The 54,243-nt window shown below is 65.3% G+C and carries 62 protein-coding genes (1 of these 62 only partly in view); 19 read left to right on the top strand and 43 right to left on the bottom strand.

Features of this window, described 5'->3' with window-relative positions; translation table 11 throughout:
- The 4 genes from NF616_RS07000 to NF616_RS06985 all read left to right on the top strand — a co-directional run.
- Positions 1 to 223 carry the 3' end of an ABC transporter ATP-binding protein gene (locus tag NF616_RS07000; RefSeq protein WP_252272529.1) on the top strand. The gene continues 485 nt to the left of window position 1, outside the view, so the window shows 223 of its 708 coding nt (coding positions 486-708); its start codon lies beyond the left edge, outside the window; it ends in the stop codon at positions 221 to 223.
- A 1-nt stretch (position 224) separates the two neighbouring features.
- A complete protein-coding gene (locus tag NF616_RS06995; protein WP_252272528.1) occupies positions 225 to 1,487 on the top strand; it encodes an ABC transporter permease in 1,263 nt (420 codons plus the stop codon).
- Positions 1,488 to 1,495: 8 nt separating this feature from the next.
- Positions 1,496 to 2,020 carry a DUF3299 domain-containing protein gene (locus NF616_RS06990; protein ID WP_252272527.1) on the top strand — a complete coding sequence of 175 codons (525 nt, stop codon included), beginning with the start codon at positions 1,496 to 1,498 and terminating at the stop codon, positions 2,018 to 2,020.
- 121 nt (positions 2,021 to 2,141) lie between these two features.
- Positions 2,142 to 2,828: an OmpW/AlkL family protein gene (locus NF616_RS06985; RefSeq protein WP_252272526.1), complete on the top strand. Its 687-nt coding sequence runs from the start codon at positions 2,142 to 2,144 to the stop codon at positions 2,826 to 2,828.
- A gap of 286 nt (positions 2,829 to 3,114) precedes the next feature.
- Here NF616_RS06985 and NF616_RS06980 read toward each other — a convergent pair whose 3' ends face one another.
- From NF616_RS06980 to NF616_RS06960, 5 genes are all read right to left on the bottom strand, one after another.
- Positions 3,115 to 4,044: an SDR family NAD(P)-dependent oxidoreductase gene (locus NF616_RS06980; RefSeq protein WP_252272525.1), complete on the bottom strand. Its 930-nt coding sequence runs from the start codon at positions 4,042 to 4,044 to the stop codon at positions 3,115 to 3,117.
- Between the two features lie 17 nt (positions 4,045 to 4,061).
- Positions 4,062 to 4,946: a sugar nucleotide-binding protein gene (locus NF616_RS06975; protein ID WP_252272524.1), complete on the bottom strand. Its 885-nt coding sequence runs from the start codon at positions 4,944 to 4,946 to the stop codon at positions 4,062 to 4,064.
- A gap of 831 nt (positions 4,947 to 5,777) precedes the next feature.
- A complete protein-coding gene (locus tag NF616_RS06970; RefSeq protein WP_252272523.1) occupies positions 5,778 to 7,130 on the bottom strand; it encodes a DUF1329 domain-containing protein in 1,353 nt (450 codons plus the stop codon).
- A 14-nt stretch (positions 7,131 to 7,144) separates the two neighbouring features.
- Positions 7,145 to 8,932 carry a DUF1302 domain-containing protein gene (locus NF616_RS06965; RefSeq protein ID WP_252272522.1) on the bottom strand — a complete coding sequence of 596 codons (1,788 nt, stop codon included), beginning with the start codon at positions 8,930 to 8,932 and terminating at the stop codon, positions 7,145 to 7,147.
- A 142-nt stretch (positions 8,933 to 9,074) separates the two neighbouring features.
- On the bottom strand, positions 9,075 to 9,746 hold the full coding sequence (locus NF616_RS06960; RefSeq protein WP_252272521.1) for a TetR/AcrR family transcriptional regulator: 672 nt from the start codon (positions 9,744 to 9,746) through the stop codon (positions 9,075 to 9,077).
- A gap of 174 nt (positions 9,747 to 9,920) precedes the next feature.
- Here NF616_RS06960 and NF616_RS06955 point away from each other — a divergent pair, with 174 nt between their 5' ends.
- From NF616_RS06955 to NF616_RS06935, 5 genes are all read left to right on the top strand, one after another.
- On the top strand, positions 9,921 to 11,510 hold the full coding sequence (locus NF616_RS06955; RefSeq protein WP_252272520.1) for a xylulokinase: 1,590 nt from the start codon (positions 9,921 to 9,923) through the stop codon (positions 11,508 to 11,510).
- Positions 11,507 to 12,142, top strand: a complete 636-nt coding sequence (locus tag NF616_RS06950; protein ID WP_252272519.1) for a class II aldolase/adducin family protein — start codon at positions 11,507 to 11,509, stop codon at positions 12,140 to 12,142. The genes NF616_RS06955 and NF616_RS06950 overlap by 4 nt, the downstream gene beginning before the upstream one ends.
- Complete coding sequence (locus tag NF616_RS06945; RefSeq protein WP_252272518.1) at positions 12,139 to 13,599, top strand: aspartate aminotransferase family protein; 1,461 nt, start codon at positions 12,139 to 12,141, stop codon at positions 13,597 to 13,599. The genes NF616_RS06950 and NF616_RS06945 overlap by 4 nt, the downstream gene beginning before the upstream one ends.
- Positions 13,596 to 14,213 carry a hypothetical protein gene (locus NF616_RS06940; RefSeq protein WP_252272517.1) on the top strand — a complete coding sequence of 206 codons (618 nt, stop codon included), beginning with the start codon at positions 13,596 to 13,598 and terminating at the stop codon, positions 14,211 to 14,213. The genes NF616_RS06945 and NF616_RS06940 overlap by 4 nt, the downstream gene beginning before the upstream one ends.
- Positions 14,214 to 14,558: 345 nt before the next feature.
- A complete protein-coding gene (locus NF616_RS06935; RefSeq protein ID WP_252272516.1) occupies positions 14,559 to 15,593 on the top strand; it encodes an AraC family transcriptional regulator in 1,035 nt (344 codons plus the stop codon).
- A gap of 673 nt (positions 15,594 to 16,266) precedes the next feature.
- Here NF616_RS06935 and NF616_RS06930 read toward each other — a convergent pair.
- The 3 genes from NF616_RS06930 to NF616_RS06920 form a co-directional block, all read right to left on the bottom strand.
- On the bottom strand, positions 16,267 to 17,481 hold the full coding sequence (locus NF616_RS06930; protein ID WP_252272910.1) for a DSD1 family PLP-dependent enzyme: 1,215 nt from the start codon (positions 17,479 to 17,481) through the stop codon (positions 16,267 to 16,269).
- Positions 17,482 to 17,695: 214 nt separating this feature from the next.
- Positions 17,696 to 19,081 carry a D-arabinono-1,4-lactone oxidase gene (locus NF616_RS06925; RefSeq protein WP_252272515.1) on the bottom strand — a complete coding sequence of 462 codons (1,386 nt, stop codon included), beginning with the start codon at positions 19,079 to 19,081 and terminating at the stop codon, positions 17,696 to 17,698.
- Between the two features lies 1 nt (position 19,082).
- Positions 19,083 to 19,412, bottom strand: a complete 330-nt coding sequence (locus tag NF616_RS06920) for a c-type cytochrome (protein ID WP_434091875.1) — start codon at positions 19,410 to 19,412, stop codon at positions 19,083 to 19,085.
- Positions 19,413 to 19,673: 261 nt separating this feature from the next.
- On the opposite strand from NF616_RS06920, the gene NF616_RS06915 reads away from it, so the two are divergent.
- Both NF616_RS06915 and NF616_RS06910 read left to right on the top strand, forming a co-directional pair.
- Positions 19,674 to 19,832 (top strand): hypothetical protein, encoded by a 159-nt coding sequence (locus NF616_RS06915; RefSeq protein ID WP_252272513.1) that lies wholly within the window; start codon positions 19,674 to 19,676, stop codon positions 19,830 to 19,832.
- Positions 19,833 to 19,844: 12 nt separating this feature from the next.
- Positions 19,845 to 20,021 (top strand): general stress protein, encoded by a 177-nt coding sequence (locus tag NF616_RS06910; RefSeq protein WP_252272512.1) that lies wholly within the window; start codon positions 19,845 to 19,847, stop codon positions 20,019 to 20,021.
- Between the two features lie 79 nt (positions 20,022 to 20,100).
- On the opposite strand, the gene NF616_RS06905 is transcribed toward NF616_RS06910, so the two are convergent.
- The 3 genes from NF616_RS06905 to NF616_RS06895 form a co-directional block, all read right to left on the bottom strand.
- Complete coding sequence (locus NF616_RS06905) at positions 20,101 to 20,478, bottom strand: DUF3509 domain-containing protein (protein ID WP_252272511.1); 378 nt, start codon at positions 20,476 to 20,478, stop codon at positions 20,101 to 20,103.
- A gap of 218 nt (positions 20,479 to 20,696) precedes the next feature.
- Positions 20,697 to 22,775, bottom strand: a complete 2,079-nt coding sequence (locus NF616_RS06900) for a TonB-dependent copper receptor (protein WP_350493481.1) — start codon at positions 22,773 to 22,775, stop codon at positions 20,697 to 20,699.
- A 59-nt stretch (positions 22,776 to 22,834) separates the two neighbouring features.
- Positions 22,835 to 23,224: a hypothetical protein gene (locus tag NF616_RS06895; protein ID WP_252272510.1), complete on the bottom strand. Its 390-nt coding sequence runs from the start codon at positions 23,222 to 23,224 to the stop codon at positions 22,835 to 22,837.
- 134 nt (positions 23,225 to 23,358) lie between these two features.
- On the opposite strand from NF616_RS06895, the gene NF616_RS06890 reads away from it, so the two are divergent.
- The 3 genes from NF616_RS06890 (at position 23,359) to NF616_RS06880 (ending at position 26,390) form a co-directional block, all read left to right on the top strand.
- Positions 23,359 to 24,489: a two-component system sensor histidine kinase NtrB gene (locus NF616_RS06890; protein ID WP_252272509.1), complete on the top strand. Its 1,131-nt coding sequence runs from the start codon at positions 23,359 to 23,361 to the stop codon at positions 24,487 to 24,489.
- 82 nt (positions 24,490 to 24,571) lie between these two features.
- The gene (locus NF616_RS06885; RefSeq protein ID WP_252272908.1) at positions 24,572 to 26,017 is read left to right on the top strand and encodes an ATPase domain-containing protein; all 1,446 of its coding nucleotides are present in this window, start codon (positions 24,572 to 24,574) and stop codon (positions 26,015 to 26,017) included.
- 7 nt (positions 26,018 to 26,024) lie between these two features.
- Positions 26,025 to 26,390 (top strand): response regulator, encoded by a 366-nt coding sequence (locus tag NF616_RS06880; protein WP_252272508.1) that lies wholly within the window; start codon positions 26,025 to 26,027, stop codon positions 26,388 to 26,390.
- A 69-nt stretch (positions 26,391 to 26,459) separates the two neighbouring features.
- On the opposite strand, the gene NF616_RS06875 is transcribed toward NF616_RS06880, so the two are convergent.
- Entirely contained in the window at positions 26,460 to 26,618 is a 159-nt protein-coding gene (locus tag NF616_RS06875; RefSeq protein ID WP_252272507.1) for a DUF3309 family protein, read from the bottom strand.
- 512 nt (positions 26,619 to 27,130) lie between these two features.
- On the opposite strand from NF616_RS06875, the gene NF616_RS06870 reads away from it, so the two are divergent.
- Genes NF616_RS06870 through NF616_RS06855 form a run of 4 tightly spaced genes read left to right on the top strand, consistent with a single transcriptional unit; the run spans position 27,131 to position 32,857 of the window.
- Positions 27,131 to 29,401 (top strand): ATP-binding protein, encoded by a 2,271-nt coding sequence (locus NF616_RS06870; protein WP_252272506.1) that lies wholly within the window; start codon positions 27,131 to 27,133, stop codon positions 29,399 to 29,401.
- The gene (locus tag NF616_RS06865; RefSeq protein ID WP_252272505.1) at positions 29,402 to 29,878 is read left to right on the top strand and encodes a response regulator; all 477 of its coding nucleotides are present in this window, start codon (positions 29,402 to 29,404) and stop codon (positions 29,876 to 29,878) included. It abuts the gene before it with no gap.
- Positions 29,879 to 29,907: 29 nt separating this feature from the next.
- Positions 29,908 to 32,307 (top strand): response regulator, encoded by a 2,400-nt coding sequence (locus tag NF616_RS06860; RefSeq protein WP_252272504.1) that lies wholly within the window; start codon positions 29,908 to 29,910, stop codon positions 32,305 to 32,307.
- Entirely contained in the window at positions 32,300 to 32,857 is a 558-nt protein-coding gene (locus NF616_RS06855) for a biliverdin-producing heme oxygenase (protein ID WP_252272503.1), read from the top strand. The genes NF616_RS06860 and NF616_RS06855 overlap by 8 nt, the downstream gene beginning before the upstream one ends.
- A gap of 72 nt (positions 32,858 to 32,929) precedes the next feature.
- Here NF616_RS06855 and NF616_RS06850 read toward each other — a convergent pair whose 3' ends face one another.
- Together NF616_RS06850 and NF616_RS06845 are read right to left on the bottom strand one after the other, a co-directional pair.
- Entirely contained in the window at positions 32,930 to 33,424 is a 495-nt protein-coding gene (locus NF616_RS06850) for a single-stranded DNA-binding protein (RefSeq protein WP_252272502.1), read from the bottom strand.
- 9 nt (positions 33,425 to 33,433) lie between these two features.
- Entirely contained in the window at positions 33,434 to 34,828 is a 1,395-nt protein-coding gene (locus tag NF616_RS06845; protein ID WP_252272501.1) for an MFS transporter, read from the bottom strand.
- 191 nt (positions 34,829 to 35,019) lie between these two features.
- On the opposite strand from NF616_RS06845, the gene uvrA reads away from it, so the two are divergent.
- Complete coding sequence (gene uvrA / locus NF616_RS06840) at positions 35,020 to 37,854, top strand: excinuclease ABC subunit UvrA (RefSeq protein WP_252272500.1); 2,835 nt, start codon at positions 35,020 to 35,022, stop codon at positions 37,852 to 37,854.
- Between the two features lie 46 nt (positions 37,855 to 37,900).
- On the opposite strand, the gene katG is transcribed toward uvrA, so the two are convergent.
- The 29 genes from katG to rpsJ all read right to left on the bottom strand — a co-directional run bounded on the left by katG (position 37,901) and on the right by rpsJ (position 54,048).
- Positions 37,901 to 40,174: a catalase/peroxidase HPI gene (katG, locus tag NF616_RS06835; protein ID WP_252272499.1), complete on the bottom strand. Its 2,274-nt coding sequence runs from the start codon at positions 40,172 to 40,174 to the stop codon at positions 37,901 to 37,903.
- A 173-nt stretch (positions 40,175 to 40,347) separates the two neighbouring features.
- Positions 40,348 to 40,734: a 50S ribosomal protein L17 gene (rplQ, locus tag NF616_RS06830; protein ID WP_252272498.1), complete on the bottom strand. Its 387-nt coding sequence runs from the start codon at positions 40,732 to 40,734 to the stop codon at positions 40,348 to 40,350.
- Between the two features lie 45 nt (positions 40,735 to 40,779).
- On the bottom strand, positions 40,780 to 41,781 hold the full coding sequence (locus NF616_RS06825; RefSeq protein WP_252272497.1) for a DNA-directed RNA polymerase subunit alpha: 1,002 nt from the start codon (positions 41,779 to 41,781) through the stop codon (positions 40,780 to 40,782).
- Between the two features lie 22 nt (positions 41,782 to 41,803).
- A complete protein-coding gene (rpsD, locus tag NF616_RS06820; protein ID WP_252272496.1) occupies positions 41,804 to 42,424 on the bottom strand; it encodes a 30S ribosomal protein S4 in 621 nt (206 codons plus the stop codon).
- Between the two features lie 16 nt (positions 42,425 to 42,440).
- Entirely contained in the window at positions 42,441 to 42,830 is a 390-nt protein-coding gene (rpsK, locus tag NF616_RS06815; protein WP_021702690.1) for a 30S ribosomal protein S11, read from the bottom strand.
- A gap of 30 nt (positions 42,831 to 42,860) precedes the next feature.
- A complete protein-coding gene (gene rpsM, locus NF616_RS06810) occupies positions 42,861 to 43,217 on the bottom strand; it encodes a 30S ribosomal protein S13 (protein ID WP_252272495.1) in 357 nt (118 codons plus the stop codon).
- Between the two features lie 133 nt (positions 43,218 to 43,350).
- A complete protein-coding gene (gene rpmJ / locus NF616_RS06805) occupies positions 43,351 to 43,467 on the bottom strand; it encodes a 50S ribosomal protein L36 (protein ID WP_043217073.1) in 117 nt (38 codons plus the stop codon).
- A gap of 31 nt (positions 43,468 to 43,498) precedes the next feature.
- Complete coding sequence (secY, locus tag NF616_RS06800; protein ID WP_252272494.1) at positions 43,499 to 44,827, bottom strand: preprotein translocase subunit SecY; 1,329 nt, start codon at positions 44,825 to 44,827, stop codon at positions 43,499 to 43,501.
- On the bottom strand, positions 44,828 to 45,262 hold the full coding sequence (gene rplO / locus NF616_RS06795; RefSeq protein ID WP_252272493.1) for a 50S ribosomal protein L15: 435 nt from the start codon (positions 45,260 to 45,262) through the stop codon (positions 44,828 to 44,830).
- 2 nt (positions 45,263 to 45,264) lie between these two features.
- Positions 45,265 to 45,441, bottom strand: coding sequence for a 50S ribosomal protein L30 (rpmD, locus tag NF616_RS06790; RefSeq protein ID WP_110683346.1), 177 nt, complete (start codon positions 45,439 to 45,441; stop codon positions 45,265 to 45,267).
- A 2-nt stretch (positions 45,442 to 45,443) separates the two neighbouring features.
- Entirely contained in the window at positions 45,444 to 45,971 is a 528-nt protein-coding gene (rpsE, locus tag NF616_RS06785) for a 30S ribosomal protein S5 (RefSeq protein ID WP_052081091.1), read from the bottom strand.
- 3 nt (positions 45,972 to 45,974) lie between these two features.
- Positions 45,975 to 46,325, bottom strand: a complete 351-nt coding sequence (rplR, locus tag NF616_RS06780) for a 50S ribosomal protein L18 (protein ID WP_043310316.1) — start codon at positions 46,323 to 46,325, stop codon at positions 45,975 to 45,977.
- A gap of 10 nt (positions 46,326 to 46,335) precedes the next feature.
- A complete protein-coding gene (gene rplF, locus NF616_RS06775; protein ID WP_021702697.1) occupies positions 46,336 to 46,869 on the bottom strand; it encodes a 50S ribosomal protein L6 in 534 nt (177 codons plus the stop codon).
- A 12-nt stretch (positions 46,870 to 46,881) separates the two neighbouring features.
- The gene (rpsH, locus tag NF616_RS06770; protein ID WP_220811372.1) at positions 46,882 to 47,274 is read right to left on the bottom strand and encodes a 30S ribosomal protein S8; all 393 of its coding nucleotides are present in this window, start codon (positions 47,272 to 47,274) and stop codon (positions 46,882 to 46,884) included.
- Between the two features lie 175 nt (positions 47,275 to 47,449).
- Complete coding sequence (gene rpsN / locus NF616_RS06765; protein WP_252272492.1) at positions 47,450 to 47,755, bottom strand: 30S ribosomal protein S14; 306 nt, start codon at positions 47,753 to 47,755, stop codon at positions 47,450 to 47,452.
- 12 nt (positions 47,756 to 47,767) lie between these two features.
- Complete coding sequence (gene rplE, locus NF616_RS06760; protein ID WP_252272491.1) at positions 47,768 to 48,307, bottom strand: 50S ribosomal protein L5; 540 nt, start codon at positions 48,305 to 48,307, stop codon at positions 47,768 to 47,770.
- A 19-nt stretch (positions 48,308 to 48,326) separates the two neighbouring features.
- On the bottom strand, positions 48,327 to 48,641 hold the full coding sequence (rplX, locus tag NF616_RS06755) for a 50S ribosomal protein L24 (protein ID WP_252272490.1): 315 nt from the start codon (positions 48,639 to 48,641) through the stop codon (positions 48,327 to 48,329).
- A gap of 12 nt (positions 48,642 to 48,653) precedes the next feature.
- Positions 48,654 to 49,022, bottom strand: coding sequence for a 50S ribosomal protein L14 (gene rplN / locus NF616_RS06750; RefSeq protein ID WP_225788815.1), 369 nt, complete (start codon positions 49,020 to 49,022; stop codon positions 48,654 to 48,656).
- Positions 49,023 to 49,044: 22 nt separating this feature from the next.
- Positions 49,045 to 49,311, bottom strand: a complete 267-nt coding sequence (gene rpsQ, locus NF616_RS06745; protein ID WP_252272489.1) for a 30S ribosomal protein S17 — start codon at positions 49,309 to 49,311, stop codon at positions 49,045 to 49,047.
- 2 nt (positions 49,312 to 49,313) lie between these two features.
- A complete protein-coding gene (gene rpmC / locus NF616_RS06740; protein ID WP_021702703.1) occupies positions 49,314 to 49,505 on the bottom strand; it encodes a 50S ribosomal protein L29 in 192 nt (63 codons plus the stop codon).
- Positions 49,505 to 49,918, bottom strand: a complete 414-nt coding sequence (gene rplP / locus NF616_RS06735) for a 50S ribosomal protein L16 (protein WP_110683337.1) — start codon at positions 49,916 to 49,918, stop codon at positions 49,505 to 49,507. Before rplP ends, rpmC begins: the two co-directional genes overlap by 1 nt.
- Positions 49,919 to 49,930: 12 nt before the next feature.
- The gene (gene rpsC, locus NF616_RS06730; protein ID WP_252272488.1) at positions 49,931 to 50,617 is read right to left on the bottom strand and encodes a 30S ribosomal protein S3; all 687 of its coding nucleotides are present in this window, start codon (positions 50,615 to 50,617) and stop codon (positions 49,931 to 49,933) included.
- A 13-nt stretch (positions 50,618 to 50,630) separates the two neighbouring features.
- A complete protein-coding gene (gene rplV, locus NF616_RS06725) occupies positions 50,631 to 50,963 on the bottom strand; it encodes a 50S ribosomal protein L22 (RefSeq protein ID WP_014854224.1) in 333 nt (110 codons plus the stop codon).
- Between the two features lie 13 nt (positions 50,964 to 50,976).
- Positions 50,977 to 51,252, bottom strand: a complete 276-nt coding sequence (rpsS, locus tag NF616_RS06720) for a 30S ribosomal protein S19 (RefSeq protein WP_043310308.1) — start codon at positions 51,250 to 51,252, stop codon at positions 50,977 to 50,979.
- Positions 51,253 to 51,268: 16 nt separating this feature from the next.
- Positions 51,269 to 52,090 (bottom strand): 50S ribosomal protein L2, encoded by an 822-nt coding sequence (gene rplB / locus NF616_RS06715; RefSeq protein ID WP_252272487.1) that lies wholly within the window; start codon positions 52,088 to 52,090, stop codon positions 51,269 to 51,271.
- A gap of 14 nt (positions 52,091 to 52,104) precedes the next feature.
- Entirely contained in the window at positions 52,105 to 52,404 is a 300-nt protein-coding gene (rplW, locus tag NF616_RS06710; RefSeq protein WP_252272486.1) for a 50S ribosomal protein L23, read from the bottom strand.
- Complete coding sequence (gene rplD / locus NF616_RS06705) at positions 52,401 to 53,003, bottom strand: 50S ribosomal protein L4 (RefSeq protein ID WP_252272485.1); 603 nt, start codon at positions 53,001 to 53,003, stop codon at positions 52,401 to 52,403. The genes rplW and rplD overlap by 4 nt, the downstream gene beginning before the upstream one ends.
- Before the next feature lie 14 nt (positions 53,004 to 53,017).
- Positions 53,018 to 53,653 carry a 50S ribosomal protein L3 gene (rplC, locus tag NF616_RS06700; RefSeq protein WP_252272484.1) on the bottom strand — a complete coding sequence of 212 codons (636 nt, stop codon included), beginning with the start codon at positions 53,651 to 53,653 and terminating at the stop codon, positions 53,018 to 53,020.
- An 83-nt stretch (positions 53,654 to 53,736) separates the two neighbouring features.
- Positions 53,737 to 54,048 (bottom strand): 30S ribosomal protein S10, encoded by a 312-nt coding sequence (gene rpsJ / locus NF616_RS06695; protein ID WP_003243886.1) that lies wholly within the window; start codon positions 54,046 to 54,048, stop codon positions 53,737 to 53,739.
- Positions 54,049 to 54,243 lie beyond the last annotated feature (195 nt).

Raw genomic sequence — 54,243 nt, 5'->3', positions numbered from 1 at the left:
TCGCGCACTGATCGGCCAGCCGGAACTGGTGATCGCCGACGAGCCGACCTCGGCGCTGGACCATGACGCCCGCGAGGCCTTCCTGCAGTTGCTGTTCGCCGAATGCCGCGCCGCCGGCGCCAGCTTGCTGTTCGTCAGCCACGACCAGAGCCTGTCGCCGCTGTTCGACCGCAGCGTCTCGCTGGCCGAGCTCAACCGCGCCGCCAAGCCGGTGGAGGTCTGACATGCACCTGATCCGCATCGCCTTGGCCAGCCTGGCCAACCGCCGCTTCACCGCGCTGCTCACGGTGTTCGCCATCGCCCTCTCGGTGTGCCTGCTGCTGGCCGTCGAGCGGGTGCGCACCGAGGCGCGCGCCAGTTTCGCCAGCACCATCAGCGGCACCGACCTGATCGTCGGCGCCCGCTCGGGCAGCGTGAACCTGCTGCTGTACTCGGTATTCCGTATCGGCAACGCCACCAACAACATCCGCTGGGACAGTTTCGAGACCCTGGCCAGACACCCGCAGGTGAAGTGGGCGATTCCGCTGTCGCTGGGCGACTCGCACCGCGGCTACCGGGTGCTGGGCACCGACACCGGCTACTTCGAACACTACCGCTATGGCCGTGATCAGGCGCTGCAGCTGGCCCAGGGCAAGCCCTTCGCCGACCTGTTCGACGTGGTGCTCGGCGCCGAGGTGGCCGAGGCGCTGAAGTACAAGCTCGGCGACCGGATCGTGCTGGCCCACGGCGTGGCCACCGTCAGCCTGACCCAGCATGACGACAAGCCCTTCACCGTGGTCGGCGTGCTGGCCCGTACCGGCACGCCGGTGGACCGCACCCTGCACATCTCGCTGGAAGGTATGGAGGCGCTGCACGTCGACTGGCAGAACGGCATGCCGGCGCGCGGCAACGCCAAGGTCTCCGCCGACCAGGCGCGCGCGCTGGACCTGCAGCCCAAGGCCATCACCGCCGCGCTGCTGGGCCTGAAGAGCAAGATCGCCACCTTCGCCATCCAGCGCCAGGTCAACGAGTACCGCGGCGAGCCGCTGCTGGCGATCCTTCCCGGCGTGGCGCTGCAGGAGCTGTGGAGCCTGATGGGCACGGCGGAGAAGGCGCTGTTCGTGGTCTCGCTGTTCGTCGTGCTGACCGGCCTGATCGGCATGCTCACCGCCATCCTCACCAGCCTCAACGAGCGCCGCCGCGAGATGGCCATCCTGCGCTCGGTGGGCGCACGACCCTGGCATATCGCCGGGCTGCTGGTGCTGGAAGCGCTGGTGCTGGCCATGGCCGGCGCGGCGCTGGGCCTGGGACTGCTGTACGGCGGCATCGCCGCCAGCCAGGGCTGGGTACAGGCGCAGTACGGCCTGTACCTGCCGCTGGCGCTGCCCAGCGCCTATGAGTGGAGCCTGCTCGGCGGTATTCTGAGCGCCGCCCTGCTGATGGGCGCCGTGCCGGCCTGGCGCGCCTATCGGCAGTCGCTGGCCGACGGCCTGTCCATTCGTCTGTGAGGTTGCTTATGCGTCATCTGCTGTCCGCCCTGTTGCTCGCCATCGCTCCGCTATGGGCCGCACCGCTCTGGGCCGACGAGGTACGCGAGCTGACCTGGAGCGAGCTGATCCCGCCGGACGCCCCGCCGCTGCAGGCGCAGCAGATGCCTATGCACGACTTGTCGCAGCTGGCCGACGCCCTGGCCGCCGAGAGCGGCCCGGCGGCCCAGCAGCAGTCGCCGGACGCGCCGGTGATCGAGGCGCTGGACGGCGAGCAGGTCAAGCTGCCCGGCTACATCGTGCCGCTGGGCGTGACCGAGGAGGGCCGGGTGACCGAGTTCCTCTTCGTGCCTTACTTCGGCGCCTGCATCCATGTACCGCCGCCGCCTTCCAATCAGATCGTCCATGTCACCGCGGAGCTGGGCGTGCTGATGGACGCGCTGTACCAGCCGTTCTGGATCGAGGGCCCGCTCAAGGTCGAGGCGCGCAGCAGCGAGATGGGCAACGCCGGCTACCAGATGGCCGCGGAGAAGATCTACCCCTACGAAATGTAGGGTGTGCCGGTTTGCCGCACCCCGGCCACCCCGGCCATTGAGCTGGATCAACAAGCACGGGACGGGGCTCCCCAAGAATCGCTGTCAGCCAATACAACTGCCGATTCACCGGAGTCCCAAGATGAAGAAGACACTGCTCGCCACTTCCCTGATCGCCCTCGCCCTGGCCGCACCACTGGCCCAGGCCCACCAGGCCGGCGACATCATCGTCCGTGCCGGCGCCATCACCGTCGATCCGCACGAAGACAGCAGCGACATCTGGGTCGGCGCCCTCGGCACCGACGTGGCCGGCACCAAGGCCACCCTCGACAGCGACACCCAGCTGGGCCTGAACTTCGCCTACATGGTGACCGACCACGTCGGCGTCGAGCTGCTGGCCGCCACCCCGTTCAGCCACGATGTGGGCGTCAGCGGCATGCCCGGCCCGTTCGCCGGCCTCAACGGCAAGCTCGGCGAGCTCAAGCACCTGCCGCCGACCCTGAGCCTGGTGTACTACCCGATGGCCGCCACCTCCGCCTTCCAGCCCTATGTCGGCGCCGGCATCAACTACACCTGGTTCTTCGACACCGAACTGACCAGCGAAGCCGAAGACAAGGGCTTCAGCGGCCTGGACCTGGACGACTCCTGGGGCTTCGCCGCCCAGGTCGGCATGGACTACATGCTGACCGACAACGTGATGCTCAACGCCCAGGTGCGCTACATCGATATCGACACCCAGGGCAGCACCCGCTTCGGTGGCCGCGAGGTCGAGGTGGACGTGGACGTCGATCCGTTCGTCTACATGGTCGGCCTGGGCTACAAGTTCTAAGCCCGAGCGCAGCACCGGAAAGCCCCGCATCGCGGGGCTTCTTCTTGTCCGGCAAATCGAATCGGTGCGCACGGCGCACCCTACCGGTCGCCTCGCGTAGCCCGGATGCAATCCGGGAGGCGAAGCGGCCAGCCTTCTTGGATCACATCCGGGCTACCGCTCTGCGCTCACGATGAGCATGGGAGAAATCAGCGCCCTATCGACAAACGAAAAGCCCCGCGAATGCGGGGCTTTTCGTAGGCAGGTGAACTCGCGACGGGGATAGAGGCGGGCTGACCCGCCCCGCTCAGCGTCCGAGCAGCTGTGCCAGTCCGGTCTCCAGCGGGGTCGCCGGGGCCAGCTGGTAGCGCTGGCGCAGCAGGCCGTTGTCCGCCTTGGAATGGCGAATATCGCCGGCGCGGGCCTCGCCATGGCTCACCTCGGGCAGGCCGCCGAGCACTTGGCGCACCGCGTCCAGCAGCTGGTTGAGACTGACCGACTGGCTGTGGCCGACGTTCACCGCGCCGGGCTCGACCGTCGCCTGGGTCAGGGCCTGCAGCAGCAGTGGCACCAGGTCGGCGACGTAGAAGAAGTCGCGGGTCTGCTCGCCGTCGCCGAACACGGCGATCGGCCGGCCGGCCAGGGCGCGCTCGGTGAAGATGCTGATCACCCCGGAATAGGGCGACGACGGGTCCTGGCGCGGGCCGAAGATGTTGAAGAAACGGAAGATCGCCGGCTCCAGACCATGCTGGCGGCGATAGAAGTCCAGGTAGTGCTCGCTGGCCAGCTTGTCCGCGGCATAGGGAGTGAGCGGCGCCTTGGGCGTGTCCTCGCGCACCGCCACGCCCTCGCCGTTGTTGCCGTATACGGCGGCGCTGGAGGCGAACACCACGCGGCGCACGCCGGCCTCGCGCATCGCCTCGCAGACGTTGAGGGTGCCGACGAAGTTGCTCTGGTGGGTGCTCACCGGGTCGTCCACCGAGGCCTGCACCGAGGCCACCGCGGCCAGGTGCGCCACCGCGCTGCAGCCGGCCACGGCGCGGCGCACTAGCGCGGCGTCGGCCACGTCGCCCTCGATCAGTTCGATGCGCGCGTCCTGCAGCGGCAGGTTCTCGCGCTTGCCGGTGGACAGGTTGTCCAGCACGCGCACCCGGTGGCCGGCCGCCAGCAGCGCATCGCACAAGTGGGAGCCAATGAAGCCGGCGCCGCCGGTGACCAGAATCAGTGAGTCGGACATGGGAATTCTCGAAAGCGTCAGGCGCGTCGGTAGTGGCGGTCCAGCACGGCCGGCAGGCCGGCGCGCCAGGCCCGTGGCTTGATGCCAAAGGTGTGCAGGATCTTCTTGCAAGCCAGCACCGCGTGTTGCGGCTCTTCGGCGGCATCAGGCCGGGCCGCGTGGGCCTGGGGAGTGACTTCCTGCACCTTGAGCGGGTGCAGGCCGCGCATTTCGCCGATCACCGCCTGCCCCAGGGCCAGCGGCGTGGTGGCTTCGTGGCCGCCGTAGTGGTAGATGCCCCACAGCGGGCTCTGGCAGTCCAGCTGCTTGAGCACGGCGAGGATCACCCGCGCGGCGTCGTCCACCGGCGTCGGATTGCCGCGGCGGTCGTCGGCCATGAACAGCTCCTGCTCCAGCTCGGCGCGGCGCAGGAAGCGGCCGAGCAGGCCGTCCGGGCTCTCGTCCAGCAGCCAGCCGAAGCGCAGCAGCACATGGCGCGGACAGGTGGCGCGCACGCACTGTTCGATGCGCAGCAGCGCCTGGCCGCGCAGGCCCAGGGGCACCGGCTCGTCCTTCTCGCTGTAGGCGGTGGCGCGCGAGCCATCGAACACGCGATAGCTGGAGGGCTGCAGCAAGAGGATGTTGTGGTGCTGGCACAGCTCGGCCAGGCGTTCGACGGCGCGTTCCTGCAGGGCGAAGCGGCGCTCGTCGTAGTGCTCGGCCTGGAACCAGTCGTGGTAGTAGGCGAGGTTGATCAGCGCATCGGGGCGGGTTTCGTCGAGCAGCTGGGTCAGGCTGGCGCGGTCCCAGCCACCTTCCGGCGGACGCGGGGCGAGGAAGCCGATGTCTTCCTCGGCACCCTGGCGCACCAGCGCCTGACCCAGGGCATTGCCCCCACCCAGCAATAACAGCCGCATTCGCATTAAGAACAGGACCCGAAAGACTGACCAGGCCCCGACCGCCTGAGCGACGGGGCGAAAGTGGGCATTTTGCGGGTTTCACGGCGGCGCGTCACTACCGGCCCGGGTGTGGGGGCTGGCCGGTGGCCTGCGAGATTGTCGTAGGGACGACGGGCGTGGGTGTCCCCCACTTCCCTCCCCCGCTTACAGGAGAGGGTCCGCGTGGGCCAATGCTCAGTCGACCCGGCACCCTCTCCCCCGGGCCCCTCTCCCATAAATGGGAGAGGGGAGCGATCCGGCACGGAGCAAGGAAAGATCACCAGTCCCGCGGCGGCCAGACGGATCGGGGTGAAGAGTACGCAGGCGCCCCCATTTCCCTCTCCCGTTTACGGGAGAGGGTTAGGGAGAGGGCCGACGCTCGACAATCCGCACCCTCTCCCCCAGCCCCTTTCCCATCAATGGGAGAGGGGAGCGCACCGGCGTGAAGCAGGGAGAGAGAGATCACAAGTCCCGCGGCGGCCAGACGGGATGGATGACACGAACGCAGGCGTCCCACATCCCTCTCCCGCTTACGGGAGAGGGTTAGGGAGAGGGCCAACGCTCGACAATCCGCACCCTCTCCCCCAGCTCCTTTCCCATAAATGGAAGAGGGGAGCGCACCGGCGTGGAGCAGAGAGAGATCACAAGTCCCGCGGTGGCCAGACGGATCGGGGTGAAGAGTACGCAGGCGCCCCACTTCCCTCTCCCGTTTACGGGAGAGGGTCAGGGAGAGGGCCGACGCTCGACAACCGACACCCTCTTCCCCAGCCCCCACAGAGGAGAGGAGCGCTTCCGGCATTGGAATGCGGCGCGAAATCACTGCGTGCCGCGACGGCGCAGGCTGGACGGGGTGAAGTAGCTCTCCGGCGGTGGGGTGAGGAGGAACTGGCGGGGCGCCTTCTCGTTGTTGCGCAGACCGATCACCGTGTAGGTACGGGCGATCAGGTCGTGGTAGACGATGTTCACCGGGGTGATGGTCGGCACCTCGTAGGCGTTCTTGCTGAAGGCCAGGTTGACGTGCCACAGCTCGCCGCGGGCGTCGTAGTTCTCCACCATCAGGGCGTACCAGCTGTCCTCGTCCAGGTAGAAGCGGCGCTTGGCATGCACGTGGCGCTGGCCCTGGCGCAGGGTCGCCTCGACCACCCATACGCGGTGCATCTCCCAGCGGGTCAGGTCGCTGTTCAGGTGGCCGGGCTTGACCAGTTCACCCACCTCGCGCCCCGGCTTTTCCATCGCGTAGTTATGGTAGGGCACCAGCAGGCTCTGCTTGCCGATCAGCTTCCAGTCGTAGCGGTCGGTGGCGCCGTTGTACATGTCGGTGTCGTCGGCGTAGATGCCGTCGATCGGCGTGTCGTAGGCCAGGGTCGGGGCGCGGCGCACGCGGCGCTGGCCGGGGTTGTAGATCCACGCCGAACGCGGCTCGGCGACCTGGTCGATGGTCTCGTGCACCAGCAGCGCGCGGCCCACGTCGCGCGATGGCGGCAGCAGTTCGGAGGCGAAGTAGTAGAGGATGTTGTCGAGGCTGCCGGCGTCCTTCTGCGGGTTGTAGTAGTTGGAGAGCAGCTGCAGGTGCTCGCGCAGGATGGAATGGCTGCCGCTGGTGGTGACCTGGGCGGTCACCGACACCTCGTCGATGTAGCGCCCCTGCCAGCGGGCGATGTGGTTCCAGATCGCCTCGCGGCCGTCCGCCGGGATCGGGAAGGGAATGCCGGCGTAGGCGTCCTTGAGCCCGTTGCCGCCCTCGGCCAGGGTCGCCTGCTCGGCGTTGCGCCGGGTGTTGGCGGCGATCTCCTCGGGGGCGGCGAAGCTGCGGTGGCTGGGGTAGACCGGCACCTTGAAGCTCTGCGGGTAGGTCTTGAGCAGCGCCTTCACCCCGGGGCTGAGGTTGGCCTCGTCGGCCGCCATGTTCTGCGCATCGACCACCCGCAGCGGCTTTTCATCCGCGAAGGGATCGACGTGGAAACTGCCGGGGCCGCCATAACCGGCCGGCGCCTGCAGGCCGCCGGACCACTCGGCAATGCCCTTGGCCGCATCGCCCTGGCGCTCGGCACCGAAGGGCGTCAGCGCGGCGCCGAGCTGCGCCGCCTGCTCGGCGCTGACCTTGGCCTGGGCCGCCAGCGGCAGCAGGGCGAACAAGAGGGTCGCGGCACTCAAAGCTGTTCTAGTCATGGTGATCCCTGCCATCAGAAGGAGTAGGAGACGTTGAGGGCGACGTGGTCGCGGTCGATCAGCGCGTTGTCCTTGCGCGCGCCCCAGAACGAGGTGTACGCCAGCTTGCCGGCCAGCTTCTGGCCGTACTTGGCGCCGAGCTCGACGGTGGCGGACTTGCGCCCCTGGATGAAGTTCTCGTTGAGCGCCGGCGAGGTGCCGGACACGTCCTGGCGGAAGGTGATCGCCGGCATCAGGTCGAAGTTGGGCTGCACGTCCTGGATCAGGCCGGAGAGGTTCACCGTGTAGCCCCAGGCGAAGGAGTCCAGGTAGTCGTAGTTGACCGTGTCCAGCAGGCCGCCGGGGATGTAGTTGAAGGCGGCCTCGCCCAGCAGCATCAGGTCGTCCAGGCCGGCGGTGGGGCCGAAGGTGTGGATGGCGGACAGCGAGCCGGTGTAGAGCTCGTCGCGCTTGTACAGGTCGATGCTGCGACGCGGATCGTTGGCCGAGCCATCGCCGAACTCGCCGAGGTCGATGCTGCCGCCGCCGCCCAGGGCGCCTTCGGCCATCTGTTCCAGCTCGTAGGTCATCGAGGGCTCCAGCGGCGCGTTGGGCCGGTAGGTCAGCTCGCCGGCGACGCTGGTGTCGCCGATCGTGCCGGAGACGCTGAGGCCGAACAGACGGATGTCCTCGGGGTAGACGAAGTCGTAGTAGGTGCTGTCGAGCAGGGCCAGGCCGTCGACCAGCGGCACCGAGGCCGGGTCGAGCAGCTGCGCCAGGCTGCACAGGTCGCCGAAGCGGCCGCCGCTGCCGGCGCTGCAGGCGAACGACTGCCCCTTCTGCACCCGCAGGAACGGCACCTTGCTGTGGTAGTTGAGGTAGTAGAGGCTGAACTCGGTGTTGTTCCACTCCTCCATCAGGTAGCGCATGGCGACGCCGAACTGGCCGTCGTCGCGGGCGTCGTGCTCGCGGCCGTAGCGGGCGCCGGCGACGATGCCGTTCTCGCCGTTGAGCCCGGGCACCAAGTCGGCCAGCGGGCCCAGCTCGCCGCGCAGGTCGACCAGCACGCCGTTGCTGCCCTTGCCGAAGTAGTCCTGGTTGTTGAGGAAGGCGCCGGTGGGGATCAGCTCGTGGCCCTTCCACTCCAGGCCGTAGAACGCCTCCACGTCGAGCCGGTCGGTGAGGCCAAGCTGGGCGGAGACCATGTTGGTCGGCAGCAGCGCGTCCTTGAGGCTGGCGTTGGGCAGCACCACGCGGCCGATGTCCACCGGGTTGATCACGTTGAGGCCGTCGGCGTAGAAGATGCCCTCGCCCCAGTTGATCACCTGCCGCCCCAGGCGCAGGCTGGCCGGCATGTCGCCCAGGTAGCGGTTGGTGTACAGGTAGGCGTCGAGCAGGCGCGCGCGGTGGCCGGCGCGGTTCTCCAGGTCCGAGGGGTAGCGTTCGTCGCTGTCGGTGTTGTGGGTGTCGAAGCCGTCGCCGCTGGGGTCGTGGTCCATGATCTGGGTGTCGTACCAGGCGGTGCCGCGGACGAACAGGCCGTCCTGCTCGGTACGCACATGCAGCTCGGAGGTCAGTTTGAACTCGTTGGAGACGAAGCCGGTGTCGTAGTACTCGCTGCCGTCGTTATTGTTGATGAAGACGTTCTGCCCACCCTGCTCGATGCGCTCGGGCGAACTGGTGCGATACACCGAGGTGAACTCGGCGACGCTCTCCAGCGACGTGGTGACATTCGGCCCGGTGTCGATCTCGAACGCCTGGGCCTGAATCCCCCAGATACCTACCCCAACTGCCAGCGCTATCTTGCTCTTGTTATGCGACATGCTGCTGTCCCCTAGCGGTGATGTGGCGAAACTAGCCGACTTGCTAAAACCTCCATGGGGCCGAAGCGGACAAAAAGCGTCGCCGAAAGGGCCCTTGAAACATTTCTACACAGGTGCCGCGCAGCCCTCTGCGCAGCGCCCTTCACGCCTGTCGGGCAAAGGCCTCGAGGCTGCTGGTGTAAATGAACTGCAGGGTGCGCTTGAGCTGCTGCACCCGCTGCTGGCGCTGAGGCTCGGGCAGGCTCAGGGCCAGCTTGGTCACCGAGCTGCCGCCCTCGCACAGCACCAGCGCCAGGCCCTCGGCCTGCTCCGGATCGACGTTCGGATGCACGCTACGGATCGCCGTGGCGACCATGCCGGCGGTGGCCAGGGTGTCCGCCTGGTTCAGCTCGCGCAGCTCCGGCGCCGCGGCCACGCAGCCCCAGACTTCGACGAAGCCGGGGTGGCTGACCTGGATCTCAACCATCAGGTCGATCAGCCGCTCGATCAGCAGGCCGGCGTCGGCGCTGTTGCTCGGGTCGACGATCCGTTGCAGATCGGCTTCCAGGCGCTCGCTGACGCTGCTGGTGTAGCGCTGCCAGACCTCCTTGACGATGGCCAGCTTGGTCGGGAAATACAGGTACAGCGAGGCGATCGGCAGCCCCGCCTCGCGGGCGATCTCGCGCATCGACACCGCCTCGTAACCACGCGCGGCGATCAGCTCCAGCGCCGTGCCCAGGATCGCCTCGAAGCGCGCCTGGCTACGCTCCTGCTTGGGCGCACGCGGCGTACGGGGTTTTGCATCGGGGGTGCTTGACAAGGTTTTGTTGGCCACAGCATTCTCGAAAAACATGAGCAATGCTTATGTTTTAGCGCGACTCTGAAAAAATGGAAAGGGGCCGATGCAAAACAGCCGGAAACACCGCGCAGTACAGCGGCGCACGACAGACGCCAGGCGCTTCGGGCGTGGCGACGGTGCGCAGGGTGCGCCCTGCGGGAACGCGCCGCGATGAGTCGCGACGACCGTTTGGTCCTGGCCGTGGACCTCGGCAGCTCCGGCTGCAAGACCGCCCTTGTCGGCCTGGATGGCCGGGTGCGTGCCTTCGCCTTTCGCGCGGTGAGCAACCACCTGTTGCCCGGCGCCGGCGTCGAACAGTGCCCGGAAGACTGGTGGCGCGCCTTCGAGGAGAGCGCCACCGAGGTGTTGCAGCGCCCGGAGATCACCCGCTCGAACATCGTCGCGCTGGCCTGCTCCTGCCAGGGCGAGGGCACCCTGCCGGTGGACCGCGACGGCAACCCGCTGGCCCGCGCCCTGCTGTACATGGACATGCGCGGCCAGGCCGCGGTGCAGCGCCAGGTCGGCGGCGCCCTGCCGCGCGTGGCCGGCTACGACCCGCTCAAGCTGTGGCGCTGGCTGCGCCTCACCGGCGGCGCGCCGGCGCTGTCCGGCAAGGACCCGTTCGGCCACATCGCCTTCATCCGCGAGGCGATGCCGGAGCTGTACGCACGCACCGACAAGTTCCTCAACGTCCTCGACTTCATGAACCTGCGCCTGACCGGGCGCATCGCCGCCACCGTCGACTCGGCGCTGACCACCTGGGTCACCGACAACCGCGACCCGGCCAACATCCGCTACGACGACGGCCTGCTGCGCCTGGCCGGCCTTCGCCGCGAGCAGCTGCCGGAACTGGTGCGCTGCAGCGACATCCTCGGCCCGCTACGCCCGGCCGTGGCCGAGAGGCTCGGCCTGCCCGCGGGCCTGCCGGTGGTGGCCGGCGCGGTGGACAACACCGCATCGGCACTGGGCTCCGGCGCCGTGGCGGACAACGCCCTGCACCTGTACGTCGGCACCTCGTCGTGGATCGGCGCCCACGTGGCGCAGAAGAAAACCAATGTGTTCAGGCAGATCGCCGCCGTACCCTGCGCCCTGCCCGACCGCTACCTGATGATGGCCATGCAGTCCGCCGCCGGCGCCAACCTCAGCTTCCTGCGCGACCGCATCCTCTACGCCAGGGATGCCCTGCTGCAGAACGAGGCCGGCCCGGACGTCTACCGCATCCTCGACGAGATCGCCGCCGGCGTGCCGGCCGGTGCCCGCGGCCTGCTCTACCTGCCCTGGCTGATGGGCGAGCGCACGCCAGTCGACGACAGCAAGCTGCGCGCCGGCCTGCTCAACCTGACCCTGGAGCACGCCCGCGAGGACATGGTGCGCGCCTTCCTCGAAGGCGTGGCGCTCAACACCCGATGGATGATGGAGTCGGTGCGCAGCTTCCTCGGCACCCGGCCGGACAGCATCACCCTGGTCGGTGGCGGCGGCCAGTCCGATGTATGGAGCCAGGTCTTCGCCGACGTACTGGACATGACCGTGCTGCAGCCCGAGCAGCCGATCCAGGCCAATGCCCGCGGCGCCGCGTTCCTCGCCGGAGTCGGCATCGGCGCACTGCAGTTTTCCGATCTCGCCGAGCGGGTCGCCATCCGCCGCCGCTTCGAGCCGCAGGCCGCGCACCGCCAGCGCTACGCCGACAGCTACGCCACCTTCCGCGCCGCGCACAAGGCGCTGGCGCCCTTCTACGCCAAGCTCCATGGAGACCCACGATGAACGAGCGCGAAGCCCGCGAGGCGGTGGTGCGCACCGCCGTCGCCCTGGCCGACCAGGGCTTTCTCGCCGGTGTGGGCGGCAATCTGGCGCTGCGCATCGACGCCGAGCGTTTCGCCGTCACGCCCTCGGCCAGCGACTACTACGCGATGACCGCGGACGATATCTGCGTGCTGCGCCTGGACAGCCTCGAACAGCTCTCCGGCACCGGCAAACCCTCGGTAGAGAGCGGCCTGCATGCCCGCGCGCTGCAGGCACGGCCGGACTGCCTGGCCAGCGTGCACACCCACCAGCCCGTGGCCAGCGCCTTCACCCTGCTCGACCGACCACTGCCGATGCACGGTGCCGAGGCACGTCGGCTGATCGGCGCCGAGGTACCGATGTGCGCCTACGCGCCCTCCGGCACCAGCTGGCTGGCCGCCAATGTCGGCAAGCGCGTGCGCGCCGACCTCAACGCCTACCTGATGCGCAATCACGGCGCCGTCTGCCTCGGCGCGACCCTGGAAGACGCCTGCGCCGTGGTCCGCCTGCTGGAGCAGGAAGCCATCGCCTGGTTCCGCCGCGCCCTGGCCGCGCAACCAGACAACCGCCTGTACCGACAGACGCTCGAACTCCTGGAAGAGGATCTGCTATGAACGCCTCCACCGACTTGAACAGCACCTCCGGCATCAGCCACTGGCCGGATACCGATGCCATCGACGCGCGCCTGAAGACGCTGATCAAGCAGCCGATCCGGCCGATCCGCCGCGAGCACATGGACAAGGTGCTCGGCTATTTCGAGAACAACTGCCGCACCTCCAAGCAACTGGCCGAGCAGGCCTGCGCGGTGATCCCCGGCGGCGTGCAGCACAACCTGGCGTTCAACTACCCCTTCCCGCTGGCGATGAACAAGGCGCAAGGCGCGCATCTGCAGGACGTCGACGGCAACCGCTACATCGACTTCCTCCAGGCCGGCGGCCCGACCCTGCTCGGCAGCAACGACCCGGTGGTGCAGCAGAAGGTCATCGAGACCCTCCACGACTGCGGTCCGGTCACCGGCCTGCTGCACGAGTACGAGATCAAGCTGGCCGAGCTGGTGTGCCGCATGGTGCCGTCGGTGGAGATGTTCCGTATGCTCTCCTCCGGCACCGAATCGGTGATGGGGGCGATCCGCCTGGCCCGCGCCTACACCGGCAAGAAATGGGTGATCAAGATCGGCGGCGCCTATCACGGCTGGAGCGACCAGCTGGTGTACGGCATGCGCATTCCCGGCACCGGCCGGCGCGAGGCCATCGGCATTCCGCGTGGCGCCACTTCGCACACCCAGGAGAGCTTCCCCAACGACCTCGCCGCCATCCGCCGGCGCCTGCAGATCAACCGCCTGCGCGGCGGTACCGCGGCGATCATCGTCGAGCCGCTGGGCCCGGAGAGCGGAACCCGCCCGGCGCACCGCGAGTTCAATGCCAACCTGCGCAAGCTGTGCGACGAGTTCGGTGCGCTGCTGATCTTCGACGAGGTGGTCAGTGGCTTCCGCGTCGGCCTGTCCGGCGCCCAGGGCTATTTCAACGTGCGCCCGGACCTGACCATCTTCGGCAAGTGCCTGACCGGCGGCTACCCTATGGCCGGCGGCATCGGCGGGCGCCGCGAGGTGATGATGCTGCTGGCCGGCGGCATCGGCGGCAAGCAGACCAAGCGCGCCTTCGTCGGCGGCACCCTGACCGCCAACCCGCTGTCCTGCGTGGCCGGCTACCACAGCCTGCTGGAGATCGAGCGACGCAACGCCCCGGCCATCGCCGGCCGCGCCGGTGACCGCCTGACCGCCGGCCTGGGCCAGATCATCGAGCGCCTGGGCCTACCCTACGTGGTCTACAACCAGGGCTCGGTGGTGCACCTGCAGACCTCCGGCGTGCTGCTGCTCAACGTGCGCAACCCGATCCAGCTGCTGCGCGAGGTCAACCCGCGCAAGCACATGATGGAAGAGATGGGCGCCGCCTACATGGCCCACGGCCTGGTGACGCTGGCCGGCAGCCGCATGTACACCAGCGCCGCCGACAGCGACGAGATCATCGACGAGGCGCTGAACCGCTTCGAAGACGTGTTCAAACTGGTATGAGCCTGCACGACGAACTACTCCAGGCCAGCCAGCGCCTGGCCGCCAAGGGCCTGTTCAACGACGGTGGTGACAGCCTCTCGCTGCTGCTGCCCGGCACCGGGCGCATCCTCCTGCAGGTCTACGGCGAGGCACCGCGCGAGGTCGATCTGGGCCAGGGCGAGGATGGTGTGGCCGGTCTGCACGCGCGGCTCTATCGCCTACGCGGCGATATCGGCGCAGCGGCGCTGCTCAGCCCGCGCTGGAGCCTGCAACTGCAGCAGCTCGGCGAGGCCATGCCCTCTGTGTTCGACGAACAGGCGCGGCATATCGGCCGCTCCTGGGCACCAGCGAGCAGCGAGCAGTTGCCCAAGCTGCTGGCCGGCGGCGGCAACGCCGGGCCGCTCGAAGGCCGCCTGCTGGCCCTGGGCGTGACGCGCAACCGCATGCTGTTCAATGCCGAGCTGTTCGAGAAATGCGCCATGGCCTATGTGCTGGCGCGCCTGGGCGGCGAGCGGGTGAAGAAAGTGCCCTGGTGGGTGCGTCTGATCGCCGGCCGGCGCCTGCGCCAGGACCAGGCCCGCGCCGCCAGCAGCCATGCGGCCGGCGAGCAGGCTGCCGAGCTGGGGGCCTATTGATCGTAGGGTGGATGACGCTCCGCTCATCCACCAATGGCCCCTCGGTGGAGCGCCACCCGGTGGATCGCCCCCCGGTGGATCGCCACCCGGTGGATCGGTGAAGCGTGATCCACCCTACGTTGCTCCCTCTCCCGTTTACGGGGGTACGCCCAGTGGAGAGGACCGGGGAGAGGGCTTGGTCATTCCCCTCTCCCCAGCCGCTCTCCCCCATGTGGGAAAGGGGGGCTATGGCGCCGTGCACTGGCGCCGTGCTAACTATGCAGGCGCTGCCCTTACCAGGCAGCGCATAACAACAAGAACAGGCGCCCGCCGCCGCTCAACGACTTCCCTGCAGGGAGCGTGTCCATGAAACCCATCGCCGATCCGCGTTACTCGGAGGCCTCGGCCCCACCGCAGATTTCCCGCTTCCTGCTGCAGCACGTCGCCGCCGTCGGCCGCGACCCGGCCATGCTCTGCCGTGGCCTGGGCTTCGAGCCCGACGACCTGAAGAAGCCTGACTATCGCCTGTCCTACCGGCAGAGCTACCTGCTGGTGCGCCGCGCCCTGCACAGCCTGGACGACAGCGGCCTGGGCCTGGCCGTCGGCAGCCGACAGACTGCCGTGTCCTGGGGCCTGGTGGGCATGGCCATGCTGGCCAGCCCGACCCTCGGCGAGGCGCTCGACCTGGCCATCCGCTACCAGCGCCACACAGGCGCCCTGCTCGACTGCGAGATGGAACTGCGCGGCGAGCGCTGCCTGGTGTTCGCCACCACGCGCTTCTTCGATCCGGAAGTGGCGGTGTTCTACCTCGAGGAGGCCTTTGCCAGCGCCCAGGCCATCGTCCGCCATCTGTCCGGCCAGGACCTGGTCATCGACCGCATCGAGCTGGAATACCCGCGCCCGCCCCACTGGCAGCGCTACGCGGAGATCTTCCGCTGCCCGGTGAAATTCGGCGCCGGACACAACCTGATCGCCTTCGATGCGAGCTGGCTGCAGCTCTCGCTACCGACCCGCGACGACTACGTGGCCGCCGAGATCGCCGAGCTGCTGGACAGCGCGCGCTGGGAGCAGCACGGCAGCTCCGACCTGATCGAGACCATCCAGCGCGAGGTGCGCAAGAGCCTGTGCCGCCCGCCGCAACTGGCCGAGCTGGCGCAGCAGCTCAACCTCGGCGAGCGCACCCTGCGCCGGCGCATCGACGAGGCTGGGCTGTCCTACCACGGCATTGTCGACTCCGTGCGCCGGGCCAAGGCCCTGGCTCTGCTCAGCCACCGCGACAGCCGGCTGATCGACGTGGCCAGCGAGACCGGCTTCAGCGACGTGCGCAACTTCCGCCGCGCCTTCAAGCGCTGGACCGGGGTGACGCCGCGCACGGCGAAGCAGCGGATCGCTCAGGAATGATCGAGGCACATCGGCCGAGCGTAGGGTGCGCCGCGCGCCCCCGGACCTACAGTGATTCCCTGGTGCGCACGGCACACCCTACGAAGGCCTGAGCCTTGCACCTAGCCCAGGGAGTCGCCCCGGGCGGCCGACCGATGCCAAGACTCTTGGCGCCCAGGCTTCAGGATTCCCGATACACCGGCCAGTGCGCGACGATCTTGCCGCCGCGCAGAGGTCAAAGCCGCACCGGCTGCCCGAACGTAGGGTGCGCCGCGCGCCCCCGGACCTACTGTGATTCCCTGGTGCGCACGGCACACACTACGAAGGCCTGAGCATTGCACCTAGCCCAGGGAGTCGCCCCGGGCGGCCGACCGATGCCACGACTCTTGGCGCCCAGGCTTCAGGATTCCCGATACACCGGCCAGGGCGCGACGATCTTGCCGCCGCGCAGAGGTCAAAGCCGCACCGGCTGCCCGAACGTAGGGTGCGCCGCGCGCACCAGAAGCCGCGTAGAGAGCTCCTGGTGCGCGGCGCAAGCTAAAAAGCTTCAAGACTCCTGATACACCGGCCAGCGCTCGACGATCTTGCCGCCGCGCAGAGGTCAAAGCCGCACCGGCTGCCCGAACGTAGGGTGCGCCGCGCGCACCAGAAGCCGCGTAGAGAGCTCCTGGTGCGCGGCGCAAGCTAAAAAGCTTCAAGACTCCTGATACACCGGCCAGCGCTCGACGATCTTGCCGCCGCGCACGGCCAGTAGATCGCCGAACTGCAGCAACACCGCCTCGCTCTGGGTGGGGCGCAGGAACACCTGGTCGTCCACCGCCAGGCCCACCGCGGGCGAGCCATTGACCAGTTCCTGGTTCGAGCTGCGCCCGTACAGGCCACTGAGCTGCAGCCCGACCGGCGAAGCCAGGTCGGCCTGCCAGTTGCCGCCGTAGATGAAGAAAGTCTCGCGCTGGTTGACGTTCCACCAGGCGAACAACCGCGACTTCTCGTCCAGCGCCGGAATGCGCAGCGCGCCCGTGCGCTTGAGCACCGGCGTGGCGATGTACACCGCCGGCTGGTGCTCGGCCAGCGACGGCAGGTCGTAGTGGCTGGGCTTGAGCAGGCCGGTGCCGATGGCTACCTCGCTACTCAGCCGCTCCTGCTCGTGGGCGCGATAGCTGGGGCTACCAGCGGTGTTCAGGGTCAGGCCCTCGCGCCACAGCGCCGGGAAGCGCTGACGGGCGAAGTCGACATAACCCTGGTACAGCGCCATCACCTTGGCCAGCAGTTCGTCCTGGCCGCCCAGCACGGACGGCAGATTCATGCCGACGAAGGGGTCGTAACCCATGAAGCCGGCGAACTCCAGCTGCTGCGGGTTATCCGCAATCAGCTGCAGCAACTGCCCCAGCGTCTGCGTATCGCTGACGCCGCCACGGTGCAAGCCCACGTCCAGCTCGATATTGATCCGTAGCCGCGTGCCCAGCCCCCGGGCCAGCGCCAGGTACTGCTGCAGGCGCTCGGGGGTATCGATCAGCCACTGCAGCTGCTTCGCCGGATCGAAGGGCCCGCTGTGCTGCTGGTAGAACAGCTGCGCCGAGCGCACCGGCAGCGGCTTGCCGAGCAGGATGTCGGCCTCGGGGAACAGCCGTGCATCGTGATTGAGGAAGGGTTGGTGGAAGGACATCAGCTTGCGGGTGCCGATGCGCTCGCCGATATAGCGCAGCAGACCGGGTGCCGGCAGCGACTTCTCCACCAGGCGCAGCTGCTTGCCGCTGCGCGCGAGGAACTGACGCAACACCTCGATGTTGTGATCGAGGCGGTCGAGGTCGATCAGCAGGCTCGGGCGCATCGGCCCGTTGGCCTTGAGCTCCTGGTTCAGCGCCTGGAAATAGGCATCGTGCGGCTGACCGCGGTCACCCGGGCGCAGCCAGGCAGCGGCCAGCAATCCGCCGGCGCCCAGGCCGGCCAGCACAAGAGTGCGTCGCTTCATCCTTGCTCCCTAACCCATACCTAGACCGAATAGCCCAGCCAGATGCGCATTGACGAGGCGCCCCTGCGGGTCCGGGCTACTGACTGCTCCGGCCTAAATACCGCGGCCAGAAGCCCCCTTGAATAGCCCGAAAAAGATCGTAAATAGGCTCTTAACCAATAGCCAAGCCGAACAACCCGGCCAGATGCGCATTGACGAAGCGCCCCTGCGGGTCGAGTTCCTGGCGCAGCTCGGTGAACTCCCTCCAGCGCGGATACAGCGCCGCCAGCTGGCGCGCGCCCAGGCTGTGCAGCTTGCCCCAGTGCGGCCGCCCCTCGTATTTCCAGAAGATCGGCTCGATGGCGGCGAAGAACTCGCGATGGTCCATCGAGTGGTGCTGGTGGATCGACAGCGCGCAGCTGTCGCGCCCCTCGAACATGCTCAGGGGAATGTCGTCGGCCTTCACGTAGCGGTACTCGACCGGCATCCAGGTGCGCAGGTTGCCGTCGTCGATGCGCTTGAGGATCTCGCGCAGGCAGGCCGGGCCGTGCTCGGCCGGCACCGAATATTCCATCTCGTTGAAGCGCACGTTGCGCACGTTGGCGAATATCTCGTAGGACGCGTCCACCCGGTCGTCAAAGCTGGCCAGGTGGCGCATGCTGTTGAGCAGGCTGCGGCGCAGGCCGGGCGAATCGCTCAGGTGCTTGTCCAGCCCCTCGATGATGTCGATGAAGCCGTTACCGCCCTCCTCGTCCGGCGGCACCGGCGGCGTGCTCGGGTCCTCGGTCTCGTTCAGCGCCACCGACAGCGCGTAGTCGGAGTGGGTCACCACCAGCATTTCCCAGTGCTGGTTGTCGCGCTTGAGGTTGTCGATGTCCTCCAGCAGCTCCTCGGTCTTGCCCAGCCACTGGCGTTCGCGCAGGCGGAAGGCGGCGCGGTTTTGCATGCGCACCTTGGTCACCACGCCCAGCGCGCCGAGGGAGACGCGCGCCGCATTGAACAGCTCGGGATTGCTCTCGCGGCTGCAGTCGAGCACCTCGCCGGCGGCGCTGACCAGTTGCAGGCCGCAGACATTCGAGGAGTAGGAACCGAAGCCGATGCCGGTGCCGTGGGTCGAGGTGGCGATCGCCCCGGCCAGGGTCTGGTAGTCGGTGTCGGCCATGTTGATCAGCGCCTGGCCGACCTCCTTCAGCGGCGCGCCCATCTGCGACATTGGCGTGCCGCTGCCGAACTCCGCCTGCAGCGTCTGCGCGTCATGCGCCAGCAGCCCGGCGAAGTGGCTCAGCGACAGCAGGGTATCGTCGGTGGGCACCAGCGCGCTGAAGGAATGCCCCGAGCCGACCGGGCGGATCTTGCCCGAGGCCTTGCGGATGACCTGCACCAGCTCGTCCAGACTCTTCGGTGCCAGGCGCTCCAGCGGCAGGCAGCTCTGCACGCCCGACCAGTTGCGCCAGGGAATGGGACGCGGCGTTTCTGCGGCCCACAGCGAGCGCCCCGGCAAGGCCAGGCAGGCGCCCAGCAGGCTGGCGCGTTGCAACAGCTGACGACGGGAGACCATGTCAGTGGCCCCCCGCAGGCTGCGGCGCGGCGGCCATGAACTCGATCAGCGCGCGGATGTCGGCCTCCGAACACTGCATACACAGGCCCAATGGAGGCATGCCCTGGAAGCCATTGATGCTGTGGTCCAGCAGGGTGTCCATGCCCTTCTCCAGGCGCGGCGCCCAGGCCAGGATATCGCCGGTCAGCGGCGCACCGGCGGCCGGGTTGGCATGGCATTGCTTGCAGCTGGCGCCGTACAGCTGGGCCAGCGCCGTATCCGTTGGTACGCCCTGCGCAGCGCTTGGCGAAGCCTTAGACGCCTCTTCCGCGCCACAGCCCGCCAGCAACATGCACAGCACCAGCACTGCCCCGCTTCCCCCACCCCGCCCTACCCGCATCGCCACCTCCGAAGCCGCACATTCGTCATGGCCACACTAAAACAGCGGCACCGGGCGGATGAGGTCTCAAACGGCCAGCCAAGAACCGGGAAATGGCCAAAACCGAAGGAGTTCAGCGGCCTTCCACACGAGCGGGCCCGGCCCGGAAGGTTGAACATCCCCCGAGCCTTTGACTCGTAATTGTGAGAGCCAGGAAAACCAGCGAGGCGCGACATGACCACGTCCAAAGGCGGCAAGCATACGGTCCATCACGGTCCGGAGGTGTTGCCCAAGAGCGGCATTAAAAACACTAGCCAGGGTGGCGGCAACGTATTAGGCAATCGCAACCGTAGCCGGGCTGAGAGCAGCGACCAGCGCGGCGAACGACATTGAGGAGGCAACGATATGACAACGCGCAAAGGCGGCAAGCACAGCTTTGCGGATGACCCGCAGAAGGTCTCGGGCGCAGGCGGCAAGGGTGGCGGACAGACCACGGGGATCGATGTGAAGCGGGATCGGGCGGAACGCGCTCGGACAGGCGGACAGCACAGCCACGGCGACATTCGCCGCGATGGGCATTGAGTTTCAGGGGATTGATTGAAGCGGTGATCTACCGGAGGCCTTTCCTGTGCCTCCGGTCACCAGATCGCCGCGCCGCCAATCAAACAGCGGTCGCCAGCAGCTCGTGGTTGTGGCGCTGCTTCTTCATCAACTCCAGCTTGCGCTTGTGTACCAGCAGGCGCGAGGCGGTGATGTGGATCGGGCCGCCGGTGAAGGTCGGCAGGTCGCGCAGGCCCCAGCGGTCGCCGTCGTCTTTTTCGATGGCCTGGCCGTTGGCCAGCTTGAGGCTCAGGTTGACGTCAAAAATCAGCTCGCGCACGCGGTCCTGATTGAAGATGGCGGCGCTGTCGATGGCCTTGCTCAGCGGCACTTCATTCGGCTTGGACAGGGTCAGCAACAGCATCCCATCCGGGCGGGGCTTGATCGAAACGGAATGAGCGGGGAAGGCTTCGAAGAATTCCTTGATCGCGAGTTGCATCGGTCTACTCCCTATTGTTGGTCTCGGGACCTTCACCAGTGCAGCGTATGTGCCAACTTTTCAAAGCCAAGCAAATCGTTAAATTTCAATTACTTAACTTTTCACGATGGCATTCTGGCGCCGTGCAGAATGCACGAACGCCCCCAGGGGGTTTGCAGAATGCACGGCTCAGAAAGACAAAAGCCCGCCTTACGGCGGGCTCTCGTGGGATGGACGACTCAGAAGTCGATGTCGACCTTGGTCCACAGGGTGCGGCCCGGCTCGTCGATGGCGACCGGATCGGCCGGATAGCCGAAACCGGCGTCGCCGGCAAGGTTGAGGTGCTCGGCGTAGTCCTTGTCGAACAGGTTGTCGACGCCGACGCTGAGCTTGAGATGCTCGTCCACCCGGTAGGCGCCGTTGAGCGAGAACACGCCGAAGCCGGCGCTCTCGTCGAAGTCCTGGCCGACCACGTTGCCCCTGCCCTCGTCCACCCGGTGCTGCGCGCTCACCACGCGCCACAGCGCACCGGCGCTCCAGGCGTCGCGCTCGTAGCTCAGCCCGAGGCGCGCCTCCAGCGGCGGCATCTGCGGCAGGGCCTCGCCGTCCGAGCTGTTCTTGCCCCAGGCGTAGGCCAGGGTCGCATCGGCCTTCCAGTGCGCGTCGAGGTCGTAGGCCACGCCCAGTTCGCCGCCCAGGATGCGCGCGTCGATGTTGTCGGCCCGCGAGCCGCCCATCATGCCGCCACGGTAGTCGAACAGGATGTAGTCGCGCACCTGGCCGACATAGCCGGAGGCCCAAGCCTGCAGGTTGTCGCCGTTGTACTGCACGCCGAAATCGAGCTGGGTGGTCTTTTCCGGCGCGATGCCGTCGAAGGCGTTGACCTCGCCGGCCGGGCCGGCGCTCGGCGAGAACAGCTCCCAGTAGTCGGGGAAGCGCTGTACGTGGCCCAGGCCGACATAGAGGGTGGTCGGCGAGCCGGCCAGGTCGTGCTCGTAACGGGCGAAGCCGCTGGGCAGGGTGTCGGCACGGGTCTCGTCGGCGGTCGGGTTGGGCATGCTCATCATGCCGCCAGTGCTCTGCCGGTAGTCCTTGGCCGAGGCCCGGTCCAGGCGCGCGCCGGCGATCAGCCGATCGCGCTCGGCCACACGCCAGGTCAGCTCGCCGAAGGCGCCGTAGCTGTGCATCACCGCGTCCTTGCTCCAGGGAAAGGCGTCGGTATCGATGTAGCGGTCGCTCATCATGTCGTAGCGGGAATTGCGCTCGCGGTGCTCGCTGCGCAGGGCGTCGATGCCGGCGACCAGCTCGACGTCGCGCCAGACGAAGGTGGCGGCAAAGCGCCCGCCGACGGTGCGACGGTCGACCTGTGAAGCCATCGGCATGGCCATCATGCTGGTCGGGTCCGGCTGGCGCAGGCTGAAGTTGTCCATGACGTGGTCGGCGTAGTTGTAGTAGAGCTGCGCCTCCAGCTTGTCGAGGGTGCCGCCGAGGTTGCTCTTCTCGAAGCGCAGGCCGAGGCTCTCGCGCTCGAACTGCGCACCGTCCATGCCGCGCCCGGCATAACGTGCCTCGCCGTCGCCCTTGCCGGCGGTGAACTCGATCAGGGTGTCGGCATCGGGCGTCCAGCCGATGGCCAGGTCGCCGTTCCACTTGTTCCAGCGCGACGGCACGGTGTTGCCGTCGCCGTCCTCGTAATCGTCGGACTGGGCCTGGTTACCGACGAAGCGCAGATAGCCCGCTTCGTTGCCGACGGCGCCGTCCAGCACCTTGTCGAAGCGGCCGTTGGAGCCGCCCAGCAGGCTGGCATGCAGGCGCGAATCGAGTTCGCCGAAGCGCTCGGGCTCGCGCTCGAACAGCACGGTGCCGGCCGAGGCACCCGGGCCCCAGAGCACGGTCTGCGGGCCCTTGATCACGGTGAGTTTGTCGAAGGTCTCCGGTGAGATGTAGGAGCTGGGCGCATCCATGCGGTAGGGACAGGCGCCGAGCATCAGGCCGCCGTTGGTGCGCAGGTTGATGCGCGAGCCGAACATGCCCCGCAGCACGGGATCACCGTTGCTGCCGCCGCTGCGGATGGCGGAAAAGCCGGGAATGGTCTTGAGGTAGTCGGTGGCGTCGCTGGCCGGCACCGGCTGGCGGGCGTCCTTGGGGTCGGCGTGGATGGTCAGCGGCGAACTCTGCTGCACGGCGGTGACCACGGTGGGCGCCAGCTCGGCATCGGCCGACGTTGCGGCGAGGGCCGGGGCGGACATGGCCAGGGTCAGTGCGGAAAGAACGAACGGCAGGCCGGCGCGCACCGGCACGAATACGGAGAGAGTCATGGTGTTTTCCGAAAAAAGGCAACGGGAGCCCTCGCGAGGAGGGCGCGTGTTGGCGGCTTTCAGGAAAACGTCGGCGGTGCTCGCCCGGGCGGCGCGACCAGGAACGGTGGGGCCAGGCTCAGCGCCTCGGCGAAGCGCGGCCGCTGCGCCGGCGCCACCGGAGGCGCTGGCGGCATGAAAGCGAACGACTGCAGGCTGGCGACATGGGCGCCGCACTGCACGCAGGGCAACTGCTGGCCCGAGACGCCACCCTCCTCGTCACCGAGCTGCCACTGCATGCCCTGCGAGGTACACAGGAGCATGAAGCCGCTCTCGCTCATCAGCGGCAGCGCCCACAGCGGCATACCCACGCGCAACAGAATGCCCACCAGGGCAAAGGCGTAGAGCCAATCGTGGGTATTTCGGCTGAGCGGTTTCAGGGGGGCGACATCCTTTTTGTTGTCGCGCATTCTAGTCAGCCATGTAGGATGACGCTGCTGACAGGGCGTCGCACCCCGGGGCCGCCCCGGAATCCGTGGCCGGCGATGCTCCTCGCGCCGCCCGTGGCTGCGGCAGCAAGCCCGGATACCGAATCGAGAAAAGCATGTCCGACGAACCGCCCTATCTCTCCAGTGGCCTGACCGAAAGCAACTACGAGCTGCTGGTCCGGGCCGTCGTCGACTACGCCATCTATATGCTCGACACCCAGGGCCGGATCCTGACCTGGAACACCGGCGCCGAGCGCATCAAGGGTTATCGCGCCGAGGAGGTCCTCGGCCAGCACCTGGAAATGTTCTTTCCCCAGGACGACCGCCGCGAAGGCAAGGCGCAGCAGCTGATCGCCACCGCGCTGCGCGAGGGCCGCGCCCAGGACGAGGGCTGGCGCGTGCGCAAGGACGGTTCGCGCTTCTGGGCGCTGGCGGTGCTCGATGCGATCCACGACGACGCCGGCAACCTGATCGGCCTGGCCAAGATCACCCGCGACCTGACCGAGCGCCACGAGGCACAGCTGCATCTGGATGAGGTGCGGGCGCAGCTATTCCAGGCGCAGAAGATGGAGGCGCTCGGCCAGCTCACCGGTGGCATGGCGCACGACTTCAACAACCTGCTCACGGTGATCATCGGCTCGAGCGACCTGGCCCTGCGCAGCCAGGACCCGGAGCGCATCCGCCTGCTGCTCGAGAGCATTCACGAGGCAGGTAGGCGCGGACGCGAACTGACGCGCAACCTGCTGACCTTCGCGCGCCGCCGCGAACCCGAGGCCCACACGCTCGACCTGGTGTCGACCCTGGAGGCGTCCACCGGGCTGTTCCGCCAAGCGCTGCCAAAGCACATAGAGCTCGATCTGGATGTGGCCACCGTGCACCCCGTGCGGGTCGATGCCAACCAACTGGAAATGGCCCTGCTCAACCTGATCTTCAACGCCCGCGATGCCATGCCGGACGGCGGCCACATTCTGCTGCGCGCCGAGAACCGCAGGATGAGCGGCGAATGGGAAAACCTGCACGGCGACTTCGTGCTGATCTCCGTGACCGACAACGGTCCCGGCATCGAACCGGAGATCCAGGCGCGCATCTTCGAGCCCTTCTTCACCACCAAGAAATTCGGCAGTGGTACCGGCTTGGGCCTCAGCCAGGTGTACGGATTCGTGCGCAACGCAGGCGGTTCGGTACGGGTCGAGAGCCAGCCCGGGCACGGCACCCGCATGACCCTCTATCTGCCGGCCGCCTTCTAGCCCATGGCCGGCGAGCAGCCGTGGGAGTAAAGTGCCCGCATCAGCGGCGCGTCGGTGCGTCGCCCCTCAGAGAGATGGAAGGATCTTGGAACAGTTAAAACGCCTTCGTAGCGGCATTGGCGGCCTCGACGTCCTGTTGAAGGGAGGCCTGGTCTCCGGCGCCTCGTACATAGTTCAGGGCCGGCCAGGCTCGGGCAAGACCATCCTGGCCAACCAGATCGCCTTCAACCACGTCAGCGAAGGCGGCCGAGTGCTGGTGGCCACGCTGCTGGCCGAGTCCCACGACCGGCTGTTCCAGTTCCTCTCCACCCTCAGCTTCTTCGAGCCGCAGCGGGTCGGTGCCGAGATCCAGTTCGTCAGCGCCTTCGATACCCTGCAGAACGAGGGCCTCGACGAGGTGGTGCGCCTGCTGCGCCGGGAGATCAACCGCCAACAGGCCACCCTGCTGATCATCGACGGCGTGCTCAACGCCCGCTCGCGCGCCGACTCCCAACTGGACACCAAGAAATTCATCTCCGAGCTGCAGGGCCACGCCGCCTTCGCCGGCTGCACCGTGCTGCTGATCACCAGCGCCCGCCTGGATGACGGCAGCCCCGAACACACCATGGTCGACGGCGTCATCGAGATCGGCGAGGAATTGCACGGCAACCGCTCGGTGCGTCGCATCCAGCTGCGCAAGACCCGTGGCAGCGCCGCGCTCTCCGGCCTCCACGAATGCGAGATCACCGACCGCGGCCTGGTCGTCTATCCGCGCCTCGAGAGCCTCTATGCGCAGCCTTCGCGGCCTGACAGCCCTGACATGCGCCGCGTGCCCTGCGGCGTCGAAGGTCTAGACGAAAAGATCGAGGGCGGCCTGCCGGAGTCTTCGGTCACCCTGCTGATGGGCCCGTCCGGCGTCGGCAAGACCAGCATGGGTCTGCACTTCCTGTCCCAGTGCAGCTCGGCGGAGCCAAGCCTGCATTTCGGCTTCTACGAGACGCCCCAACGCCTACGCCTGAAGGCCCACGCACTGGGGCTCGACTTCCCCGCGTTGGAGGAAAGCGGCGCGCTGCATATTCTCTGGCAGCCCACCACCGCGGGCCTGCTCGACGCTCTCGGCCTCAACCTACTCGCTACGGTCGAGCGCCTCGGTATCAAGCGCGTACTAATTGACAGCCTCGGCGGCATGGCGCGGGTGACAACCAATCCGGCTCGCCTGATTGATTTCTTCGGCGCGTTACTGAATGAATTGCGCGCCCGCGGCGTAACCGTGATGGCGACCTGGGAGATGCGCGACCTGTTCGGTGCCGAGATCATCGCGCCCTCACATGAGATGTCCAGCTTGGTCGACAACCTCATGCTGATGCGCTTCGTGGAAATGAATTCTGAATTAAAACGCTCGTTGTCGATTCTCAAGATGAGAGACAGCGCCTACAACCCCTCCCTTCTGGAAATCGTGATCGGCGATCAGGGCCTTCGGCTCGAGAAGGGTTTCAGACATGCCAGCGCGGTGCTAACCGGTACCGCGACCACTACGACGGACCGATGAGCTAAGCATGGCAACCATCCTGATAGTCGATGACGAATATCTGATCGCGGATATTCTCGGCTACGCGCTGGAGGATGAAGGCTACATGGTGGTCAAGGCGAGCAATGGCCGGCGCGGGCTGGAAGTACTCGACCGCGAGCGGCCCGCACTGGTGATCACCGACTTCATGATGCCGCTGATGGACGGCGTGGAATTCGCGCGTGCCATTCGCAGCCGCCCGGCGACCGCCGACCTGCCGATCCTGCTCATGAGTGGGGCTCATGGCAGCATCGGGCGAGCTACCCCGGACCTCTTTGAGGATGTATTCGACAAACCCTTCGAAGTGGACCAGATCATCGCCAGGGTCCGCGAGCTACTCGGCTCGGCTATCTGACCGCCTTTTACGCGTTTGGATGGGCAGGCAGCCGGTGGAGGCCGCCCCGCACGGGGGCGGCGCTCACTGCTAGACGTAACCTAGCAATAACAAAACCAACAGAATTACTACCACCAGGCCGAGGCCGCCGGACGGGCCGTAGCCCCAGGAGCGGCTGTGCGGCCACGCCGGAATGGCTCCGATCAGCAGCAGGATCAGGACGATCAGCAGTATGGTTCCCAGGGTCATGACGAGTTCCTCGCAGTCGTGGTCGCGGCGCGCCAACAGGCATCGCCCGTCTAGCCAGGCCATTCCAGGCCTCACGAAAATATCGACTCGGCGGACGCAGCGGCAGTTCGGACTATTTGTCCGGTGCGAGAACGCCTTCGCATCCGCGCAGCGAGCGGACCAGGTTCGCTCTTCCACCCTGCGACACGGTCACCAGCGCCGCGCCGACCACCCGGTGCATGCCGGCCAATGCCCTCCACAGAGGCCCGAACAGACGGCCGTGGCCTGCCTCGCGTCCTTGGCGCAGCGGCCGTTTGCAGGTAAATTGGCAGCCCTCCCGCGCTCAATTTCGTGTCGGCTTTTCGGCCGCCGTTTCGCTTCGCGGAAGACTCCGGGTCTGCGCCGTTTGCAAGCGGAGAAGAGGTTCTGAAACAGACATGGGCCGTCCGGCTTCGCCGCGGCCCGCAGCAGTTTCGCAACGACCTGCCGGCCATGGTTGAACTGCACCCAGGCCGCAGCCCGAAGGACAGAGGATGACAGACCGCACCCCCGACACGCTGGCCGACGCGGTCGCGCGCTGCGCCGACGAGCCGATCCACGTTCCCGGCAGCATCCAGCCGCATGGCTTTCTCCTCGTCGTCGGCGAGCCCGACCTGCGCGTGCTGCAAGCCAGCCAGAACGTCGCCGAATGGATTGGCGAAGAGGCGCAGGGCCTGCTGGGCCGGCAACTGGCCGAGCTGATCGGCGACAGCGATCTGCCGCAACGCCTGGCGGCGGTGTCCGGCGATGACCGCAACCCCTTCCATGTCGGCGACGTCGGCTTGCGTCTGGGGGCCGCCGCCGGCCAGTCGTTCGCCCTGATGGCGCACCGCAACGACGGACAGCTCATCCTCGAGTTCGAACGCACCGGCAGCGCCCGCGAGGCCTACGGCACGCTGTACCCGCTCATGCGCACCTTCGTTGCCGAGCTGCACGCCGCCGAGAGCCTCGAATCGATCTGCCAGCTGGCGGTCAACGAGCTGCGTCGCATCACCGGTTTCGGGCGGATCAAGGCCTACCGCTTCGACCAGGAAGGCAATGGCGAGGTGCTCGCCGAACATGCCGAACCCGGCTACGCCAGCTACCTCGGCCACTGTTTCCCCGCCTCGGACATTCCGGCCCAGGCCCGGCGCCTGTATCGCGAGAATCTGATCCGGGTGATCCCCGACGCCAACTATCAACCCTCGCCGCTGATCCCGCAGCTCAACCCCGTCAGCGGCGCCCCGTTGGACCTCAGTTTCGCCTCCTTGCGCAGCGTGTCGCCGGTGCACCTGCAGTTCATGCGCAACATGGGCACGCTGGCCTCGATGTCGGTCTCCATCGTAGTCCGCGATCAGCTCTGGGGCCTGATCTCCTGCCACGACGCCGAAGCCCGCCAGGTCAGCCACCAGAGCCGCACCGCCTGCGAACTGCTGGCTCGCATCCTGGCGCTGCAGATCGACGCCAGCGAGAGCGACCTGCTAGCCCAGCGCAAGCTCGAGCGCCGCCACCTGATCGTCCGCCTGCTGGCCGGCATGGCCGACCGTGACAGCGTGACCGAGGGCTTCAAGAGCCTGCCGGACGTGGTCCTGGCCTTCGCCGCCGCCGAGGGCGCCGCGGTGGTCAGTGCCGACAGCTGCGTCAGCGTCGGCGAGGTGCCGGCCCGCGAGCAGATCATCGAGCTGGCCAAGTGGATCGCCGCGCGCGAATCGGGGCCGCTGTTCAGCAGCGACAACCTGAGCCGCGACGTACCGCAGCTGCCGGCGCTGGCCGAGCACAGCGCCGGCGTGCTGGCGGTGTCGATCTCGAACCTGCACCCGCACTACCTGATCTGGTTCCGCCAGGAGCGGGTGAGAACCATCAAGTGGGCCGGACAGCCGCAGAAGCAGCGGGACGAAATCAGCGGCGCGCTGACCCCGCGCCACAGCTTCGAGACCTGGCGCGAGGTGGTACGTGGCTTCTGCGCCCCCTGGGAAGAGGCCGAGCGCGAGGGCGCCCTCGAGCTGCGCAACGCCGTGCTCGGTATCGTCCTGCGCAAGGCCGAGGAGATGGCCCAGCTGGCGGGTGAGCTGCGCGAGAGCAACAAGGAGCTGGAGTCCTTCTCCTACAGCGTTTCCCACGACCTGCGTGCGCCACTGCGGCACATCGCCGGCTACACCGAACTGCTCAGCGAGATGGAGGGCGGCCAGCTGAGCGAACGCGGCCAGCGCTTCCTGGGCAACATCGGCGACGCCGCGCGCTTCGCCGGCACCCTGGTCGACAACCTGCTGAGCTTCTCGCAGATGGGCCGCTCGGCGCTGCACCTGTCCGACGTCGACCTCGGCGCGCTGGTGGCCTCCGTTCGCGACGAGATGCGCCCGGACTACGAGAGCCGCGAGGTCGAGTGGGAGATCCTGCCGATGCCGGTGGTGGTCGCCGACGCGTCCTTCATCCACATGGTGCTGCGCAACCTCATCGGCAACGCGCTCAAGTACACCGGCACGCGCGAGCGCGCACTTATCGAAATAGGCGCCCATCAACGACCTGACGAAACGGTGGTCTACATCCGCGACAATGGCGTGGGCTTCGACATGCAGTACGCCAACAAGCTGTTCGGCGTGTTCCAGCGCCTGCACCGGATGGAGGAGTTCGAAGGCACGGGCATCGGCCTGGCCAGCGTGCGCCGGATCGTCGAGCGCCATGGCGGCCGGGTCTGGGCCGATGGCCGCGTCGACCAGGGCGCGACCTTCTTCTTCGCGCTTCCCCACCTGACCTACACCGAAACGGCGAACGATCGGAAAGACTAGATGCTCAAACCCATACTTCTCGTTGAAGACAACCCCCACGATCTGGAGCTGACGCTGGTGGCGCTGGAGCGCAGCCAGCTGGCCAACGACGTGGTGGTCAAGCGTGATGGCGCCGAGGCGCTGGATTACCTGCTGCGCCGCGGCGAACACCAGAGCCGCGACGACGGCAATCCCGCCGTGCTGCTGCTCGACCTGAAGCTGCCCAAGGTCGACGGCCTGGAGGTGCTCAAGACGGTGCGCGAGACGCCCTCGCTGCGCAGCATCCCCGTGGTCATGCTGACCTCCTCGCGGGAAGAGCCGGACCTGGTGCGCGCCTACGAGATGGGCGTCAACGCCTACGTGGTGAAGCCGGTGGATTTCAAGGACTTCGTCGCCGCGATCTCCGACCTCGGCATCTTCTGGGCGGTACTCAACGAGCCGCCGCCCGGCTCGCTGCGCCTGAAGCGCACGCGCCGCGTCGACGAGCAGAACGACTGAATCCCGCAACCCTCGCCGCAGGAAGGCCAATGCCCGCGTCACAGAACATCAGTGTCCTGTTCATCGAGGACAGCTCCCACGATGCGGAGCTGGCCCAGTTGGCGCTGGAGCGCAGCGGCTTCGTCCTCGACATCGAGCTGGTCTACAGCCACGCCGGCGTGGTCGAGGCCCTGCAGCGGCGCGAGTTCGACCTGATCCTGGCCGATTTCATCCTGCCCGGTTTCTCCGGCAGCCAAGCCTTGCAGGAGGCCCGCCGGCTCGCGCCGCAGACGCCGTTCATATTCCTCTCGGGGGTCTACGGCGAGGAAAACGCGGTCAACATGATGCGCTCCGGCGCGATCGACTACGTGCTCAAGCAGAACCTGGGGCTGCTGCCCAAGGCCGTAACCCGTGCACTCGCCGAAGTCGACGAGCGCCACCGCCGGGAACGGGCGGAACAGGCCCTGCAGGAAATGGGCGTGCGCGCGCGCCTGGCGGTCGACGCCGCCCGCCTGGGCATGTGGGACTACGAGCCGGCCAGCGACCAGCTGCGTTGCGACCAGCGCTACCGCGCGATGTGCGAACTGGACGAGGACGAGCCGCTGAACATGGCGGTGTTCGAGCGCCTCTGCCACCCGGACGACCTGCCCTACATGCGCGAACGCATTCGGGCCGTCACCAGCGATCACCAGCGCCCCGACTTCGCCGCCACCTACCGCATCCAGTTGTCCGACGGCCGACTGCGCTGGCTGGACATGCGCGGCCAGGCATTCTTTGTCGGTGAGCGTTGCACCCGCTTCGTCGGCGTGGTGATGGACATCACCGAGCAGCGCCTGGCAACCGAGGCGCTCAAGCGCATGAACGAGACCCTCGGCGAACGGGTGGAAGAGCGCACCCGCGAACGGGACCGGACCTGGGAGCTGTCCCGCGATCTGCTCGCCATCATCGACTTCGACTCCACCACCCGGGCGCTCAATCCGGCCTGGCAGGACATCCTCGGCTGGTCCCAGGACGAGCTGCTCGACCGCCCCATGGCGGATCTCACCCACCCCGACGACCTGCGCGCCAGCCGCGTGGCGATGAGCACGCTGCGGCGCGGCCGGGTCGCCCAGCGCTTCGTCAACCGGGTGCGCCATCGCGACGGCAGCTACCGCTGGATCTCCTGGAACGCGGTGCCGGATGCCGGGCGGGCCTATGTGGCCGGGCGCGACATCACCAGTGAGATCGCCAGCATCGACAAGCTGGCCGACGCCAACAGCGCGCTCCGTCAGCAGATCCACGAGCGCGAGAAGGTCGAGGCCACGCTGCACCAGATGCAGCGCCTGGAGGCGGTCGGCCAGCTGACTGCCGGCGTGGCCCATGACTTCAACAACCTGCTGACGGTGATCCTGACCAGCGCCAATTTCCTCCAGCGCGACCTCGAACGCGGCGCGCCGCTGGAGAACTGCCTGCACCGCCTGAACTACATCCGTACCTCCGGCGAACGCGGCGCAACCCTGACCAGCCAGCTCCTGGCCTTCGCCCGGCGCCAGCAGCTGGCGCCCTCGCCGCTCGATCTGAACGACACCATCGACGGCCTGCTCAGCCTGCTCAAGAGCACGCTGGGCGGCAGCATCGAAGTGGTGACGCAGCCGAAGCAGGGGCTCTGGCATGCGCTGGTCGATCCGACGCAGATCGAGATGATCATCCTCAACCTGGCGATCAATGCCCGCGACGCCATGCCCGAGGGCGGCAAGCTGGTACTCGGCACGGCCAATGTGAGAATCGAGAGAGCCTCCTGGCGCGCCGGCGAACCGGGGGCCGGCGAGTACGTGGTGCTGTCGGTTTCCGACACCGGCACCGGCATGAGCGAGGAAGTGCTGCAGAAGGCCTTCGAGCCGTTCTTCACCACCAAGGAGGTGGGCAAGGGCTCCGGCCTGGGGCTGGCCCAGGTGTTCGGCTTCGCCAAGCAGTCCGGCGGCGGCGCGCGGATCGTCAGCGCCCCCGGCGCGGGCACCACGGTTCAGGTATTCCTGCCAAGGACCGAACCCGAGGCCGATGAAGACGCGCTGCAGGACGAGGAAGACGAGCCAACCATCGTCGCGGGCGACCATCACATCCTGCTGGTCGACGACGATTCCGCCGTGCGCGAAGTGACCTCGCAGATGCTGCAGCGCCTGGGCTTTCGAGTTTCCGAGGCGGACTCCGGCGCCAGCGCCCTGCAGCGCCTCGAAGAGGTCGAGGTCGACCTGCTGCTCGCCGACTTCATCATGCCCGGCATGAACGGTGGCGAGCTGGCCCGCGCCGTCAGGACACGACGCCCGGAGCTGCCCATCGTGTTCATCAGCGGTTATTCCGAGCTGGAGGAGCTGGGCCTGGCCGATAGCCTGGTGATCCAGAAGCCGTTCCAGGAAGAGCAGGTGGCCCGCAAGATCATCCAGGCGCTGCGCGACGCGGGCCGGCATGGATAGCCTGCGGCAGCGCCTGAAGCACTTCGGCGCCGACCTGCACAAGCAGGCCGACGAGGCGTTTTCCGCCTTCTCACTGGAAACCCGCCAGGGTTATGGCGACTTTCTGCGCGCCCACGGCCGGGCGATTCTCTCCCTGGAGCGGACCCTCGAAAACAACGGCGTCGAAGCCCTGATCGACGACTGGCCACAACGACGGCGCAGCGAGGCGGTACTGGCGGACCTGCACGCACTGGGCATCGCCGCCGAGGCATCGCGCGGTATGCCGCCCATCGCCGGCGCCGGCTGGTGCTGGGGCGCCCTGTACGTGCTGGAGGGCTCGCGCCTGGGAGCCCGGCTGCTGCTGCAGCGACTGCAGGCGGCGCAACCGGCGACGCCGGCGCACTATCTGAGCCATGGACTGGCCGACGGACTCTGGCCGCGCTTTCTGCGGTGCTTCGAGGCGCAGGCGACCGCCTGCGACGAGCGCCAGTTGCAGCAGGGCGTGGCGGACGCGTTCGGCCAGTTCCTCGCCGCAGCCGAGCGCTACGGCCGCTGCGTCAACGCCTCCTGAGCGGCGCACCCGCGCCAACGAAAAAGGCCCGCTCATCGTCGATGGGCGGGCCTTTCTTCATTCACGCAACCGTCAGAACGGAATGTCGTCGTCGAAGCTGTCGTAGTCCGGGGCCGGCTGCTGGGCGGCCGGCTGCGGTGCCGGACGCGGCGCGGATTGCTGCGGCGCCGGGCGCGACTGCTGCTGACGCGGCGCGTAGTCGCCACCGCCTTCGTTGTTGCCGCCGCGGCTGCCCAGCAGCTGCAGGGTGCCGTTCATGTCGACCACGATCTCGGTGGTGTAGCGCTTGACGCCGTCCTTCTCCCACTCGCGGGTCTGCAGGCGGCCTTCGACGTAGCACTGGCTGCCCTTGCGTAGGTATTCGCCGGCGATCTCGGCGAGCTTGCCGAAGAACACCACGCGGTGCCATTCGGTGCGGTCCTGCTGCTGGCCGGTCTGCTTGTCCTTCCAGCTGTCGGTGGTGGCAAGGGTGATGTTGGTCACCGCATTGCCGTTGGGCAGGTAACGGGTTTCCGGGTCGCCGCCGACGTTGCCGATCAGAATGACTTTGTTAACCCCACGGGCCATTTCGTTCTCCTAAGCTTTCTGCGTCTCCGCGGCCTCTTCGAGCACCTGCTCGAGCAACGCGCGGTCCAGTTGTTGGGTGTCCACTTTGATGTACAACGCGGCCTCCTCGGCCACCACCACGGCGTCGCTGACGCCGGGTATCGCGAGGAGGCGCCCCACCAGCGCGCCATCGGCCACGGCATGGGCTCCGAGCGGTCGGCGCAGGCTGGTCACATAAGGCGGCTCGCGCATAGTAGCAGCTGCCGCAAGCCAGAGAAGCCCCAGCAGCGCGCAGCCGACGAATACATAGGCGAGGCCGCCGTGCTGGTAGAGCCAGCCACCGAGGATGCCGCCCACGGCGGCGCCGAGGAACTGGCTGGTGGAGTACACGCCCATGGCCGTGCCCTTGCCACCGGCCGGCGCCACCTTGCTCACCAGCGAGGGCAGCGAAGCTTCCAGCAGGTTGAAGGCGGTGAAGAACAGCACGAAGCCACACACCAGCGCCGCCAGCCCGTGACCGAACGCCCAGAAGTACAGCTCGCACAGCACCAGCACCGCTACCGCGCCGCACAGCACGCGCTTCATGCGGCGCTTCTTCTCGCCGTAGATGATGAACGGCACCATGCCGAAGAAGCCGATCAGCAGCGCGCTGAGGTAGACCCACCAGTGTTCTTCCTTGGCCAGCCCGCCTTCGTCCACCAGCGCCAGCGGCAGGGCGACGAAGCTGGCCATGAGGATGGCGTGCAGCACGCCGATGCCCAAGTTCAGGCGCAGCAGTTCGCCGTTGCGCAGGGTCGGCAGCAGCGCCTGGCGCGCCACTCCGGACTCGCGGTGCTGCAGCGAGCGCGAGGCCCGGGGCACCGCGACGGCGACGATCAGCATGCCGAGCAGCGCCATGCCGGCGGTGGCCCAGAACAGACCGGAAAGACCGAAGGCGCGGGTCAGCAGCGGGCCGACCACCATGGCCACGGCGAATGACAGGCCGATGCTCATGCCGATCATGGCCATGGCCTTGGTGCGGTGCTGCTCGCGGGTCAGGTCCGACAGCAGCGCCATCACCGCCGCCGAGATCGCCCCTGCGCCCTGCAGCACGCGCCCGGCGATCACGCCCCAGATGGAGTCGGCATTGGCCGCCAGCGCGGCGCCGGCGGCGAACACCAGCAGGCCGGAGTAGATCACCGGCAGGCGGCCGATGCGGTCGGAGATCACGCCGAAGGGAATCTGCAGCACCGCCTGGGTCAGGCCGTAGGCGCCGATGGCCAGGCCGATCAGCGCCGGGGTGGCGCCGGCCAGGTCGGTGCCGTAGGTGGCCAGCACCGGCAGGACCATGAACATGCCCAGCATGCGGAAGGCGAAGACCAGGGCCAGGCTGGCTGCGGCGCGGGTTTCGCCGGCGCTCATGCGGTCGCTGTGCGGATCGTGCATGGAAAAACCCTGAACAAAGAGGCCGGCGATTCTATCAGTCATGGCAGGGACTGTTGACCATTCCTCGTCGTATCGAGACGGTCGCAACGCCCCTGTGTCGAGGGTCGGCGCGCGCCCCAGCGGTACTTTGCCGCGTGCCGGCCCGCAGCCGTATACTTCGCCGTTTCCGCCCGCCACCTGCGAGGCCGTTCGTGGATAAGATTCTGATCCGGGGTGCCCGCACCCATAACCTGAAAAACGTCGACCTGACCCTGCCGCGCGACAAGCTGATCGTGATCACCGGCCTGTCCGGCTCCGGCAAGTCGTCGCTGGCCTTCGACACGCTCTACGCCGAGGGTCAGCGCCGTTATGTGGAATCCCTGTCGGCCTACGCCCGGCAGTTCCTGTCGATGATGGAGAAGCCCGACGTCGACACCATCGAGGGCCTCTCCCCGGCCATCTCCATCGAGCAGAAGTCGACCTCGCACAACCCGCGCTCGACCGTCGGCACCATCACCGAAATCTACGATTACCTGCGCCTGCTCTACGCCCGCGTCGGCATCCCGCGCTGCCCGGACCACGACGTGCCGCTGGAAGCGCAGACCGTCAGCCAGATGGTCGACCAGGTGCTGGCCCTGCCCGAGGGCCGCAAGCTGATGCTGCTGGCCCCGGTGATCCGCGAGCGCAAGGGCGAGCACCTGGCGGTGTTCGACGAGCTGCGCGCCCAGGGCTTCGTCCGCGCGCGGGTCAACGGCCGCATCTACGAGATGGACGAGCTGCCCAAGCTGGACAAGCAGAAGAAGCACTCCATCGACGTGGTGGTCGACCGCTTCAAGGTGCGCGAGGACATGCAGCAGCGCCTGGCCGAGTCCTTCGAGACCGCCATCAACCTGGCCGACGGCATCGCCCTCGTAGCCCCGATGGACGATGAGGAAGGCGACGAGATCATCTTCTCCGCGCGCTTCGCCTGCCCGCACTGCGGCCACTCGATCAGCGAGCTGGAACCCAAGCTGTTCTCCTTCAACAACCCCGCCGGCGCCTGCCCGACCTGCGACGGCCTGGGCGTGAAGCAGTTCTTCGACGGCAAACGCCTGGTCAACGGCGAGCTGACCCTGGCCGAGGGCGCGATCCGCGGCTGGGACCGGCGCAACGTCTATTACTTCCAGATGCTCGGCTCGCTGTCCTCGCACTACGGCTTCAGCCTGGACAAGCCCTTCGACGACCTGAGCGCCGAGCACCAGAAGGTGATCCTGTTCGGCTCGGGCAGGGACAACGTCGACTTCCGTTACCTCAACGACCGCGGCGACATCGTCAAGCGCTCGCATCCCTTCGAGGGCATCATCCCCAACCTCGAACGGCGCTACCGCGAGACCGAGTCGGCCACCGTGCGCGAGGAGCTGGCCAAGTTCCTCAGCACCCAGCCCTGCCCGGACTGCCGCGGCACGCGCCTGCGCCGCGAGGCGCGCCATGTGTGGGTGGGCGAGCGCACCCTGCCGGCTGTCACCGGCCTGCCGGTTGGCGACGCCTGCGACTACTTCGGCGGCATGCACCTCACCGGCCGCCGCGGCGAGATCGCCGAGAAGATCCTCAAGGAAATCCGCGAGCGCCTGCAGTTCCTGGTCAACGTCGGCCTCGACTACCTGACCCTGGACCGCAGCGCCGACACCCTCTCCGGTGGCGAGGCCCAGCGCATCCGTCTGGCCAGCCAGATCGGCGCCGGCCTGGTGGGCGTGATGTACATCCTCGACGAGCCCTCCATCGGCCTGCACCAACGCGACAACGAGCGCCTGCTCGGCACCCTCACCCACCTGCGCAACCTGGGCAACACGGTGATCGTGGTCGAGCACGACGAGGACGCCATCCGCCTGGCCGACTACGTGGTCGACATCGGCCCCGGCGCCGGCGTGCATGGCGGCCGCGTGGTCGCCGAGGGCACCCCGGATGAGGTGATGAACCACCCCGACTCGCTGACCGGTAAGTACCTCTCCGGCCGCGAGAAGATCCGCTACCCGGCCACCCGCACCGTGCGTGACAAGAAAAAGTCGCTGAAGCTCAAGGGTGCGCGCGGCAACAACCTGCGCAACGTCGACCTGGAGATCCCGATCGGCCTGCTCACCTGCGTCACCGGTGTGTCCGGCTCGGGCAAGTCGACGCTGATCAACAACACCCTGTTCCCGCTGGCCGCCACCGCGCTGAACGGTGCCACCACCCTGGAAGCCGCCGCCCACGACTCGTTCGACGGCCTGCAGCACCTGGACAAGGTGGTCGACATCGATCAGAGCCCGATCGGCCGCACACCGCGTTCGAACCCGGCCACCTACACCGGCCTGTTCACCCCGATCCGCGAGCTGTTCGCCGGCGTGCCGGAGTCGCGCTCGCGCGGCTACGGCCCGGGCCGCTTCAGCTTCAACGTCAAGGGCGGCCGCTGCGAGGCCTGCCAGGGCGACGGCGTGATCAAGGTGGAGATGCACTTCCTGCCGGACATCTACGTGCCGTGCGACGTGTGCAAGGGCAAGCGCTACAACCGCGAAACCCTGGAAGTGAAGTACAAGGGCAAGAGCATCACCGAGGTGCTCGACATGACCATCGAGGAAGCCCGCGAATTCTTCGATGCCGTGCCGGCCCTGGCGCGCAAGCTGCAGACCTTGGTCGACGTAGGCCTGTCGTACATCAAGCTGGGCCAGAGCGCGACGACTCTGTCCGGCGGCGAGGCCCAGCGGGTCAAGCTGTCGCGCGAGCTCTCCAAGCGCGACACCGGCAAGACCCTGTACATCCTCGACGAGCCGACCACCGGCCTGCACTTCGCCGACATCCAGCAACTGCTCGACGTGCTGCACCGCCTGCGCGACCACGGCAACACCGTGGTGGTGATCGAGCACAACCTGGACGTGATCAAGACCGCCGACTGGCTGGTCGACCTCGGCCCCGAGGGCGGCTCCAAGGGCGGCATGATCATCGCCACCGGCACCCCGGAAGACGTCGCCGCGAACAAGGCCTCGCACACCGGGCACTTCCTCAAACCCCTGTTGGAACGCGACCGCGCCTGAAACGAAAAAGCCCCGCAATAGCGGGGCTTTTTCTTGTAGCGCCGGATTAGACCAGATCGAAGCGATCCAGGTTCATCACCTTGGTCCAGGCGGTGACGAAGTCCTCGAGGAACCTCGCCTCGCCGGCCGGACCGGCGTAGACCTCGGCGAGCGCCCGCAGCACGGCGTTGGAGCCGAACACCAGATCGACACGGGAGCCGGTCCACTTCACCTCGCCGGTCTGGCGGTCACGCCCCTCGAACAACTGACTCTCGGCGACCGGCTTCCACACCGTCCCCATGTCGAGCAGGTTGCTGAAGAAGTCGTTGTTCAGGGTGCCTGGACGTGCAGTGAACACGCCGGTCTGCTCGCCGCCGACATTGATGTTGATCGAGCGCAGGCCGCCGAGCAGCACCGTCAGCTCGGGCGCGGTCAGGGTCAGCAGCTGCGCCTTGTCGATCAGCAGCGCCTCGGCCGGCACACGATAGTGGCGCCTCACGAAGTTGCGGAAGCCATCGGCGATGGGCTCGAGCACGGCCATGGATTCGACGTCGGTCTGCTCCTGAGACGCATCCATGCGCCCCGGGGCGAAGGGCACGCTCAGCTCATGGCCCGCGCTCTTCGCCGCCTGCTCGATGCCCACCGAACCGGCGAGCACGATCAGGTCGGCCAGCGAGACTTTCTTGCCGCCGTTCTGCGCTGCATTGAACTCGCCCTGGATCGCTTCCAGCGCCTGCAGCACCCTGGCCAGTTGCTCCGGCTGGTTGGCCTGCCAATCCTTCTGCGGCGCCAGACGAATACGAGCGCCATTGGCACCGCCGCGCTTGTCCGAACCGCGGAAGGTCGAGGCCGAGGCCCAGGCGGTACCGACCAGCTCGGATACCGTCAGGCCGGAGGACATAATGCGGGCCTTCAGCGTCGCGACATCCTGCTCGTCGACCAGCGCATGGTCGACCGCCGGGATCGGGTCTTGCCAGATCAGCTCCTCGGCCGGAACTTCCGCGCCCAGGTAGCGCGAACGCGGCCCCATGTCGCGGTGGGTCAGCTTGAACCAGGCGCGGGCGAAGGCGTCGGCGAACTGGTCGGGGTTCTCCATGAAGCGGCGGGAGATCTTTTCGTAAGCCGGATCGAAGCGCAGCGCCAGATCGGTGGTCAGCATGGCCGGGGCGTTACGCTTGGCGTCGTCATGGGCATCCGGAACCGTGCCCTCGCCCATGCCGTGCTTGGGCTTCCACTGGTGCGCGCCGGCCGGGCTCCTGGTCAGCTCCCATTCGTAGCCGAACAGGTTCCAGAAGAAGTTGTTGCTCCACTTGGTCGGCGTGGTGGTCCAGGTCACCTCCAGGCCGCTGGTAATAGTGTCGCCGCCCTTGCCGCTACCGAACGCGTTGCTCCAGCCGAGGCCCTGCTGGGCCAGATCGGCGGCCTCCGGCTCGGCACCGACATTATCGGCCGCGCCGGCGCCGTGGGTCTTGCCGAAGGTGTGGCCACCGGCGATCAGCGCGACGGTCTCCTCGTCGTTCATCGCCATGCGCGCGAAGGTCTCGCGGATGTCGTGCGCGGCGGCGATGGGGTCTGGGTTGCCCTCCGGGCCTTCCGGGTTCACATAGATCAGGCCCATCTGCACGGCGGCCAGCGGGTCCTCGAGATTGCGGCCCTGGCTGTCAATGCGGTCCTGCTCGTTGCCGTGCAGCGCCGACTCGGCCACCAGTGTGCCCTCCCCGCCCTTGCCGTAGCGGGCGTCACCACCCAGCCAGGTGGTCTCGGTGCCCCAGTAGAGGTCCTGATCGGGCTCCCAGGTATCTTCCCGGCCACCGGCGAAGCCGAAGGTCTTGAAGCCCATCGACTCGAGGGCGACGTTGCCGGTGAGAATCAGCAGGTCGGCCCAGGAAATCTTCTGCCCGTACTTCTGCTTGATCGGCCACAGCAGGCGTCGCGCCTTGTCCAGATTGGCATTGTCCGGCCAGCTGTTGAGCGGTGCGAATCGCTGCTGACCACGACCAGCGCCTCCGCGGCCGTCACCGGTACGGTAGGTGCCTGCGCTGTGCCAGGCCATGCGCACGAACAGCGGACCGTAGTGGCCGAAGTCGGCGGGCCACCAGTCCTGGGAATCGGTCATCAGCGCCCTGAGGTCGTCCTTCAACGCCTGCAGATCGAGGCTGCCGAAGGCCTCGGCGTAGCTGAAACCCTGCCCCAGCGGGTTGGATTTCGCGGAGTGCTGGCTGAGCAGGTCTACGCGCAGTTGATTGGGCCACCAGTCGCGGTTGGTCGTGCCGCCACCGGCCGTGTGTTTTGGGGTGGAGTTACCCGAGAACGGGCACTTGCCTTCGCTCTTCTGTTCCATCTTGCTGCTCCTCTTGAGATTAGATCGGCCGCTTCGTTGTCGGCGATGGCAGCAGTCTAAGAAGAGGCGCAACAATGAACTAATTTATTGATATCAATCCACTGATAGCTAAATACTTTTATGCAGGCAACAAAAAGCCGGGCACATGGCCCGGCTTCTTGAGAGCAGCGACCTTATTCGGCCGCTTCGACCTGACCGGCAACCGGACGGTCAACCAGCTCGACGTACGCCATGGGAGCGTTGTCGCCGGCACGGTAGCCGCACTTGAGGATGCGCAGGTAACCGCCCTGACGGGTGGCGTAACGCTTGCCCAGATCGTTGAACAGCTTGCCGACGATGGCTTTCGAACGGGTACGGTCGAAGGCCAGACGACGGTTGGCAACGCTGTCTACCTTGGCCAGGGTGATCAGCGGCTCGGCAACGCGGCGCAGTTCCTTGGCTTTCGGCAGGGTGGTCTTGATCAGTTCGTGTTCGAACAGCGACACCGCCATGTTCTGGAACATGGCCTTGCGGTGGGCGCTGGTGCGGCTCAGGTGACGGCCACTTTTACGATGACGCATGATTGAAATTCCTTACCAAACTTCAAGTTCGGTGATTACGGACGATCAGGCAGTAGCCTTATCGTCCTTCTTCAGACTTGCCGGCGGCCAGTTGTCGAGGCGCATACCGAGGGACAGACCGCGAGAAGCCAGAACGTCCTTGATCTCGGTCAGGGACTTCTTGCCCAGGTTCGGCGTCTTGAGCAGCTCTACCTCGGTGCGCTGGATCAGGTCACCGATGTAGTAGATGTTCTCCGCCTTCAGGCAGTTGGCCGAACGCACGGTCAGCTCGAGGTCGTCAACCGGACGCAGGAGGATCGGATCGATCTCGTCTTCCTGCTCGACCACTACCGGCTCGCTGTCGCCCTTCAGATCAACGAAGGCCGCCAGTTGGTGCTGGAGGATGGTCGCGGCACGGCGGATCGCCTCTTCGGGATCCAGAGTGCCGTTGGTTTCCAGGTCGAGGACCAGCTTGTCCAGGTTGGTGCGCTGCTCGACGCGGGCGTTTTCCACCACGTAGGCAACACGACGTACCGGGCTGAAGGATGCGTCCAGCTGCAGACGACCGATGCTGCGGCTCTCGTCTTCGTCGCTCTGACGGGCGTCGGCCGGCTCGTAGCCACGGCCACGACGCACGGTGAGCTTCATGTTCAGAGCGCCGTTGTCCGCCAGGTTGGCGATCACGTGGTCGCCATTGACGATCTCGACGTCGTGATCCAGCTGGATATCGGCAGCGGTGACCGCGCCCGCGCCCTTCTTGGACAGGGTCAGGGTGACTTCGTCACGACCGTGCAGCTTGATGGCCAGACCTTTCAGGTTGAGCAGGATTTCAATGACGTCTTCCTGCACGCCTTCGATGGCGGAGTACTCGTGGAGTACACCGTCAATCTCGGCCTCGACCACTGCACAGCCAGGCATGGAGGACAACAGGATGCGACGCAGCGCGTTGCCCAGGGTATGGCCAAAACCACGCTCGAGGGGCTCGAGGGTGATCTTGGCGCGGGTCGGACTGACCGCCTGAACGTCGATGTGACGGGGGGTCAGGAACTCATTTACCGAAATCTGCATGGATGCACCTACTTTCTAGCCCTTACTTGGAGTAGAGCTCGACGATCAGGCTCTCGTTGATGTCGGCGGACAGATCGCTGCGAGCCGGGACGCTTTTGAACACGCCGGACTTCTTCTCAGCATCTACTTCGACCCACTCAACGCGACCACGCTGGGCGCACAGGTCGAGAGCCTGGGCAACGCGCAGCTGGTTCTTGGCCTTCTCGCGAACGGCTACGACGTCACCAGCTTTGATCTGGTAAGACGGGACGTTCACGGTCGAACCGTTCACGGTGATGGCTTTGTGCGATACCAGCTGACGGGATTCGGCGCGGGTAGCACCAAAGCCCATGCGGTAAACCACGTTGTCCAGACGGCATTCCAGCAGCTGCAGCAGGTTCTCGCCGGTAGCGCCCTTGCGACGGGCAGCTTCCTTGTAGTAACCGCTGAACTGACGCTCCAGCACGCCGTAGATACGACGGACTTTCTGCTTCTCCCGCAGCTGGGTACCGTAGTCGGACTGACGACCACGGCGAGCGCCGTGCTGGCCAGGAGCCGCTTCGATGTTGCACTTGGATTCGAGCGCGCGCGCACCACTCTTCAGGAAGAGATCGGTGCCTTCACGGCGAGACAGTTTGCACTTGGGACCAATGTAACGAGCCATTCTTCACTGTCTCCTATTACACGCGACGCTTCTTCGGCGGACGGCACCCGTTATGCGGGATCGGCGTCACGTCGGTGATGCTGGCGATTTTGTAGCCGCAGGCGTTCAGAGCACGCACAGCGGATTCGCGACCTGGGCCCGGACCCTTGACGTTTACGTCGAGGTTCTTCAGACCGTATTCCAGAGCAGCCTGACCGGCACGCTCGGCAGCCACCTGGGCAGCGAACGGGGTGCTCTTACGGGAGCCGCGGAAACCGGAACCACCGGAGGTCGCCCAGGACAGAGCATTGCCCTGACGATCAGTGATGGTAACGATGGTGTTGTTGAAAGAAGCGTGGATATGGGCGATGCCATCCACCACTGTCTTTTTGACTTTCTTACGAGTACGAGCAGCAGGCTTAGCCATGACTTAATTCCTGTCGATACGCGGGCGCAATTACTTGCGGATCGGCTTACGCGGGCCCTTACGGGTACGCGCGTTGGTCTTGGTGCGCTGACCGCGGACCGGCAGGCCACGGCGGTGACGCAGACCGCGGTAGCAGCCCAGGTCCATCAGACGCTTGATTTTCATGTTGACTTCGCGACGCAGGTCACCCTCGGTGACCAGCTTGGCGACTTCGCCACGCAGCTGCTCAATCTGCTCGTCAGAGAGATCTTTGATCTTCACCGCCGGATTGACACCGGTGGTAGCGCAGATTTTCTGCGCAGTGGTGCGACCAACACCGTAGATGTAGGTCAGCGAGATAACAGTGTGCTTGTTATCCGGAATGTTGACGCCTGCAATACGGGCCATTCAGTGGAACTCCAATTGACAGCTACCCACGCCCTGGAAGCCAAGAAATAGGGCGCGCGATATTAGCGCTGTAATAACAAAGAATCAACCCGACAGCGCACTAGCTGCCGGGCTCATTACGCGTGAATCACACTCAGCCTTGGCGCTGCTTGTGACGCGGCTCCGCGCTGCAGATCACGCGCACGACGCCGTCGCGACGAATGACTTTGCAGTTGCGGCACAGCTTCTTGACCGATGCACGAACTTTCATCAGTAACTCCTAGAACCTTACGGTAACCATGTCAGCGGAGCATGCCGCCGCCATAGCCCTTCAGGTTGGCTTTCTTCATCAGGGATTCGTACTGGTGCGACATGAGGTGGGATTGCACTTGGGCCATAAAGTCCATCACAACCACGACCACGATCAGCAACGAGGTCCCGCCAAGGTAGAACGGAACGTTGGCTGCCACCTGCAGGAACTGCGGGAGGAGGCAAACGGCCGTCATGTACAGAGCACCGAACATGGTCAAGCGGGTCAGCACGCCATCGATATAGCGCGCGGATTGCTCGCCCGGACGGATGCCCGGAATAAAGGCACCGGACTTCTTCAGGTTTTCCGCTACGTCTTTCGGGTTGAACATCAGCGCCGTGTAGAAGAAGCAGAAGAAAATGATCCCTGCACTAAACAGCAGAATGTTCAACGGTTGACCGGGAGCGATCGCCTGCGAGATGTCCTGAAGCCAGCCCATACCCTCGGACTGACCGAACCAGGTACCCAGCGAAGCCGGGAACAGCAGGAGACTGCTGGCGAAGATGGCCGGGATTACGCCCGCCATGTTCACCTTCAGCGGCAGGTGGCTGGTCTGCGCAGCAAAGACCTTGCGACCTTGCTGACGCTTGGCGTAGTGCACCGCAATGCGACGCTGACCACGCTCGATGAACACCACGAAACCGATGATCGCTACCGCCAACAGGCCGATGGCGATCAGGGCGAAGATGTTGATATCGCCCTGACGAGCAGACTCGAAAGACTGCCCGATCGCCGACGGCAGGCCGGCCACGATGCCCGCGAAAATGAGCATCGAAATACCGTTGCCGACGCCGCGCTCGGTGATTTGCTCACCCAGCCACATCATGAACATGGCACCCGCCACGAAGGTGGTTACCGCCACGAAGTGGAAGCCGAAATCATCGGAAAACGCGACGCCCTGGCTCGCCAGGCCGACGGACATGCCGACGGCCTGAACGACAGCCAGCACCAGAGTGCCGTAGCGGGTGTACTGGCTGATCTTGCGACGGCCAGCTTCCCCTTCCTTCTTCAACTGCTCCAGCTGCGGGCTGACGGCGGTCATCAACTGCATGATGATCGATGCCGAGATGTACGGCATGATCCCCAGCGCGAAGATGCTCATCCGCTCCAGCGCACCGCCGGAGAACATGTTGAACAGGCTAAGAATGGTCCCCTCGTTCTGCCGGAACAGGTCGGCCAGCCGGTCAGGGTTGATTCCGGGAACCGGAATGTGCGCGCCGATCCGATAGACGATGATCGCCAGGAACAGAAAACGCAGTCGAGCCCAGAGCTCGGACAACCCGCCATTGCTGAGCGCGGAGAGAGCACCTTGCTTAGCCATTTAGTCCTCGAACTTACCGCCAGCTGCTTCGATAGCCGCACGCGCACCCTTGGTGGCGGCGATACCTTTCAGGGTGACCGCGCGACCAACCTCGCCGGACAGCATGACTTTCACACGCTGCACGTTCTGGTTGATTACGTTGGCATCCTTCAGCGACTGCAGGGTGACGACGTCGCCTTCCACCTTGGCCAGCTCGGAAGTGCGCACTTCAGCGCGATCCATGGCCTTCAGGGAGACGAAGCCGAACTTCGGCAGACGGCGGTGCAGCGGCTGCTGACCACCCTCGAAGCCCGGAGCAATGGAACCGCCGGTACGGGAGGTCTGACCCTTGTGGCCACGGCCACCGGTCTTGCCCAGACCGCTACCGATACCACGGCCCGGACGGTGCTTTTCGCGACGGGCACCCGGCGCGGAACGCAGATCGTTCAGTTGCATGATTAACCCTCCACCTTCAGCAGGTAGTAAGCCTTGTTGATCATGCCGCGGTTTTCAGGAGTGTCCTGAACTTCGACGGTGTGACCGATGCGGCGCAGGCCCAGGCCCTTGACGCAAGCTTTGTGGTTGGCCAGACGGCCGTTGGTGCTCTTGACCAGAGTGACTTTTACGGTAGCCATGATCAGAGAATCTCCTCGACGCTCTTACCACGCTTGGCAGCCACGGATTCCGGGGACTGCATGGCCTTCAGACCCTTGAAGGTGGCGTACACCACGTTCACCGGGTTGGTAGAGCCGTAGCACTTGGCCAGAACGTTCTGCACGCCAGCCACTTCCAGCACGGCACGCATGGCGCCGCCGGCGATGATGCCGGTACCTTCGGAAGCCGGCTGCATGAACACGTGGGACGCGCCATGGACGGACTTCATCGGGTATTGCAGGGTGGTGCCGTTCAGGTCGACCTGGATCATGTTGCGACGCGCAGCTTCCATCGCCTTCTGGATGGCGGCCGGCACTTCGCGGGACTTGCCGCGACCGAAACCGACGCGACCCTTGCCATCACCCACCACGGTCAGCGCGGTGAAGGTGAAGATACGGCCACCCTTTACGGTTTTGGCAACACGGTTAACCTGGACCAGCTTCTCGATGTAACCATCGCTCTGGGCATCGTCACGGTTACCGCGATCGCGCTTTTGCTCGTTATTTGCCATAACTTAGAACTCCAGCCCGCCTTCACGAGCAGCATCAGCCAGCGCTTTCACACGGCCGTGGTACTTGAAGCCAGAACGGTCGAACGCCACCTGGGTAACACCAGCGGCTTTCGCGCGCTCGGCAACCAGCTGACCGACTTTCTTGGCCGCGTCGACGTTGCCGGTGGCGGCGTCACGCAGTTCTTTGTCCAGGGTCGAGGCACTGGCCAGAACCTTGGCGCCGTCGGCCGAAATGACCTGGGCGTAGATGTGCTGGGAAGAGCGGTACACGCAGAGGCGTACGGTTTCCAGCTCGCGCATTTTCAGGCGTGCCTTGCGAGCGCGACGCAGACGAGTTTCTTTCTTTTCGCTCATTTGCTATGCCCTACTTCTTCTTAGCTTCTTTGCGACGTACGACTTCGTCGGAATAACGCACGCCTTTGCCTTTGTACGGCTCAGGACGACGGAAGTCGCGGATCTCCGCAGCCACCTGACCTACCAGCTGCTTGTCGATGCCCTTGATCAGGATATCGGTCTGGCTCGGGGTCTCGGCAGTAACACCCTGCGGGAGTTCGTAGTCGATCGGATGGGAGAAGCCCAGCGCGAGGTTCAGGACCTGGCCTTTGGCCTGGGCCTTGTAACCCACACCGACCAGCTGCAGCTTGCGCTCGAAGCCTTGGCTCACGCCAATGACCATGTTGTTGACCAGTGCACGGGTGGTACCAGCCATGGCACGGTTCTGCTGATCGCCATTGCGGGCGGCAAAACGCAGCTCACCGGCGTCCTGGATGACTTCCACGGACGAGTGCACATTCAGTTCCAGGGTGCCTTTGGCGCCCTTGATCGAAAGCTGCTGGCCAGCGAGTTTGACCTCGACACCTGCCGGCAGCTTGACGGGGTTCTTAGCAACGCGAGACATGCTTATCCCCCCTTAGAACACGGTGCAGAGCACTTCACCGCCGACACCGGCAGCGCGTGCAGCGCGATCCGTCATCACACCTTTATTGGTGGAGACGATGGAAACGCCCAGACCGCCGCGTACTTTCGGCAGCTGATCGACAGGCTTGTACTGGCGCAGACCAGGACGGCTGATGCGCTTCACTTCCTCGATGACCGGACGGCCTTCGAAGTACTTCAGCTCGATGGACAGCTGCGGCTTGGCGTCGCTGCTGACCTGGTATCCCGCGATGTAACCTTCGTTCTTCAGAACGTTGGCCACTGCCACCTTCAGCTTGGAAGACGGCATGCTTACTACCGACTTTTCAGCCATCTGGGCATTACGGATACGAGTTAGCATGTCCGCTAACGGGTCCTGCATACTCATGGGCTAGATGCTCCTGATACAAAAAGAACAGCCTTTCGGCTGGAACCATCCACGAGCTCGGCAAATGCCAGGCTCAGGAGAGCCGGACATTCTAGAGATCGATCAAAAATGAATCAAGCCCCAAAAGGGGCTTGATCGATAAAACAAAGCCGGCACTGGGCCGGCTTCGCTTTGATTACCAGCTGGCTTTCACCAGGCCCGGTACGTCACCACGCATGGCGGCTTCGCGCAGCTTGTTACGCGCAAGACCGAACTTGCGGTACACGCCGTGCGGGCGGCCGGTGATGCGGCAACGGTTACGCAGGCGGCTGGCGCTGGCGTCACGCGGTTGCTTCTGCAGGGCGATCTGAGCTTCCCAACGCTGCTCCGGAGTGGAGTTCGGGTTGGCAATCACAGCCTTGAGCTCTGCACGCTTCTTGGAGAACTTGGCGACCAAGCGCTGACGCTTGAGCTCGCGGTTCTTCATGCTCTCTTTGGCCATTTCCTACTCCAATCAGTTGCGGAACGGGAAGTTGAAGGCGCGCAGCAGGGCGCGACCTTCATCGTCCGTACGGGCGGTGGTGGTCAGGGTGATGTCCAGACCACGCAGAGCATCGATCTTGTCGTAATCGATTTCCGGGAAGATGATCTGCTCTTTTACGCCCATGCTGTAGTTGCCGCGACCATCGAAGGACTTGGCATTCAGGCCGCGGAAGTCACGCACGCGCGGCAGGGAAATGGAGAGCAGGCGATCCAGGAATTCGTACATGCGATCGCGGCGCAGGGTCACCTTGACACCGATCGGCCAGCCTTCACGAACCTTGAAACCTGCAATGGACTTGCGGGCGAAGGTCACGACGGGCTTCTGACCGGTGATCTTTTCCAGGTCGGCAACGGCGTTTTCGATGATCTTCTTGTCACCGATCGCTTCGCCAAGACCCATGTTCAGGGTGATTTTGGTAACGCGCGGAACTTCCATCACGTTGGCCAGCTTCAGTTCTTCCTTCAGCTTGGGCGCGATTTCTTTCCGGTAAATCTCTTTCAGTCGTGCCATGGTGTTTTACCTATGATTCTCAAGCGCCAACCGGCTTTTGGGTGGACTTGAAGACACGAATTTTTTTGCCGTCTTCGACCTTGAAGCCAACGCGGTCTGCCTTGTTGGTTTCGCTGTTGAAGATGGCGACGTTGGACACGTGCAGGGGCGCCTCTTTCTCGACGATACCGCCCTGAACACCGAGCATCGGGTTCGGCTTGGTATGACGCTTGACGAGGTTGATGCCGCCGACGATCAGACGATCGTCAGCCAGCACTTTCAGCACCTTGCCGCGCTTGCCCTTGTCTTTGCCGGCGATGACGATGATCTCGTCGTCACGACGAATCTTTTGCATGACGGCTTCTCCTTACAGCACTTCGGGGGCGAGCGAGACGATCTTCATGAACTTCTCGGAACGCAGTTCACGAGTCACCGGCCCGAAGATACGGGTGCCGATCGGCTCTTGCTTGTTGTTCAGCAGAACAGCGGCGTTGCCGTCGAAGCGGATGATCGAGCCGTCAGCACGGCGTACGCCGTGCTTGGTGCGGACCACGACAGCGGTCATCACCTGGCCTTTCTTCACTTTGCCGCGCGGAATCGCTTCCTTCACGGTGACCTTGATGATGTCGCCGATACCGGCATAACGACGGTGCGAACCACCAAGGACCTTGATGCACATAACGCGACGAGCACCGCTGTTGTCAGCGACGTCGAGCATGGATTGAGTCTGAATCATATCTTTCTCCGACCCTTAGTCCTTAGACTTCCACGGCACGTTCGACGATTTCCACCAGGGCCCAGGACTTGGTCTTGGCCAGCGGACGGGTCTCACGAATGGTGACCTTGTCGCCGATCTTGCACTGGTTGTTCTCGTCGTGGGCGTGCAGCTTGGTCGAACGCTTCACGTACTTACCGTAGATCGGGTGCTTTACGCGACGCTCGATCAGAACGGTGATGGTCTTGTCCATCTTGTCGCTGACGACACGGCCGGTCAGCGTACGGACGGTTTTCTGAGCTTCAGCCATGATCACTTACCTGCCTGCTGGTTGAGCACAGTCTTCACGCGAGCGATGTCGCGCTTCACTTGCGAGAGCAGGTGAGACTGCCCCAGCTGACCAGTCGCCTTCTGCATACGCAGATTGAACTGGTCACGCAGCAGACCGAGCAGTTGCTCGTTCAGCTGCTGAACCGATTTTTCACGGAGTTCTTTCGCTTTCATCACATCACCGTCCGCTTAACAAAGGAGGTGGCGAGGGGCAGCTTCGCAGCAGCCAGGGCAAAAGCCTCACGCGCCAGCTCTTCCGGAACACCTTCGATCTCGTACAGCACCTTGCCCGGCTGGATCTGGGCTACCCAGTACTCCACGCCACCCTTACCTTTACCCATACGAACTTCGAGGGGCTTCTTGGTAACCGGCTTGTCCGGGAACACGCGGATCCAGATCTTGCCGCCACGCTTAACGTGACGAGTCAGGGCGCGACGGGCTGCCTCGATCTGACGAGCAGTCAGGCGACCACGGGAAACAGCTTTCAGGGCGAACTCGCCGAAGCTGACCTTGCTACCGCGATGAGCCAGACCACGGTTGTGGCCGGTCATCTGCTTGCGGAATTTTGTACGCTTGGGTTGCAGCATGTTGCGTACTCCTTACTTAGCAGCTTTCTTACGCGGCGCCGGAGCGGCAGGCTTGGACTCTTCGAGCTGGCCACCGATGACCTCGCCCTTGAAGATCCACACCTTCACACCGATCACACCGTAAGTGGTGTGCGCCTCGTAGGTGGAGTAATCGATATCGGCACGCAGGGTGTGCAGGGGCACACGACCTTCGCGATACCACTCGGTACGGGCGATTTCCGCGCCGCCGAGACGACCACTTACCTGGATCTTGATGCCCTTGGCACCAATGCGCATGGCGTTCTGTACGGCGCGCTTCATGGCGCGACGGAACATGACGCGACGCTCCAGCTGCTGAGCCACGCTCTGTGCAACCAGCATGGCATCGAGTTCCGGCTTGCGGATTTCCTCGATGTTGATGTGCACCGGCACACCCATTTGCTTGGTCAGGTCCTGACGCAGCTTCTCGACGTCTTCACCCTTCTTGCCAATCACGATACCGGGACGGGCAGTGTGGATGGTGACGCGTGCGGTTTGAGCCGGACGCGCGATGTCGATGCGGCTTACGGACGCGCTTTTTAGTTTGTCCTGGAGATACTCACGAACCTTCAGGTCGGCCAGCAGATAATCAGCGTATTGACGCTTGTCTGCGTACCAGACGGAGGTGTGCTCCTTGACGATTCCCAGGCGGATGCCTACGGGATGTACTTTCTGACCCATCTGATCGACTCCGTTACTTGTCCGCAACCTTGACAGTGATATGGCAAGACCGCTTGACGATGCGATCAGCACGGCCCTTGGCACGCGGCATGATGCGCTTAAGCGAACGCCCTTCGTTGACGAAGACGGTGCTGACCTTGAGGTCATCGACGTCTGCGCCTTCGTTGTGCTCGGCGTTGGCAACGGCCGACTCCAGCACTTTCTTCATGATCTCGGCAGCTTTCTTGTTGGAGAAAGCCAGGAGGTTGAGCGCTTCGCCCACCTTCTTCCCGCGGATCTGGTCGGCGACCAAGCGGGCTTTCTGGGCGGAGATTCGAGCGCCCGACAGCTTAGCGGCTACTTCCATCTTTCCTTACCCCTTAACGCTTGGCTTTCTTGTCCGCAGCGTGCCCACGGTAGGTGCGGGTAGCAGCGAACTCGCCGAGTTTGTGGCCGACCATGTCTTCGTTCACGAGGACCGGGACATGTTGACGACCGTTATGCACAGCAATGGTCAGACCGACCATCTGCGGCAGAATGATGGAGCGACGCGACCAGGTTTTAACCGGCTTGCGATCATTCTTTTCTACCGCCACTTCGATCTTCTTCAGCAGGTGAAGATCGATAAAAGGACCTTTTTTCAGAGAACGCGGCACTGTCGTATCCCTCTAATTACTTACGGCGGCGAACGATCATGTTGTCGGTACGCTTGTTCGCACGAGTCTTGGCACCCTTGGTCGGGAAGCCCCACGGCGAAACAGGGTGACGACCACCAGAGGTACGACCCTCACCACCACCATGCGGGTGGTCGACCGGGTTCATGGCAACACCACGAACGGTCGGGCGAACGCCGCGCCAACGCTTGGCACCGGCTTTACCCAGGGAACGCAGGCTGTGCTCGGAGTTGGAAACTTCACCCAGAGTCGCACGGCACTCGGAGAGAACCTTGCGCATCTCGCCGGAGCGCAGACGCACGGTGACGTAGGCACCTTCACGAGCCACCAGCTGAGCGGAAGCACCCGCGGAGCGAACCAGCTGAGCACCTTTACCCGGCTTCAGCTCGATCGCGTGAACGGTCGAACCGACGGGGATGTTGCGCAGCGGCAGGCTATTGCCAGCCTTGATCGGAGCAGCGGCACCGGATACCAGTTGATCGCCAGCGCTCACACCTTTCGGCGCGATGATGTAGCGACGCTCACCGTCGGCATATTTCAGCAGAGCGATGTGGGCGGTACGGTTCGGATCGTATTCCACGCGCTCAACGACGGCAGGAATGCCATCCTTGTTGCGACGGAAGTCGACCAGACGATAGTGCTGCTTGTGGCCACCGCCGATGTGGCGAGTGGTGATACGACCGTTGTTGTTACGGCCGCCGGACTTCGACTTCTTCTCGAGCAGCGGAGCGTACGGAGCGCCTTTGTGCAGCTCCTGATTGACCACCTTGACCACGAAACGGCGGCCAGCGGAAGTCGGTTTGCATTTAACGATTGCCATGATGCGCCCCTACCTTACTCAGCACTGCTGGTGAAATCGAGATCCTGGCCCGGCTGGAGGGAGACATACGCCTTCTTCCAGTCGTTACGCTTGCCCAGGCCGCGAGCGGTGCGCTTGGTCTTGCCCTGTACGTTGACAGTGCGGACGGCGTCTACCTTCACGCTGAACAGGCTTTCTACGGCCTTCTTGATTTCCAGCTTGGTTGCATCGGTGGCAACCTTGAAAACGAATTGGCTCTTGCCATCTGCCAGCACGGAGGCCTTCTCGGAGATGTGCGGGCCAACCAGCACTTTGAATACGCGTTCCTGGTTCATGCCAGCAGCTCCTCGAATTTCTTCACGGCCGACACGGTTACCAGCACTTTGTCGAAGGCGATCAGGCTGACCGGATCGGCGCCTTGAACGTCGCGCACGTCGACATGCGGCAGGTTGCGCGCAGCCAGGTACAGGTTCTGGTCAACGGCTTCGGTGACGATCAGCACGTCGCTCAGGCCCATGCCGTTCAGCTTGCCCAGCAGGCCCTTGGTCTTCGGAGCGTCGACGGCGAAGTCTTCGACCACGACCAGACGATCTAGACGAACCAGCTCGGAGAGGATGGAGCGCAGAGCTGCGCGGTACATCTTCTTGTTCAGCTTCTGGCTGTGATCCTGCGGCCTGGCTGCGAAGGTCACGCCACCGCCACGCCAGATCGGACCAACGCTGGAACCGGAACGAGCACGACCAGTGCCCTTCTGGCGCCACGGCTTCTTGCCACCACCGGTGACTTCGGCACGGGTCTTCTGAGCACGGGAACCCTGACGACCGCCAGCCATGTAGGCTACGACTGCCTGGTGCACCAGAGTCTCGTTGAACTCGCTGCCGAAAGTGCGCTCGCTGACTTCGATAGCCTGAGCGCCATTTACATTCAATTGCATCTCAGCTTCCCCTATTAACCGCGAGCTTTGACAGCCGGACGCACCAGCACATCGCCACCGGTAGCGCCCGGAACGGCGCCCTTGATCAGCAGCAGATTGCGTTCGGCGTCGACACGGACCACTTCCAGGGACTGCACGGTCACGCGCTCAGCGCCAAGATGACCGGACATTTTCTTGCCCTTGAAGACACGACCAGGAGTCTGGCACTGGCCGATGGAGCCCGGCGCACGGTGGGAAACGGAGTTACCGTGGGTATTGTCCTGACCGCGGAAGTTCCAGCGCTTGATGGTACCGGCATAGCCTTTACCCTTGGACTCACCGGTAACGTCTACCAGCTGGCCAGCTTGGAACAGTTCGGCAGTGATCTGATCGCCAGCCTGGTATTCGCCGTCCTGCAGACGGAATTCCCAGACGCCACGACCAGCAGCGACATTAGCTTTGGCGAAATGACCAGCCTGAGCCTTGGTCACGCGAGAAGCGCGGCGCTCGCCCACGGTCACCTGCACAGCGCGATAGCCATCGCTTTCTTCGGACTTGAACTGGGTGACGCGATTCGGCTCGATCTCGATGACCGTGACCGGAATGGAGACACCTTCTTCGGTGAAAATACGGGTCATACCCGCTTTCCTACCGACTACACCAATAGTCATGTTGTAAACCTCATGAGTGTACGGGGCTTTCACCCGCTATGGCCGCCCATTTCAGAGCGTTACACGACTAAAACCGCCAGGTTTTAGCCGAGGCTGATCTGCACTTCCACGCCTGCCGCAAGGTCGAGCTTCATCAGCGCATCGACGGTTTTATCCGTCGGCTGGACGATGTCCAGAACACGCTTGTGGGTACGAATTTCGTACTGATCACGCGCGTCTTTGTTGACGTGCGGGGAGATCAGAACGGTGTACCGCTCTTTGCGAGTAGGCAGAGGAATAGGACCACGCACCTGAGCACCAGTACGTTTCGCGGTTTCCACGATTTCCTGGGTGGATTGATCGATCAGGCGATGGTCAAAAGCCTTCAACCGAATACGGATTTGTTGGTTTTGCATTTTGACCTCAGACTCTATCTCTGCTATCCCCAACGGACGGAATACGCCCGTTAAAAGGAGGCGCAATTGTACGGATGCACCTAAGGGGTGTCAACTTTTGACCAATCAAAAGAAAAGGGGCCCCGAAGGGCCCCTTTCTCTTGGATCAACCGATTACTCGATGACCTTGGCAACCACGCCGGCACCAACGGTACG

Origin of the sequence: Pseudomonas subflava (assembly GCF_023823685.1) — a bacterium.
In the GTDB taxonomy this organism is placed as follows: domain Bacteria; phylum Pseudomonadota; class Gammaproteobacteria; order Pseudomonadales; family Pseudomonadaceae; genus Aquipseudomonas; species Aquipseudomonas subflava.
The sequence above is the reverse complement of the archived record's forward strand: the minus strand, read 5'-3'. Positions and strand labels throughout refer to the sequence as shown.

Excerpts from the sequence above, each read along its gene's own strand:
- NF616_RS06995 (WP_252272528.1), top strand. The coding sequence starts at position 225 with ATGCACCTGATCCGCATCGCCTTGGCCAGCCTGGCCAACCGCCGCTTC.
- NF616_RS06990 (WP_252272527.1), top strand. The coding sequence starts at position 1,496 with ATGCGTCATCTGCTGTCCGCCCTGTTGCTCGCCATCGCTCCGCTATGG.
- NF616_RS06985 (WP_252272526.1), top strand. The coding sequence starts at position 2,142 with ATGAAGAAGACACTGCTCGCCACTTCCCTGATCGCCCTCGCCCTGGCC.
- NF616_RS06980 (WP_252272525.1), bottom strand. The coding sequence starts at position 4,044 with ATGTCCGACTCACTGATTCTGGTCACCGGCGGCGCCGGCTTCATTGGC.
- NF616_RS06975 (WP_252272524.1), bottom strand. The coding sequence starts at position 4,946 with ATGCGAATGCGGCTGTTATTGCTGGGTGGGGGCAATGCCCTGGGTCAG.
- NF616_RS06970 (WP_252272523.1), bottom strand. The coding sequence starts at position 7,130 with ATGACTAGAACAGCTTTGAGTGCCGCGACCCTCTTGTTCGCCCTGCTG.
- NF616_RS06965 (WP_252272522.1), bottom strand. The coding sequence starts at position 8,932 with ATGTCGCATAACAAGAGCAAGATAGCGCTGGCAGTTGGGGTAGGTATC.
- NF616_RS06955 (WP_252272520.1), top strand. The coding sequence starts at position 9,921 with ATGAGTCGCGACGACCGTTTGGTCCTGGCCGTGGACCTCGGCAGCTCC.
- NF616_RS06950 (WP_252272519.1), top strand. The coding sequence starts at position 11,507 with ATGAACGAGCGCGAAGCCCGCGAGGCGGTGGTGCGCACCGCCGTCGCC.
- NF616_RS06945 (WP_252272518.1), top strand. The coding sequence starts at position 12,139 with ATGAACGCCTCCACCGACTTGAACAGCACCTCCGGCATCAGCCACTGG.
- NF616_RS06940 (WP_252272517.1), top strand. The coding sequence starts at position 13,596 with ATGAGCCTGCACGACGAACTACTCCAGGCCAGCCAGCGCCTGGCCGCC.
- NF616_RS06935 (WP_252272516.1), top strand. The coding sequence starts at position 14,559 with ATGAAACCCATCGCCGATCCGCGTTACTCGGAGGCCTCGGCCCCACCG.
- NF616_RS06925 (WP_252272515.1), bottom strand. The coding sequence starts at position 19,081 with ATGGTCTCCCGTCGTCAGCTGTTGCAACGCGCCAGCCTGCTGGGCGCC.
- NF616_RS06920 (WP_434091875.1), bottom strand. The coding sequence starts at position 19,412 with ATGTTGCTGGCGGGCTGTGGCGCGGAAGAGGCGTCTAAGGCTTCGCCA.
- NF616_RS06915 (WP_252272513.1), top strand. The coding sequence starts at position 19,674 with ATGACCACGTCCAAAGGCGGCAAGCATACGGTCCATCACGGTCCGGAG.
- NF616_RS06910 (WP_252272512.1), top strand. The coding sequence starts at position 19,845 with ATGACAACGCGCAAAGGCGGCAAGCACAGCTTTGCGGATGACCCGCAG.
- NF616_RS06905 (WP_252272511.1), bottom strand. The coding sequence starts at position 20,478 with ATGCAACTCGCGATCAAGGAATTCTTCGAAGCCTTCCCCGCTCATTCC.
- NF616_RS06900 (WP_350493481.1), bottom strand. The coding sequence starts at position 22,775 with ATGACTCTCTCCGTATTCGTGCCGGTGCGCGCCGGCCTGCCGTTCGTT.
- NF616_RS06895 (WP_252272510.1), bottom strand. The coding sequence starts at position 23,224 with ATGCGCGACAACAAAAAGGATGTCGCCCCCCTGAAACCGCTCAGCCGA.
- NF616_RS06890 (WP_252272509.1), top strand. The coding sequence starts at position 23,359 with ATGTCCGACGAACCGCCCTATCTCTCCAGTGGCCTGACCGAAAGCAAC.
- NF616_RS06880 (WP_252272508.1), top strand. The coding sequence starts at position 26,025 with ATGGCAACCATCCTGATAGTCGATGACGAATATCTGATCGCGGATATT.
- NF616_RS06875 (WP_252272507.1), bottom strand. The coding sequence starts at position 26,618 with ATGACCCTGGGAACCATACTGCTGATCGTCCTGATCCTGCTGCTGATC.
- NF616_RS06870 (WP_252272506.1), top strand. The coding sequence starts at position 27,131 with ATGACAGACCGCACCCCCGACACGCTGGCCGACGCGGTCGCGCGCTGC.
- NF616_RS06865 (WP_252272505.1), top strand. The coding sequence starts at position 29,402 with ATGCTCAAACCCATACTTCTCGTTGAAGACAACCCCCACGATCTGGAG.
- NF616_RS06860 (WP_252272504.1), top strand. The coding sequence starts at position 29,908 with ATGCCCGCGTCACAGAACATCAGTGTCCTGTTCATCGAGGACAGCTCC.
- NF616_RS06855 (WP_252272503.1), top strand. The coding sequence starts at position 32,300 with ATGGATAGCCTGCGGCAGCGCCTGAAGCACTTCGGCGCCGACCTGCAC.
- NF616_RS06850 (WP_252272502.1), bottom strand. The coding sequence starts at position 33,424 with ATGGCCCGTGGGGTTAACAAAGTCATTCTGATCGGCAACGTCGGCGGC.
- NF616_RS06845 (WP_252272501.1), bottom strand. The coding sequence starts at position 34,828 with ATGCACGATCCGCACAGCGACCGCATGAGCGCCGGCGAAACCCGCGCC.
- katG (WP_252272499.1), bottom strand. The coding sequence starts at position 40,174 with ATGGAACAGAAGAGCGAAGGCAAGTGCCCGTTCTCGGGTAACTCCACC.
- rplQ (WP_252272498.1), bottom strand. The coding sequence starts at position 40,734 with ATGCGTCATCGTAAAAGTGGCCGTCACCTGAGCCGCACCAGCGCCCAC.
- NF616_RS06825 (WP_252272497.1), bottom strand. The coding sequence starts at position 41,781 with ATGCAGATTTCGGTAAATGAGTTCCTGACCCCCCGTCACATCGACGTT.
- rpsD (WP_252272496.1), bottom strand. The coding sequence starts at position 42,424 with ATGGCTCGTTACATTGGTCCCAAGTGCAAACTGTCTCGCCGTGAAGGC.
- rpsK (WP_021702690.1), bottom strand. The coding sequence starts at position 42,830 with ATGGCTAAGCCTGCTGCTCGTACTCGTAAGAAAGTCAAAAAGACAGTG.
- rpsM (WP_252272495.1), bottom strand. The coding sequence starts at position 43,217 with ATGGCCCGTATTGCAGGCGTCAACATTCCGGATAACAAGCACACTGTT.
- rpmJ (WP_043217073.1), bottom strand. The coding sequence starts at position 43,467 with ATGAAAGTTCGTGCATCGGTCAAGAAGCTGTGCCGCAACTGCAAAGTC.
- secY (WP_252272494.1), bottom strand. The coding sequence starts at position 44,827 with ATGGCTAAGCAAGGTGCTCTCTCCGCGCTCAGCAATGGCGGGTTGTCC.
- rplO (WP_252272493.1), bottom strand. The coding sequence starts at position 45,262 with ATGCAACTGAACGATCTGCGTTCCGCGCCGGGTGCCCGTCGCGAAAAG.
- rpmD (WP_110683346.1), bottom strand. The coding sequence starts at position 45,441 with ATGGCTACCGTAAAAGTCACTCTGGTCAAGAGCACCAACGGCCGTCTG.
- rpsE (WP_052081091.1), bottom strand. The coding sequence starts at position 45,971 with ATGGCAAATAACGAGCAAAAGCGCGATCGCGGTAACCGTGACGATGCC.
- rplR (WP_043310316.1), bottom strand. The coding sequence starts at position 46,325 with ATGAGCGAAAAGAAAGAAACTCGTCTGCGTCGCGCTCGCAAGGCACGC.
- rplF (WP_021702697.1), bottom strand. The coding sequence starts at position 46,869 with ATGTCTCGCGTTGCTAAGAACCCCGTCAAGCTGCCGGCAGGTGTCGAG.
- rpsH (WP_220811372.1), bottom strand. The coding sequence starts at position 47,274 with ATGAGTATGCAGGACCCGTTAGCGGACATGCTAACTCGTATCCGTAAT.
- rpsN (WP_252272492.1), bottom strand. The coding sequence starts at position 47,755 with ATGGCCAAAGAGAGCATGAAGAACCGCGAGCTCAAGCGTCAGCGCTTG.
- rplE (WP_252272491.1), bottom strand. The coding sequence starts at position 48,307 with ATGGCACGACTGAAAGAGATTTACCGGAAAGAAATCGCGCCCAAGCTG.
- rplX (WP_252272490.1), bottom strand. The coding sequence starts at position 48,641 with ATGCAAAAGATTCGTCGTGACGACGAGATCATCGTCATCGCCGGCAAA.
- rplN (WP_225788815.1), bottom strand. The coding sequence starts at position 49,022 with ATGATTCAGACTCAATCCATGCTCGACGTCGCTGACAACAGCGGTGCT.
- rpsQ (WP_252272489.1), bottom strand. The coding sequence starts at position 49,311 with ATGGCTGAAGCTCAGAAAACCGTCCGTACGCTGACCGGCCGTGTCGTC.
- rpmC (WP_021702703.1), bottom strand. The coding sequence starts at position 49,505 with ATGAAAGCGAAAGAACTCCGTGAAAAATCGGTTCAGCAGCTGAACGAG.
- rplP (WP_110683337.1), bottom strand. The coding sequence starts at position 49,918 with ATGCTGCAACCCAAGCGTACAAAATTCCGCAAGCAGATGACCGGCCAC.
- rpsC (WP_252272488.1), bottom strand. The coding sequence starts at position 50,617 with ATGGGTCAGAAAGTACATCCCGTAGGCATCCGCCTGGGAATCGTCAAG.
- rplV (WP_014854224.1), bottom strand. The coding sequence starts at position 50,963 with ATGGAAGTAGCCGCTAAGCTGTCGGGCGCTCGAATCTCCGCCCAGAAA.
- rplB (WP_252272487.1), bottom strand. The coding sequence starts at position 52,090 with ATGGCAATCGTTAAATGCAAACCGACTTCCGCTGGCCGCCGTTTCGTG.
- rplW (WP_252272486.1), bottom strand. The coding sequence starts at position 52,404 with ATGAACCAGGAACGCGTATTCAAAGTGCTGGTTGGCCCGCACATCTCC.
- rplD (WP_252272485.1), bottom strand. The coding sequence starts at position 53,003 with ATGCAATTGAATGTAAATGGCGCTCAGGCTATCGAAGTCAGCGAGCGC.
- rplC (WP_252272484.1), bottom strand. The coding sequence starts at position 53,653 with ATGACTATTGGTGTAGTCGGTAGGAAAGCGGGTATGACCCGTATTTTC.
- rpsJ (WP_003243886.1), bottom strand. The coding sequence starts at position 54,048 with ATGCAAAACCAACAAATCCGTATTCGGTTGAAGGCTTTTGACCATCGC.